The 57,671-nt window shown below is 75.4% G+C and carries 24 protein-coding genes (1 of these 24 running past the window's edge); 17 read left to right on the forward strand and 7 right to left on the reverse strand.

Annotated elements, in window-relative coordinates; translation table 11 throughout:
* The 3 genes from ABZY91_RS14990 to ABZY91_RS15000 all read left to right on the forward strand — a co-directional run.
* On the forward strand, nt 1–7,054 hold a 7,054-nt coding region (locus ABZY91_RS14990), incomplete at its 5' end, for an amino acid adenylation domain-containing protein (protein WP_355402553.1).
* The gene (locus tag ABZY91_RS14995) at nt 7,051–14,319 is read left to right on the forward strand and encodes an amino acid adenylation domain-containing protein (RefSeq protein ID WP_355402555.1); all 7,269 of its coding nucleotides are present in this window, start codon (nt 7,051–7,053) and stop codon (nt 14,317–14,319) included. The genes ABZY91_RS14990 and ABZY91_RS14995, both read left to right, overlap by 4 nt.
* Nucleotides 14,320–14,471: 152 nt before the next feature.
* Nucleotides 14,472–15,326: a siderophore-interacting protein gene (locus ABZY91_RS15000; protein ID WP_355402557.1), complete on the forward strand. Its 855-nt coding sequence runs from the start codon at nt 14,472–14,474 to the stop codon at nt 15,324–15,326.
* Between the two features lie 81 nt (nt 15,327–15,407).
* Here ABZY91_RS15000 and ABZY91_RS15005 read toward each other — a convergent pair whose 3' ends face one another.
* Both ABZY91_RS15005 and ABZY91_RS15010 read right to left on the reverse strand, forming a co-directional pair.
* The gene (locus ABZY91_RS15005) at nt 15,408–16,535 is read right to left on the reverse strand and encodes an iron chelate uptake ABC transporter family permease subunit (protein WP_329880809.1); all 1,128 of its coding nucleotides are present in this window, start codon (nt 16,533–16,535) and stop codon (nt 15,408–15,410) included.
* Nucleotides 16,532–17,593, reverse strand: coding sequence for an iron chelate uptake ABC transporter family permease subunit (locus ABZY91_RS15010; RefSeq protein WP_329880807.1), 1,062 nt, complete (start codon nt 17,591–17,593; stop codon nt 16,532–16,534). Before ABZY91_RS15010 ends, ABZY91_RS15005 begins: the two co-directional genes overlap by 4 nt.
* A 463-nt stretch (nt 17,594–18,056) precedes the next feature.
* On the opposite strand from ABZY91_RS15010, the gene argB reads away from it, so the two are divergent.
* The 14 genes from argB to cyaB all read left to right on the forward strand — a co-directional run bounded on the left by argB (nt 18,057) and on the right by cyaB (nt 53,603).
* Nucleotides 18,057–18,938, forward strand: a complete 882-nt coding sequence (gene argB / locus ABZY91_RS15015) for an acetylglutamate kinase (protein ID WP_329948950.1) — start codon at nt 18,057–18,059, stop codon at nt 18,936–18,938.
* A 252-nt stretch (nt 18,939–19,190) separates the two neighbouring features.
* Nucleotides 19,191–20,549 carry a lysine N(6)-hydroxylase/L-ornithine N(5)-oxygenase family protein gene (locus ABZY91_RS15020; protein WP_355402559.1) on the forward strand — a complete coding sequence of 453 codons (1,359 nt, stop codon included), beginning with the start codon at nt 19,191–19,193 and terminating at the stop codon, nt 20,547–20,549.
* 83 nt (nt 20,550–20,632) lie between these two features.
* Nucleotides 20,633–20,893, forward strand: a complete 261-nt coding sequence (locus tag ABZY91_RS15025; protein WP_329880803.1) for a phosphopantetheine-binding protein — start codon at nt 20,633–20,635, stop codon at nt 20,891–20,893.
* Nucleotides 20,894–21,077: 184 nt separating this feature from the next.
* Nucleotides 21,078–22,070 carry an ABC transporter substrate-binding protein gene (locus ABZY91_RS15030; protein WP_329948946.1) on the forward strand — a complete coding sequence of 331 codons (993 nt, stop codon included), beginning with the start codon at nt 21,078–21,080 and terminating at the stop codon, nt 22,068–22,070.
* Between the two features lie 128 nt (nt 22,071–22,198).
* Nucleotides 22,199–34,696 carry an amino acid adenylation domain-containing protein gene (locus ABZY91_RS15035; protein ID WP_355402562.1) on the forward strand — a complete coding sequence of 4,166 codons (12,498 nt, stop codon included), beginning with the start codon at nt 22,199–22,201 and terminating at the stop codon, nt 34,694–34,696.
* A 122-nt stretch (nt 34,697–34,818) separates the two neighbouring features.
* On the forward strand, nt 34,819–44,460 hold the full coding sequence (locus tag ABZY91_RS15040; protein ID WP_355402564.1) for an amino acid adenylation domain-containing protein: 9,642 nt from the start codon (nt 34,819–34,821) through the stop codon (nt 44,458–44,460).
* 39 nt (nt 44,461–44,499) lie between these two features.
* Nucleotides 44,500–44,724, forward strand: a complete 225-nt coding sequence (locus tag ABZY91_RS15045; RefSeq protein WP_329882490.1) for an MbtH family protein — start codon at nt 44,500–44,502, stop codon at nt 44,722–44,724.
* Nucleotides 44,725–44,803: 79 nt separating this feature from the next.
* The gene (locus ABZY91_RS15050; RefSeq protein ID WP_355402567.1) at nt 44,804–46,633 is read left to right on the forward strand and encodes an ABC transporter ATP-binding protein; all 1,830 of its coding nucleotides are present in this window, start codon (nt 44,804–44,806) and stop codon (nt 46,631–46,633) included.
* Entirely contained in the window at nt 46,626–48,368 is a 1,743-nt protein-coding gene (locus tag ABZY91_RS15055; protein ID WP_355402569.1) for an ABC transporter ATP-binding protein, read from the forward strand. Before ABZY91_RS15050 ends, ABZY91_RS15055 begins: the two co-directional genes overlap by 8 nt.
* Before the next feature lie 106 nt (nt 48,369–48,474).
* On the forward strand, nt 48,475–49,314 hold the full coding sequence (locus tag ABZY91_RS15060) for a siderophore-interacting protein (RefSeq protein WP_329950793.1): 840 nt from the start codon (nt 48,475–48,477) through the stop codon (nt 49,312–49,314).
* Nucleotides 49,311–50,375, forward strand: coding sequence for an iron chelate uptake ABC transporter family permease subunit (locus tag ABZY91_RS15065; protein ID WP_355402571.1), 1,065 nt, complete (start codon nt 49,311–49,313; stop codon nt 50,373–50,375). Before ABZY91_RS15060 ends, ABZY91_RS15065 begins: the two co-directional genes overlap by 4 nt.
* Nucleotides 50,372–51,490 carry an iron chelate uptake ABC transporter family permease subunit gene (locus ABZY91_RS15070; RefSeq protein WP_329882484.1) on the forward strand — a complete coding sequence of 373 codons (1,119 nt, stop codon included), beginning with the start codon at nt 50,372–50,374 and terminating at the stop codon, nt 51,488–51,490. Before ABZY91_RS15065 ends, ABZY91_RS15070 begins: the two co-directional genes overlap by 4 nt.
* A gap of 690 nt (nt 51,491–52,180) precedes the next feature.
* Nucleotides 52,181–53,029 carry a helix-turn-helix transcriptional regulator gene (locus ABZY91_RS15075; RefSeq protein ID WP_355402573.1) on the forward strand — a complete coding sequence of 283 codons (849 nt, stop codon included), beginning with the start codon at nt 52,181–52,183 and terminating at the stop codon, nt 53,027–53,029.
* Nucleotides 53,030–53,042: 13 nt separating this feature from the next.
* The gene (gene cyaB / locus ABZY91_RS15080; RefSeq protein WP_355402575.1) at nt 53,043–53,603 is read left to right on the forward strand and encodes a class IV adenylate cyclase; all 561 of its coding nucleotides are present in this window, start codon (nt 53,043–53,045) and stop codon (nt 53,601–53,603) included.
* Between the two features lie 92 nt (nt 53,604–53,695).
* Here cyaB and ABZY91_RS15085 read toward each other — a convergent pair whose 3' ends face one another.
* The 5 genes from ABZY91_RS15085 to ABZY91_RS15105 all read right to left on the reverse strand — a co-directional run.
* Nucleotides 53,696–54,142, reverse strand: a complete 447-nt coding sequence (locus tag ABZY91_RS15085) for an NUDIX hydrolase (RefSeq protein ID WP_355402576.1) — start codon at nt 54,140–54,142, stop codon at nt 53,696–53,698.
* 194 nt (nt 54,143–54,336) lie between these two features.
* On the reverse strand, nt 54,337–54,837 hold the full coding sequence (locus tag ABZY91_RS15090) for a GNAT family N-acetyltransferase (protein ID WP_329950789.1): 501 nt from the start codon (nt 54,835–54,837) through the stop codon (nt 54,337–54,339).
* Nucleotides 54,834–55,646 carry an ABC transporter ATP-binding protein gene (locus tag ABZY91_RS15095; RefSeq protein ID WP_329950788.1) on the reverse strand — a complete coding sequence of 271 codons (813 nt, stop codon included), beginning with the start codon at nt 55,644–55,646 and terminating at the stop codon, nt 54,834–54,836. The genes ABZY91_RS15090 and ABZY91_RS15095 overlap by 4 nt, the downstream gene beginning before the upstream one ends.
* Nucleotides 55,643–56,275, reverse strand: a complete 633-nt coding sequence (locus tag ABZY91_RS15100) for an isochorismatase family protein (RefSeq protein ID WP_329882480.1) — start codon at nt 56,273–56,275, stop codon at nt 55,643–55,645. Before ABZY91_RS15100 ends, ABZY91_RS15095 begins: the two co-directional genes overlap by 4 nt.
* Nucleotides 56,276–56,295: 20 nt before the next feature.
* Nucleotides 56,296–57,671, reverse strand: partial view of a (2,3-dihydroxybenzoyl)adenylate synthase gene (locus tag ABZY91_RS15105; RefSeq protein ID WP_355402578.1) — the 3' portion only. The gene runs 217 nt beyond the window's last position; only the last 1,376 of its 1,593 coding nucleotides appear in the window; its start codon lies beyond the right edge, outside the window; it ends in the stop codon at nt 56,296–56,298.

Raw genomic sequence — 57,671 nt, forward strand, 5'->3', positions numbered from 1 at the left:
CGCCGACCTGTCGGGCGATCCGACCTTCGCCGAACTGCTCGACCGGGTCCGGGCCGCGGACCTCGCCGCCCTCGACCACGCCGACGTGCCGTTCGACCGGGTGGTGGAGGAGCTCGCCCCGCCCCGGGCCCCCGGCCGCCACCCGCTGTTCCAGGCGATGGTCGCGCTGGAGGAGGCGTCCCCCGACACCTCCCGGCTGTTCGGCCTCGCCACCGAGGAGGTGGCCGTCGACCCCGGCGCCGCCAAGTTCGACCTCGACGTGGTGCTCAGGCCGGCCCGGCCCGGCGGCTCGTCCGCAGCCGATCCGGCGGCCGGCGACCCCGCCGCCGACGGACTGGTCGGCGGCATCCGCTACGCCACCGACCTGTTCGACCGCGCCACCGTGCAGACCCTGGCCGCCCGGCTGGTCCGCCTGCTGACCCTGGTGACGGCCGAGCCCGGCACCCCGATCGGCCGGCTCGACCTGCTGTCCCCCGGCGAGCACGCCGACCTGGACCGCTGGAACGCCACCGGCCGCGTCCGCCCGGTCACCACCGTCGCCGAGGAGTTCGCCGCCCGGGCCGCCGCCACCCCCGGTGCCACCGCCGTGGTGGCCGGCGCCGACCGGCTGACGTTCCGTGAGCTCGACGAGCGCGCCAACCGGCTCGCCCGCCTGCTGATCGCCCACGGCGCCGGACCGGGCACGCTGACCGCGCTCGCCCTGCCGCGCACCGCCGACGCGGTCGCCGCCCTGCTGGCCGTGCTGCGCCTGGGCGGCGGGTTCCTGCCGCTCGACCTCGGGCTGCCCGCCGACCGGCTCGCCCACATGCTGGCGGACTCGGCCCCGGACGTCGTCCTGGCCACCGGCGCGAGCGCCCGGCTGCTGCCGCCCGGGACCGGGACCCTCGTCCTCGACGACCCGGCCACCGCCGCGGACCTCGCCGCCGGACCGGCCGCGACCGTCCACGTCCCGGCCGACCCGTCCGAGGTGTCCTACGTCATCTACACCTCGGGCTCGACCGGGCGGCCCAAGGGGGTCGTCCTCACCCACGGCGGACTCGACAACCTGTACCACGACCACGACCGCACCCTCTACCGTCCGGTCGCCGCCGCACTGGGCCGGCGCGTGAGCGCCCTGCACACCGCGTCGTTCTCCTTCGACTCCTCCTGGGAGCAGCTGTTCTGGCTGATCGCCGGCCACGAACTGCACCTGCTCGACGACATCCTCCGCCGGGACGCCGAGGCGGTCGTCGGCTACTGCGCCGAGCACCGGATCGACGCCCTCGACGTCACGCCCTCCTACGCGCGGCAGCTGCTGGACGCCGGCCTGCTGACCGGCGCCCACCGCCCGCCGGTGCTGCTGCTCGGCGGCGAGGGCGTGCCGCCCGACCTCTGGGCCGAGCTGCGCGGCCACCCGGACGTCCGGGTGGTCAACTACTACGGGCCGACCGAGTTCACCGTCGACGCCCTGGTGGCCGGGACGGCGGACGCCGACGGGCCGGTGATCGGGCGTCCGCTCGACAACACCCGGGCCCACGTGCTGGACGCGCGGCTGCGTCCGGTGCCGCCGGGTGTGCCGGGTGAGCTGTACCTCGCGGGGGTGCAGCTGGCGCGGGGGTACCTGAACCGGGCGGCGCTGACCGCCGAGCGGTTCACCGCCGACCCGTACGGTCCGCCGGGCAGCCGGATGTACCGCACGGGCGACCTCGCCCGGCGGACGGCCGACGGCCTGGTGGAGTACCTCGGCCGGACCGACGACCAGGTCAAGCTGCGCGGCTTCCGGATCGAACTCGGCGAGGTGGAGGCCGCGCTGGCGGCCCTGCCCGGCGTCGGCGCCGCCGCCGCGCTGGTCCGCGAGGACACCCCCGGCAACCGGCGCCTGGTCGGCTACGCCACCGGTGGCGCCGACCCGGCGGCCCTGCGCCGCGCCCTCGCCGGGACGCTGCCCGACTACCTGGTGCCCGCCGCCGTGGTGGTGCTCCCGCAGCTGCCGACGACCGCCAACGGCAAGCTGGACCGGGCGGCCCTGCCCGCCCCGTCCGCCCCGGCGGTGGCGCTCGCCCGCCCGCCGCGCGACGCCCGCGAGGAGCTGCTCTGCGGGGCCTTCGCCACCGTGCTCGACCTCCCGGAGGTAGGGCCCGAGGACGACTTCTTCGCCCTCGGCGGCCACTCCCTGCTGGCCACCCGGCTGGCCGGGCGGATCCGCACCGTGCTGCGGACCGAGACCGCGGTCCGGGACGTCTTCGCCGCGCCCACGCCCGCCGGGCTCGCCGCCCGGCTCGCCGAGCGGGCCGGGACCGACCGGCCGGAGCTCACCGCGGGCCCGCGCCCGGCGCACCCGCCGCTGTCGCCCGCCCAGCTCAGCCTCTGGCTGCTCCACCAGGTGCAGGACTCCGGCTCCGCCTACCACGTACCGATCGCGCTCCGGCTCACCGGAGCGCTCGACCCCGGCGCCCTCGCCGCCGCCCTCGCCGACGTCGCGGCCCGGCACGAGAGCCTGCGGACCGTCGTGCGCGAGCACGACGGCGAGCCGTACCAGCAGGTGCTCGCTCCCGGCGCGCACCCGGTGCCGCTCACCGTGCTGCCGGTCGGCGAGGACGGGCTGGACGCCACCCTGCGCACCCTGCTCGCTCCGCCGTTCGACCTCGCCGCCGAGCCGCCGTTCCGTGCCCACCTGGTGCGGGTCGACGAGGGCGAGCACGTCCTCCTGCTGACGCTGCACCACATCGCGGGCGACGAGGAGTCGACCGCCCCGCTGCTCGCCGACCTCGACGCCGCCTACACGGCCCGACGGGCCGGACGGGCCCCCGAGTTCGCCGAACTCCCCGTCCAGTACGCGGACTTCGCCCGCTGGCAGGGCGAGCTGCTGGCCCGGACCGGCGACCGGCAGCGGGCCTACTGGACGCGCACGCTGGCCGGGGCGCCCGAGGAGGTCGCGCTGCCCGCCGACCGCCCCCGGCCGGCCCGCCCCACCCACCGGGGCGCCGTCGCCCTCTTCGAGCTCCCGGCCGACACCGCCGGGGCGCTCACCGCACTCGCCCGGGCCCACGGCGCCACCCTGTTCATGGCCGTCCACGCCGTGGTCGCCACGCTGCTGCACCGGCTCGGCGGGGGCGAGGACATCGTGGTCGGGGCACCCGTCTCGGCCCGCGGCGAGGCCGTCCTCCGGGACCAGGTCGGCTACCACCTCAACACCCTGGCGCTGCGCACCGACCTCTCCGGCACCCCGGCCTTCGCCGCCCTGCTGGAGCGGGTCCGGGACGCCGACCTGGAGGCCTTCGACCACGCCGACCTGCCGTTCGACCAGGTGGTCCGGGCGGTCGCGCCGGCCCGTACGGCCGGGCGTCACCCGCTCTTCCAGACCATGGTCACCTTCCACTCCGCCGCTCCCGCCCCGGCCCGGCTCTTCGACGTCCCGGCGGCGGAGCTGCTGGTGGACACCGGCGGCGCCAAGTTCGACCTGGAGTTCGCGGTCGGCCCGGCCGCCGACGGCAGCGGGCGACTGGAGGGCGGCGTCCGGTACAGCCGGGACCGCTTCGACGAAGCGACCGCCCGCGCCCTCGCGGACCGGCTGGTCCGCCTCGTGGAGCAGGCCGTCGCGGACCCGGCGCGCCCCGTCGCCGACCTCGACCCGATGGCCGAGGGCGAGCGTGAACTCGCCCTGTACGGGCCGGAGTCCACCGACCACCCGGCCGTCCCCGGCGACCCGGCCACGCTGCCCGACCTGGTCGCCGCCGGAGCCCGCGCCGGGGCCGCCCGCCCCGCGGTGCTGACGGACGGCGCCGAGCTGTCCCGCGCGGCCTTCGACGACCGCGCCGACCGGCTCGCCCGGCTGCTGATCGCCCGCGGGGTCGGCCCGGAGAGCGTGGTCGCGGTGGCCCTGCCGCGCTCCGCAGACCTGCTGGTGGCCGTCCACGCCGTGGTCCGGGCCGGGGGCGCCTACCTGCCGCTCGACCTCGACCACCCGGCCGAGCGGCTGCGCCACCTCCTCGGCACGGCCCGCCCGGTCTGCGTGCTCACCGAATCCGGATCGGCCGGCCGGCTGCCCGCCGACGCCCCCGACGCCGTCCTGCTGGGGGACCCGGAGACGGAGGCCGCCCTGGCGTCCGCCCCGGCCGGACCGGTCACCGATCACGACCGGCTCGCCCCGCTGAGGCCCGACCACCCCGCGTACGTCATCTTCACCTCCGGCTCCACCGGCCTGCCCAAGGGCGTCCAGGTCGGCCACGCCGCGATCGTCAACCGGTTGCGGTGGATGCAGGACGCCTACCCCCTCGGCGGGGACGACCGGGTGCTGCACAAGACCCCGGCCGGCTTCGACGTCTCGGTCTGGGAGCTGTTCTGGCCGTTCGCCGCGGGCGTGCCCGCGGTGGTCGCCCGCCCCGACGGGCACCGTGACCCCGGCTACCTCGCCGACCTGATCCGCCGCCACCGCGCCACCGTCGCGCACTTCGTGCCCTCGATGCTCGCCGCCTTCCTCACCGACCAGCGGCTCGCCGAGTGCCCCTCGCTGCGACGGGTGGTGTGCAGCGGCGAAGCCCTCCCGGTCGACCTCGCCGAGCGCTTCCGGGAGTCCTGCGCCGGCCGGGAGGTGGCCCTGGAGAACCTCTACGGCCCCACCGAGGCGGCGGTCGACGTCACCGCCGAGCACTACCGGCCCGGCACCGGCCGGTCCGGCGGCAGCGTGCCCGTCGGCAGCCCGGTGTGGAACACCGGGGTCCGGGTCCTGGACGCGCGGCTGCGTCCCGTCCCGCTCGGGACCCCCGGGGAGCTGTACCTGACCGGGGTGCAGCTGGCGCGCGGCTACCTGAACCGGGCGGCGCTGACCGCCGAGCGGTTCACCGCCGACCCGTACGGTCCGCCCGGCAGCCGGATGTACCGCACCGGCGACCTCGCCCGGCGGACGGCCGACGGCCGGCTGCACTACCTCGGCCGGACCGACGACCAGGTCAAGCTGCGCGGCCTGCGGATCGAACTCGGCGAGGTGGAGGCCGCGCTGGCCGCCCTGCCGGGCGTCGCCCTGGCCGCCGCGGCCGTCCGCGCGTCGGGCACCGGGGGCGACCGGCTGATCGGGTACGTCGTCCCGGAGCCGGGTCGCGTTCCGGACACCCGCCACCTGCGCAAGCTCGCGGCGGAGCGGCTCCCGGCGTACATGGTGCCGGCGCCGATCGTCCTCCTCGACGCCCTGCCGCTGTCCGTCAACGGCAAGCTCGACCGGCGGGCCCTGCCGGCGCCGCCGGTCACCCCGGCGGCCGAGCCCGGCACGGCCGACGGGACCGCCGAGGCCGCCGCGACCGTCGCCGAGCCCGCCGAACCTTCCGGGACCGCCGAACCCGCCGTCGTGCTGGCCCGGTTGATGGCCGAGGCCCTCGGCCTGACCGCCGTCGACCGGCACGCCGACTTCTTCGAACTCGGCGGCGACAGCATCGTCTCCATCCGGCTGGTGTCGCTGGCCCGCAAGGCTGGCCTGACCCTCACCGCCCGGCAGGTCTTCGAGGCACCCACCCCCGCCCGGCTCGCCGAGCTCGCCGTCCCGGCCGCGCCGGCCGCCGGGACCGCCCCGGCGGCCGTCCGGCCGCAGGACGACGGAACCGGTCCGCTGCCGCTGCCCCCGATCGCCCACTGGCTCGCCGAACGCGGCGGCCCGGTCGACCGGATCGCCCAGGCCCGGCTGGTGCTCCTGCCCGCCGGTGTCCGTACGGCGGACCTGGCCACCGCCCTCCAGGCGCTGCTCGACCGGCACGCCGGTCTGCGCCAGGTCCTGCACCGGCCGGACCCCGGCGTCTGGTCGGCCGAAACCGCCCCGCGCGGATCGGTGACCGCCGCCGACAGCCTGCGCGCCGTCCCCGCCGCCGGGCTCGACGACGCCGCCCTGCGGGAGCTGGTCGCCACCGAGTCGGACGCGGCGGTCGGCCGCCTGCGCCCCGGCACCGGACGCCTCCTCCAGGCCGTCCACCTGGACGCCGGCCGGGAGGCCGCGGGCCGCCTGCTGCTGACGGCCCACCACCTCGCGGTCGACGAGGTCTCCTGGAGCATCCTGCTGGACGACCTGCGGGCCGCCTGGCAGGACGCCGCCGCCGGCCGGCCGCCGGTCCTGGAACCGGTCGCCACCTCGCTGCGCGCGTGGACCGAGCACCTCCTCGCGGAGGCCCACAGCCCCCGCCGGACCGCCGAACTCGGCCACTGGCTGGCGGCCGGGGAGGGCGGGAAGGACCGGCGCCTGATCGGATCGCGTCCGCTGGACCCGGCCCGGGACACCGCCGACACCGCGCGCCCGTTCACCGTCACGCTCTCCGCCGGACGGACCGCGCCCCTGCTCGACACCGTCCCCGGGGCCGTGCACGGCACCGTCAACGACGTGCTGCTCACCGCGCTGGCCCTGGCCGCCGCCCACCTCGACCCGGACCGGCCGGACGGCGGGCTACCGGTCGAACTGGAGGGCCACGGCCGGGAACAGGACCTGCTGCCCGGCGCCGACCTCTCCCGCACCGTCGGCTGGCTGACCAGCCTGTACCCCGTGCGCCTCGCCCCCGGCCGGATCGACCCGGCCGCCGCCCTCACCGGCGCCGAGGACGCCGGGCGCGCCCTCAAGGAGGTGAAGGAACAGCTGCGGGCCGTCCCCGCCGGCGGGATCGGTGCGGGCCTGCTCCGCTACGCCAACCCCGCCACCGCCCGCCGCTTCGACCCGGCCGCCCGGCCCGAAGTGCTCTGGAACTACCTCGGCCGGCGCACCCACACCCCCGGCACCGCCTGGGGACCTGCCCCCGAGGCCGACGCCGTCGGCGTCGAGCCCGACCCCGGGGCCCCGCTCTCCCACGCGCTGGAGATCGTGGCCCGGATCGACCCCGGCCCCGACGGCCCCCGGCTCGTCGCGGACTGGATCCCCGCCGCCGGCGCCCTGCCGGAGTCGACCGCACGCGCCCTCGCCGAGGCGTGGACCGCCGCGCTCGACGGCCTCGCCACCTGGGCCGGCACCGCCGGCTCCGGCGGCCACACCCCCTCCGACCTCGATCTGCTCTCCCTCGACCAGGACCAGATCGCCATGCTCGAACAGATGTGGAAGGACCAGCGATGACCAGGACCGGCCTCGCGGACATGCTCCCGCTCTCCCCGCTCCAGCAGGGCATGCTGTTCCTCTCCTCCTACGACGACCGGGCCACGGACGTCTACACCGTCCAGCTGACCGTCTCGCTGAGCGGCCCGGTCGACGCGGCCCGGCTCGGCACCGCCGCGGACGCGCTGCTGCGCCGGCACGCCAACCTGCGCGCCGGGTTCTGGCACGAGAACGTGCCCGAGCCGGTCCAGTTCGTCCCCGCCGAGCTGCGGATCGCCGTCCGCGAGACCGACCTCCGGGCCGGGCACGCCACGGCCCCGTCCGGCGCGGCCCCGTTCGCCACGGCCCCGTCCGGCGGCGTCCCGGACGGTGAGGCCCTGGACCGGGCCGAACGCGCCGAGCTGGCCGAGCGGTTCCTCCTGCACCGGCCGCCGCTGCTGCGCCTGCTGCTGGCCCTGGTGGCCGACACCGAGTACCGGCTGATCGTCACCGTGCACCACATCCTGGTGGACGGCTGGTCGATGCCGCTCCTGGTGCGTGAGCTGCTGGAGCTGTACGACCGGGACGGCGACCCCGGCGGCCTGCCCGCCGTGCGCCCCTACCGCGACCACCTGCGCTGGCTGGCCGACCAGGACCGGCCGGCCGCCGAACGCGCCTGGCGCACGGCGCTGGCGGGGACGGACGGCCCCACCCTGCTCGCCCCGGCCGACCCCGGCCGGCAGGCGGTCCGGCCGGCCCGGCACACCCGGGGGCTCACCGAGGAGGCGACCGCGGGGCTCACCGCGGCGGCCCGCCGGCTCGGCACCACCCCCAGCACCCTCGTCCAGTGCGCCTGGGGGCTGCTGCTCGGCTCCCTGACGGGGCGGCGCGACGCCGTCTTCGGCCTGACCGTGTCGGGCCGGCCCGAGGAACTGTCCGGCGTCGACTCGATGATCGGACTGTTCATCACCACCGTCCCGGTCCGGGTCGCCGTGCGCCCGGAGGAGAGCGTCGCCGCGCTGGTCCGCCGGTTCCGCGGCGAACAGAACCAACTGCTCTCCCACCACCACCTCGGCCTGCACGCGATCCAGAAGCAGGCCGGCGGCGGCGAACTGTTCGACACCCTGCTCGTGGTCGAGAACTACCCCGTCGACCCGTCCGCCCGCCCCGCGCTCGCCGGCGGGGCCGCCGTCACCGGGGTCACCGCCCGCGACGCCACGCACTACCCGCTCACCCTGGCCGTCAACCTCGGCCGCACCGTCGAGGTCCACCTGGAGTACCGGCCCGACGTGCTGACCGACCGCCGGGTCGAGCGGATCGGCGAGCGGCTGGCCGCGCTGCTGGAGCGGATCGCCGCCGACCCCGACACGACGGTGGGCAGGCTGCGGCTGACCACCGACGACGAGCACGCCCGGCTGGCGGCGGCGGGGCACGGCCCGGAGGCCGCCGCCTTCGGGGGGAGCGTCGCCGACCGTTTCGCGGCGCAGGCCGCCGCGACCCCCGGGGCCACCGCCGTCGTCTCCGGCGGCCGGTCCGTGACCTTCGCCGAACTGGACCGCCGCTCCGCGGAGCTGGCCCACCGGCTGGTCGCACGCGGGATCGGCCCCGAGTCGGTCGTCGCCCTCGCGGTGCCGCGTTCGGTGGACGCGGTGACCGCCCTGCTCGGCGTGCTGCGCAGCGGCGCCGCCTACCTGCCGCTGGACCTCGACCACCCGGCCGAGCGCCTCGCCGACATGATCGCCGACGCGGCCCCGGCCTGCCTGGTCACCACCGCGGGCACCGTCCACCGGCTCCCCGCGGCGGGCCCCCGGCCGCTGCTGCTCGACGGCCCGGACGACACCACCGCCACCGACGCCGCCACCGCCCCGGGCCCCGGGCCCGACGCGCCGCTCCCCGCCGTCGACCCGGAGCACCCCGCCTACGTCATCTACACCTCCGGTTCCACCGGCCGCCCCAAGGGCGTGGTCCTCACCCACCGCGGCCTCGCCAACCTCTACGCCAACCACCGGGCCGCGCTGCTCGACCCGGCCGCCCGCGCGGCCGGCCGCCCCCTGCGGGCCCTGCACACCGCCTCGTTCTCCTTCGACACCTCCTGGGAGCAGCTGTTCTGGCTGCTCGCCGGGCACGAACTGCACCTCCTCGACGAGACGGAGCGGCGCGACCCCGAGTTCGTCACCGGCTACGTCCGCCGCCACCGCGTCGACACCCTCGACGTCACCCCCACCTACGCCCAGCAGCTCCTCGACTGGGGGCTGCTCGCCGACGGCGCCCACCGCCCGGGGCTGCTGCTGCTCGGCGGCGAGGCGGTGCCGCCCGCCCAGTGGAGCGCGGTCCGCGCCGCCGACGGCGTACGCGCCGTCAACCTCTACGGCCCCACCGAGTACACCGTCGACGCCCTGGCCGCCGACCTCGCGGACAGCGTGCGCCCGCTGGTCGGCGCACCGATCGCCGGCACCGCCGCCGGGGTCCTCGACCACGCGCTGCGCCCCGCACCGGACGGCGCCCCCGGCGAGCTGTACCTGGCCGGGACCGGGCTGGCCCGCGGCTACCACGACCGGCCCGGTCTGACCGCCGGCCGCTTCGTCGCCGACCCGTACGGCCCGCCCGGCAGCCGGATGTACCGCACGGGGGACCTCGTCCGCAGGCTGCCCGACGGCCGCCTCGACTACCTGGGCCGGGCCGACGAGCAGGTCAAGATCCGCGGGTTCCGGATCGAGCCCGGCGAGATCGAGGCCGCCCTCACCGCGCTGCCCGGGGTCGCCACCGCCGCCGTGGTCGTCCGCGAGGACACCCCCGGCGTCCGCCGCCTGGTGGGCTACCTGACCGGTGACGCCGACCCGGTCGGCGCCCGCGCCGCCCTGGCCGCCGCGCTGCCCGAACACCTCGTCCCCGCCGCCCTGGTGGTCCTGGACGCCCTGCCCCTCAACGTCAACGGGAAGCTCGACCGCGCCGCCCTGCCCGCCCCCGTCCTCACCGGCGACCCGGCCTCCCGCGCTCCGCGGACCCCGGCCGAGGCCGTCCTGTGCCGCGTCTTCGCCGATGTCCTCGGCCTCGCCGCGGCCGGCGCCGACGACGACTTCTTCGTCCTCGGCGGGGACTCGATCAGCTCGATCCAGCTGGTCGGCCGGCTCCGCAAGGAGCAGCTGGTCCTCACCCCCCGGCAGGTCTTTGAGCACCGCACACCCGCCCGGCTCGCCGCCGCGGCGGTGGACGCCGGGACCGTCGCCGACGGCCCGGACCCCGCCGCCGTCGTCCTCGTCCCCGAGGCGGCCCTCGCCCTGGCCGCCGAACTCCGCCCCGACGCCGAGGAGGTGCTGCCGCTCTCCCCGCTCCAGGAGGGCCTGTACTTCCACGCCGTCTACGACGACCGCGCGCTCGACGTCTACCTCATGCAGAACTTCATCGAGCTGCTGCACGCCGTCGACCGGACGGCGCTGCGCCGTGCCTTCGAGGCGCTGCTCAGGCGCCACCCCCACCTGCGGGCGGGCTTCTGGCACCAGGGCTTCGACGAGCCGGTGCAGATCGTCCCCGGCGCGTGGGAGCTGCCCTGGCAGGAGACCGACCTCAGCCACCTCGACCGGGCCGCCCAGGACCGCGCCCTGGAGGAGTTCTCGCACGCCGACGCCGCCACCCGGTTCGACCTCGCGGCGCCGCCGCTGCTGCGCGTCGCGCTGTTCCGCTTCGCCGACGAGCGGTACGTGCTCTGCGTGACCCAGCACCACATCCTCACCGACGGCTGGTCCGAGTCTCTGTTCTTCGAGGAGCTGTTCGCCCTCTACCGGCACGGCGGCGACGAGGACGCGCTGGCGCCCGCCACGCCGTACCGGGAGTTCCTGCGCCACCTCGCGGCGACCGACCGCGAGGCCGCCGCCGAGGCCTGGCGGGTCCACCTCGCCGGCCTCGACGAGGCGACCCTGGTCGCGCCCGAGGACCCGGCCCGGCAGCCGGTGATCGCCGAGGTCTGCCCGATCGTCCTGGACGAGGCGACCAGCGACGGGCTGCGCGCCTTCGCCCGGTCCTGCGGCATCACCCTCAACACGGTGCTGTCCACCGCGTGGGCGCTCACCCTGGCCGGCCTCACCGGCTCGGACGACGTGGTCTTCGGTGCCACCGTCTCCGGCCGGCCGCCGGAGCTGGCGGGCGTGGACACCATGATCGGGATGTTCATGAACACCCTCCCGTTCCGGGTGACCGTCCGGCCCGGGGAGCCGTTGCGCGACCTCCTGGTCCGGGTCCAGCGGGAGCACGCCGCCCTGCTGCCGCACCACCAGGTGGGCCTCGGCCGGATCCAGCGGCTCAGCGGCTTCGGCCGCCTCTTCGACACCCTGTACGTGTTCCGCAACACCCCGCTGGACGACTCGGCCCGGGAGGAGGCCGTCGCGCGCCACGCGATCGGCTGGACCCACAGCGTGGACGGCACCCACTACCCGCTGACCCTCGCGGTCACGCCCGAGCGCGCCCTGGAGCTGAGCCTCGCCTACCGGCCCGACCTGTTCGACGCCGAGGCCGCCCGGGCCGTGGCCGAACGGCTCGCCGCCCTGGTCCGCGCCCTGCCCGGGGACCCCGCCGCCCCGGTCGGCCGGCTCGGCACCCCGGAACCGGCCGAGCTGGGCAGGCTGCTCGGCCTCGGCGACGACACCGGCCACGCCGTTCCCGACACCACCGTCGACCGGCTGCTCGCGGAGCAGGCCGCCCGGACCCCGGACGCGACCGCCCTGGTTTTCGGCGAGGAGCGGCTCTCCTACGCCGAACTCGACCGGCGGGCCGACCGGCTGGCGCACGCCCTGATCGCCCGCGGCGCCGGGCCGGAGCGCCTGGTCGCCCTCGCGCTGCCGCGCTCCGCGGACTTCGTCGTCGCCCTGTTCGCCGTGCTGCGCACCGGCGCCGGCTACCTGCCGCTCGACCTGGACCACCCGGCCGCCCGGCTCGCCGAGATGCTCGCCGACGCGCGCCCGCTCTGCCTCGTCACCGTCACGGCCGTCGGCGCCGGCCTGCCCGCCGCGGACGACCTGCCCCGCCTGGTGCTCGACGACCCGGACGGCCTGGCCGAACAGGCCGCCGTCCCGGCCGGGCCGGTGACCGCCGCCGACCTCACCGCCCCGCGTCACGCCGACCACCCGGCCTACGTGATCTACACCTCCGGCTCCACCGGGCGGCCCAAGGGCGTGGTCGTCCCGCACCGCGGGCTGACCACGATGCTGGTCAACCACCGGGCCCGGATCTTCGGCCCCGCCGTGACCGGGGCCGGCGGGCGGCGCCTGCGGATCGCCCACACCGTCTCCTTCGCCTTCGACATGTCGTGGGAGGAGTTCTTCTGGCTGGTCGACGGCCACGAGGTGCACGTCATCGGCGAACGGCTGCGGCTCGACCCGGACGCCCTCGTCGACCACTACGTCCGCGAGCGCGTCGACGTCGTCAACGTCACCCCGTCCTACGCCCAGCAGCTGATCGAGGCCGGACTGCTCGCCGACGGCCGGCACCGGCCGGTGCTCGTCCTGCTCGGCGGCGAGGCCGTCCCCGAGTCCCTCTGGCAGCTGCTCGACCGGACCGACGGGACCACCGGCTACAACCTGTACGGGCCCACCGAGTACACCATCAACGCGCTCGGTGCGGGCGTCGGCGAGAGCGCCACCGCCACCGTCGGACGGCCCGTCATGAACACCCGGGCGTACGTACTGGACCAGGCCCTGCGCCCCGTCCCGGTGGGCGTGCCCGGCGAGCTGTACCTCGCCGGGGACGGCCTGGCGCGCGGCTACCACGACCGGCCCGGTCTGACGGCCGGCCGCTTCGTCGCCGACCCGTACGGCCCGCCCGGCGGGCGGATGTACCGCACCGGCGACCGGATGAGGTTCCGGGCGGACGGCAGGCTGGACTACCTGGGCCGGGCCGACCAGCAGGTCAAGGTCCGCGGCTTCCGGGTCGAGCCAGGCGAGGTCGAGTCCGCGCTGCTCGCCCTGGACACCGTCGCCGCGGCGGCCGTCGTCGCGCAGCGGGGCCCGGGCGGCGCACGCCTGGTCGCCTACACCGTCCCCGCCCCCGGCCTCCCGGCGGACTCCGCCGCGCTGCGCGCCGCGCTGGCCGCGACCCTGCCCGAGTACCTCGTCCCGGCCGCGTTCGTCGAGCTCGACGCGCTGCCGCTGACGGTCAACGGCAAGGTCGACCGCGCCGCGCTCCCGGTGCCCGGCCCGGCCGGGCGGGGATCCTCCCGGCCGCCCGCCGACGCCCGCGAGGCCCTGCTCTGCGAGCTCTTCGCGGAGGTCCTGGGCGTGCCCGAGGTCGGTGTCGACGACAACTTCTTCGAACTCGGCGGCCACTCGCTGCTCGCGATGCGGCTGGCCGGCCGGATCCGGGCCGAGCTCAACACCCCGGTCCAGGTCGCCACCCTGATGGCCGCCCCGACCGTCGCGGGGGCGGCGGCCCGGCTCGGCACCGACGCCCGCCGTGACGCGCTGCGCACCCTGCTGCCGCTGCGGGAGAAGGGCGCGCTGCCCCCGCTGTTCTGCGTCCACCCGGCCTCCGGTTTCAGCTGGCAGTACGCGGGCCTGCTGCGCCATCTCGACCGGGAGCGCCCGCTGTACGGCCTCCAGTCGCCGGGCCTGCGCGGTGAGCTCCCGAAGGTCGAGGACGTCCGGGGTCTGGCCGAGCTGTACCTCGCGGAGGTGCGGGCGGTGCAGCCGCACGGCCCGTACCACCTGCTGGGCTACTCCTTCGGCGGGACGGTCGCCCACACCATGGCGGCGCTGCTCCAGGAGGGCGGCGAGGAGGTGGCCCTCCTCGGGCTGCTGGACGCCTACCCGCCGGAGACCGAGGACTGGTCCTTCGTCACCGACCCGCGCTTCCGCGAGCGGCTCGCCGAGGAGGAGAGCGGGTTCCTGACCGGGGTGGCCGGGCTCGGCCTGGCGGGGCCCGGGGACACGGCCGGGGACGCGGCTGCGGACACGGCCGGCGCCGGGGGAGAGGCCGGCCGGCCGGTCGGCCGGGAGGAGGCGATCGCCGCGATCCGGGCCAGCCAGGGCATGCTGGCCGGCTTCGACGAGGATCTGCTCCACGCGATCGTCGACACCAACGTGCACTGCGTCGGCCTGCTGGCCGGCAGCCGCACCCCGGTCTGGACGGGTGACGCCCTGTTCGTCACCGCGGCCCGCACCACCGCCCCCGAGGACGCGCCCGCGAAGGTCTGGCCGCCGTACCTGCGGGGCAGGCTGGCCGAGCACGTGCTCGACGTCGCCCACGACGAACTGATGGACGCGCAGGCGCTGGAGGAGATCGGCCCGCTGGTGCAGCGGGCGCTGGCGGAGGGGGTGTGAACCGGCCCCGCCGGTCCGCCCGCGCCCCTCCCGCGGGCGCGCCTTCCGCCCGTCCGTCCGCCGACCCCGGCGGGGCCCGGGCCGCCATCGCACGACCGCATGATCCGGGGACCGCACGGCGGTCCCCGGGCTCCGAGAAGAGGACAACCCCCATGACCAGCAACGCCCCCCTGATCGACACCGTCTACCACGACCTGGCCCTGCGGACCCTGGAGGTGATCCGGGTCACCCGGGTCACCCCCCGACTGGTCCGGGTCACCCTCGGCGGCCCCGAGCTGGCCGGGTTCATCGACCGGGCGCCCGCCGACCACGTCAAGGCCTTCTTCCCGGCGCCCGGCCAGCTGGAGCCCGTGCTCCCCCTGCTCGGCGACGACGACGAGGGCCTGATCTTCCCTGACGTCCCGCCGTTCCCGATCTCCCGCGACTACACCACCCGCCGCTTCGACCCGGTGGCCGGCGAGCTGGACCTCGACTTCGTCCTGCACGGCAGCGGCGTCGCCTCGGTCTGGGCCGCGCAGGCCGCCCCCGGCCAGAAGCTCGGTCTGGCCGGGCCCCGCGGCTCGGTGATGGTCCCGCTGGAGTTCGACTGGTACCTGCTGGCCTCCGACGAGACCGGCCTGCCCGGTCTGAGCCGGTACCTGGAGATCCTGCCGGAGGGAGCGATCGCCAAGGTGTTCATCCTGGTGGACGACGCCGGTGAGGAGCACCACCTGGAGACCAAGGCCGACGCCGCGATCACCTGGGTGCACCGCGACGGCCTGGCCCACGGCGAGGGCGACCTGCTCCACCGGGCGATCAGCGCCCTGGAGTTCCCGCCCGGGCGGCCCTACGTCTGGATCACCGGCGAGGCCGGCGAGCTGAAGCCGATCCGCCGCCACCTGCGCGCCGCCGGGTTCGACCGGGACTACACGGACGTCGACGGCTACTGGAAGCGCGGCACCGTCAACCTGGACCACCACCTCGCCGACGACGACGAGGAGGAGCCGGGCGCCGACGCCGCCTCCTGACCGCCCGTCACCGCGGAGGCGCGGGTCCGTCCCCCGGGTGGGGCGGGCCCGCGCCTCCGCGGTGCGGTGGGTCCGGTCGGCTCAGCGGCGTCCGGACCGCCACTCGTGGAGCAGCAGCCAGACGAGGTAGAGCCCGCCGATCGCCGCCGTCATGATGCCGACCGGCAGCTGGATCGGGGCCACCACCCGCTGGGCCGCGAGGTCGCTGAGGCAGAGCAGCAGCGCCCCCATCAGCGCGGAGGGCAGCAGGCTGACGCCGGCGGCCCGGCCGAGGCGGCGGGCGAGCTGCGGTGCGGCCAGGGCGACGAAGGAGATCGGCCCGGCCGAGGCGGTGGCGACGGCCGAGAGCAGCACGGCGGAGACCACCAGCAGGGCGCGTGAGCGTTCCACCGGCACGCCGAGCGCCTTCGCCGCGTCGTCGCCGGCCTCCATCAGCCGCAGGTGCCGGCCGAGCAGCAGGACGGCGGGCAGCAGGAGCCCGATCGCGAGCGCCGCGGGGCCGAACTGGTCCCATCCGCGACCGTTCAGCGAGCCGGTGAGCCAGACCGCCGCGGCCTGCGCCTCGTCGATCGACGCCTCGATCATCAGGTAGGCGTTGACCGAACTCAGCAGCGCCCCCGCCGCGATCCCGACCACGATCAGCCGGTAGCCCTGCACGCCGCGCCGGTAGGCCAGCAGGTAGACCGTCAGGGCGGTGGCGAACCCGCCGCCGACCGCGCCGAGCGCCACCGCGAACGGTCCGCCGCCGAACACGAGGATCTGCAGGAGCGCCCCGGTCGCGGCGCCGGTCTCGAACCCGATCAGGTCCGGGCTGCCCAGCGGGTTGCGGGCCAGGCTCTGGAACACGGCGCCGCTCAGGCCGAGGGCCGCGCCGACGATGAGGCCGACCGCGAGCCGGGGCAGCCGCAGGCTGTTCACCACGTAGTCGGTGGCCGCGGTCCCCTGGCCGGCCAGCGCCTTGACCACGTCGACGGGGGAGACCTGGAAGTCACCGGTGCCGAGGGTGACGACGGCCACGGTGAGCAGGGCGAGGGCCAGACCGCAGCCGGCCACCAGCGGACGCCGGGCGACCCGCAGCTGCAGGGGACCGAGGCGGATCCGCAGGCCGGGGACGAGCCGGGCCGGGTCCGGTACCGCGGGCGCGGGCAGGGCGCGGGGGGCCGACGGGGGCAGCAGGGTGCCGGACGGGCTGTCCGGGAGGGGGCTCACAGCTGGGGGACCTTCCGGCGGCGGACCAGGGCGACGAGGACGGGGGCGCCCAGGGCGGCGGTGACGATGCCGACGGCCAGTTCGTCGGGGCGGACCAGGATCCGCCCGAGCACGTCGGCGCCGAGCAGCAGGGCGGGGGACAGGACCAGGCAGTAGGCCAGCAGCCAGCGCTGGTCCGGCCCGGTGACGAGCCGTACGGCGTGCGGCACGATGAGGCCGACGAAGCCGATCGGCCCGACGGCGGCGGTCGCCGCGCCGCAGAGCAGGGCGACCGCCACCGCGCCGAGCACCCGGGTGCGGGCCGGCCGGGCCCCGAGCGCGCTGCCGATGTCGTCGCCGAGGGCCAGCGCGTTCAGCGGACCGGCCAGGGCGAGGGCGAGCACGATGCCGGTCAGCAGGAACGGCGTCACCTGGAGGAGAACGGCGTCGCTGCGCCCGGCGAGGGTGCCGACGGACCAGGTGCGCAGGGTGGCGAAGGAGTCGCGGTCCAGGAAGGTGAGGGTGGAGATGCCCGCGATGAGCGAGGCGTTGACCGCGGTGCCGGCCAGGACCAGCCGGATCGGGGAGGCGGCCGAGCGGCCCGCGGTGCCGAGGGTGTAGACGGCGGTCGCGGTGAGCGCGGCGCCGGCCAGGGCGAACCAGACGTAGCCGGCCAGGGTGGTGACGTGGAAGAGGCCGATGCCGGCGACGACGGCGGCGGAGGCGCCGGACTCGATGCCGAGCAGGCCCGGGTCGGCGAGCGGGTTGCGGGTGAGCGCCTGCATGAGGGCGCCGGCCAGGCCGAGGCCCGCGCCCACCGCTAGTCCCAGCAGGGTCCGGGTGAGCCGGTAGTCCTGGACGATGACGGCGTTCTCGGTTCCGTCGGGTGCGAAGAGCCCGTGCAGGACGGTGGTGAAGGGGATGGATCGTGCACCCACCGAGATGCTGAGCACCACGATCACGAGGAGCAGCAGGAGGGCGGCCAGCAGCCCTGCGGCGCGTAGTCGGGGCGCGGTCCGTCGGGACCGGAGGGGTTCGGCGGGGCCGCCCGCGGGGACCCCTTGCTGAACGAGGCTCACTCGTGCACTCACTCCTCGGAGGGTGGGGCGGAACACTCTCCGCCACGATTTTTAGTTAGGTGAGCCTATCCTAAATTGGCCGGATTCGGTGCCCGGTCCGGGCGCCCGGACCGGCCTCGCCGCGGCCCCTCCGGGCGGCCGCTGACCGGGGGTTGGCGACCCGTCAGGAGTCGGCCGGACCGGCTCCGTGCGGCGCCGGAGGGGTGGCGGAACCTCGCCGCCCGCCGGGCTCGCGGTCGTGACGGGGCAGAGTGGGCAATGTAAGGTCAACCTTGCCTAACCAGGGCCGGGCGGGGGACTCACCTTCCTCGACCGTGACCGGGCGGGCTGGTGGGACACGGTGCGGCCGGAATGAACGAGTTGAGACAAAGGACGCGTGGGACTGGTGGGCAGAGGCAGTGTGAGTCCTGGCAGGTCCGGCGGAGTCGGAGCCGGGCGGCGCCCGCCCGGTCTCCAGGAGTGCCTGTCCGACCTGAGGCGCTTCCGGGGTTCCACCGTCGTCGTGAAGTTCGGCGGCAACGCGATGGTGGACGAGGCCCGGAAGGCCGCCTTCGCCCGGGACGTCGTCCTCCTGCGCTACGCGGGCCTTCGCCCGGTGGTCGTGCACGGCGGCGGCCCGCAGATCGGCGCACAGCTCCAACGGCTCGGACTGACCTCCTCGTTCACGGCCGGCCTGCGGGTCACCACGCCGGAGGCCATGGAGGCCGTCCGGATGGTGCTGGCTGGTCAGGTCCAGCGGGAGCTGGTCGGCCTGATCAACTCCCACGGGCCGTTCGCGGTCGGGATGACCGGCGAGGACGCGCACACCATGACCGCGCGCAAGCGCTACGCGGTGGTGGACGGCGAACGGGTTGACATCGGCCTCGTCGGCGAGGTCTCCTCCGTCAGTCCGTCGCTGCTGTCGACCCTGCTGGCGGACGGGCGCATCCCGGTGGTCTCCTCGGTCGCCCGGGGCGAGGACGGGAACGTCTACAACGTCAACGCCGACACGGCCGCCGCCGCGGTGGCGGGCGCGCTGCGTGCGGACGTGCTGCTGATGCTGACCGACGTCCCCGGCCTCTACCGTTCGTGGCCCTCCGACACCGAGGTGGTGTCGCGGCTCACCGCGCCCGAGCTGGCCGAGCTGCTGCCGGGCCTGACCGGGGGGATGGTGCCCAAGATGGAAGCCTGTCTCGACGCGCTGCGGGCGGGGGTGGGCGTCGTGCGGGTCCTGGACGGGCGGGTGCCCTACGCCCTGCTGCGGTCCTTCGGTGACTCCTCCCCCGGGACGGAGATCGTGGCCCGGCCTGAGGCCCCGGCCGACACCCCGCATGCCGCGGTGCAGACGGCTCCCGCGCTGCGGTGAGCCCGTGAACGGGGCTCGAATGTCCTGATTCAGACGCTCTGTCCGGAAAATCCGGTCATGAGCACACCCGACTCGGAGAAACCGCTGATCGGAGCCCGGATGCGGGTCCGGTCAGTGAACTTGACTCCATGGCTCCGATAAGGGAACTTAGGCAAGCCTTGCCTTAGGTCTTCGGTGGTCACGCCGGGGTTCGACAGGTCCGGGAGCTCCGCTCCGGGCCCCTGAACGAGTAGTAGACGGAAGGATTGAGTCATGTCGCGCGAGAACGGCGCAAACTACGGAGGTGGCAGCGTCGACGACCTGGTCGGCATAGGCTTCGGCCCGGCCAACCTGGCCCTGGCGATCGCGATCGACGACCACAACCGTCGCAACCCCGGGCAGTCGCTCGGCGTCCGCTTCCTGGAGAAGCAGGAACGTTTCGGATGGCACCGGGGCATGCTGCTGGACGGCGCCACCATGCAGGTCTCCTTCCTCAAGGACCTGGTGACCCTGCGTGACCCGCGAAGCCGCTTCACCTTCCTGTCCTACCTCCAGGAGCGGGGCCGGCTGGTCGACTTCATCAACCTGAAGTCCTTCTACCCGACCCGCCTGGAGTTCCACGACTACTTCGAGTGGTGCGCCGCGGAGTTCACCGACCAGGCCGCCTACGGCCGCAAGGTCACCGCCGTGCGGCCGGTGGAGTCCGACGGCCGGATCGACAGCGTCGAGGTCGTCTCCGAGGCGGTCACCGGTGGCGACCAGGAGGTCCGCCGGGCCCGGAACATCACGGTCGGCACGGGTCTGACCCCGCGTGTCCCCGACGGCGTCACGCTCGGCGAGCGCGTCTGGCACGCCCGGGACCTGCTGCTGCAGGCACCCACGCTGGTCGGCCAGGAACTGCGCCACCGCCGGATCGCCGTGGTCGGCGCCGGCCAGTCGGCCGCCGAGGCGGTCGAGTACCTCCACCGCACGTTCCCCGACGCCGAGATCTGCGCGGTCCTCTCCCGCTACGGCTACAGCCCGGCCGACGACAGCCCCTTCGCCAACCGGATCTTCGACCCGGCCGCGGTCGACGAGTTCTACGGGGCCTCCGAGGAGGCCAAGCAGACCCTGCTCCGCTACCACGCGAACACCAACTACTCCGTGGTCGACGGCGATCTGATCGAGCAGCTCTACCGGATCGTCTACCAGGAGAAGGTCGCCGGCCGCGAGCGGCTGCGCGTCCTCAACGCCAACCGCCTGACCGGTGTCGCCCAGCACACGGACGGCGTGCGCGCCGAGGTCCGCTCGCTGACCACCGGCGAGGAGCAGACCCTCGACTGCGACGCGGTCGTCCTCGCCACCGGCTACACCCACGTGGACCCCCGTGAGCTGCTCGGCGACCTCGCCCCCACGCTCCTCACCGACGAGCAGGGCCGCCTGCGCGTCGACCGCGACCACCGGGTGCTGACCGAGGACCACGTCGACGTGGGGATCTACCTCCAGGGCGGCACCGAGCACACCCACGGGATCACCTCCGCCCTGCTCTCGACCCTGGCCATCCGCTCCGGGGAGATCTGCGACTCGCTCCTGCTGCGCCAGACCGGCGCCCAGCTGCGGGCCCAGAACAGCCGCCTCGGCGTAGCCGGCTGACCACGGATCCCGGGCCACCGGCCCGGATCCACCCGGCCGGACCCACCGAACCGCACACCCTCGCTACCGAACGGACCTTCAGCATGAGCGCCAGCACCGCACCGGGCCCGACGGGCTTCGACCCGGACACCGTCCGGGCGGACATCGCCGACATCCTCGGCGAGCGCCCGGAGGACATCGGTGACGACGACGACCTGCGCGACCTCGGCCTCGACTCGATGCGCGTGATGCACCTCGTCGAGGTCTGGCGCGCCCGCGGCGCCCGGGCCGAGTTCGCCGACCTGGCGGACCTCGGCGCGGAGCCCACCGTCGCCTCCTGGTCGGCCTACCTGAGCCGCGCCTGAGCCGCACCCGAGCCGCGCCCGGGGCACCACCCCGGGCCGTGCCCGAGCAGCACCCGAGCCGTACCCAGCAGGACCGGAACCGCCGAAACCGCCCGTGCCCCCAGGCACCGGGCCCCCTGGACTCCGGCGGGCTCGCCCGACACACCGAACCCGCCGCGCACCTCGTAACACTTCAAGGAGAACCATGAACACCCGAGCCCTGACGTCCCGCAGCGTCAGAATCGCCGCCGTCGCCGCCACCGCCGCGCTCACCCTCGCGGCCTGCGGCTCCAACGGCGACAGCAAGGACGCCGCGGGCACGCCCTCGGCCGGCAGCGCCGCGTCCGGCCCCGTGGTGGTCGAGGCCACCAACGGCAAGATCACCGTCCCGGCCGGCGTCAAGCGCATCGTCAGCGTCTCCTACGCCACCGGCGCCCTGCTCGACCTCGGCGTCCAGCCGGTCGGCACCAGCACCATCGACGACAACAACCCGATGGAGCTGCTGCCCTCGCAGACCGAGGCCGCGAAGAAGATCGAGCCGATCGGCTCCGGCATCGAGATCAACATCGAGAAGGTCGCCTCCCTCAAGCCCGACCTGATCGTGGTCGAGGGCGCCAGCGCCTTCGACTGGGGCATCAAGAAGCTCGAAGGCATCGCCCCCACCCTGTACTTCGGCGTCGACACCCCGGTCGACCTGCTCAACGCGCAGGAGAAGATCGCCACCGCCGTCGGCAAGGAGGCGGAGTTCAAGAAGCTGAAGTCCGACTACGACGCCAAGGCCGCGAAGATCAAGACGGACTACGCGACCAAGCTCAACTCCGTGAAGTGGACCATCGCCTCCTCCTACGGCGGCGGCGAGTTCCTGGTCGACACCAGCACCTCCTGGGTCGGCCGCGTCCTCAACGACGCGGGTGCCAAGTTCTCCCAGGCGTCCTCGGACACCAAGGAGCACGAGACCACCTACTCCGTCGAGAAGCTCGACGTCCTCGCCGACGCCGACCTCATCCTCGTCCCCAAGATGGCCGCCACCGGCGAGGTCCCGCAGGACACCAAGGACCTCGACAAGCAGCCGTCCTGGAAGAACCTCAAGGCCGTCCAGGCCGGCAAGGTCATCCCGGTCACCTACGCCACCACCGACCGGTACGGCACCTCGATCAACGTCCTCGACCAGATCGAGACCATCCTCAAGGGCCTCTAGCCCACCACGTCCGGGTGGCCGCCGCCCCGCGCGGCCACCCGGACGGACACCACCACATCGCACCAAGCGCACGAGCGCCCCGGGCTGGCAGGATCGGCGGGGCGGCGAACCGGGAAGGGCCGACCCCCATGCCAGAGGCTGGCACGACGACCACGCACGCCGACCAGGAATCTCCGCGGGAGCTGACAGCCGCCCAGGCGGGCATCCTCGCGGCCCAACGGATCGACCCGGACAACCCGGCGTACAACGTCGGCCAGTACGTGCGCATCGCCGGAGAGCTCGACGAGCAGCTGCTGGAAGCCGCCCTGCGCCGCACCCTCACCGAGGCCGACGGCCTGCACATCCGCCTCGCCGAGCAGGACGGCCGCACCGTGCGGCTCCCCGGCGCGTTCGACGCCGGGTCGTGGGCCCTGCACCGCCTCGACACCAGCGGCGCCACCGACCCGGTCGCCGCCGCCGCGGCCCTCGTCCACGACCAACTGGCCGTCCCCACCGTGCTGGAGGGGCCCGACGCGGGCCCGCTCACCGGTGCGCTGCTGGTACGCGTCGGCCCGGCCGACCACCTCTGGTTCCAGTGGTTCCACCACCTGGTCGTCGACGGCTACAGCGTCGCCCTGTTCAGCCGCCGCGTCGCCGAGGTCTACACGGCGCTCGCCACCGGCGCCGACGTCCCCGAGAGCCCGTTCCGGCCCGCCGACCTGCTGGCCGACGCCGAGCGCGACTACCTCGCCTCCGACCGGCCCGAGGCCGACCGCGCCTACTGGCGCGAGCGCTTCGCCGACCGGCCGGCCGTCGTCGGCCTCACCGAACCCACCGCCGCGGCCGCCCCCACCGCCCTGCGCCACCGCATCGAGCTGCCCGCCGAGCAGTCCGCGACCGTGCTCGCCGCGGCCCGTGCGTCCCGCACCACCTGGGCCGAGGCCGCCAACGCCGCCTTCGCCGCCTACCTGCACCGGATGACCGGCGCGGCCGACGCCGTCCTCGGCATGCACTTCATGGCCCGCACCGCCCCCGGCACGCTGCGGGTGCCCGGCATGGCCGTCAACATCCTCCCCGTGCGGCTGCCCGTCGCGGGCACGGACACCTTCGCCGCGCTGCTGCGCCGCTCCGCCGAGGAGCTCAAGGCCGTGCGCCGCCACCAGCTCCACCGCGGTGAGGACATCCGCCGCGACCTCGGCCTGGTCGGCACCGACGGGCGCCTGCACGGGCCGATGCTCAACATCAAGCCCTTCGACCTCGACCTCGACTTCGCGGGCAGCCCCGGTACCACCGTCAACCTGGCCTCCGGGCCGGTCGAGGACTTCGCGCTCTCCGTCCACAAGACCCCGGACGACCGCCTGGTCCTGGAGTTCGACGCCAACCCGGTGCTCTACGGCGAGGGCGAACTCGCCCGCCACGCCGACCGGTTCGCCGCCCTGCTGACCCGCCTCGCCACCTCGCCCGAGCAGCCGCTGGCCGAGCTGCCGCTGCTCGCCGACGCCGAGCGCGAGGCCGTCCTGCACGGCTGGAACGCCACCGCCCGCGAGGTCCGCGAGGGCACCCTGGTCAGCCGGATCGCCGAGCGCGCCGCCGCCACCCCCGACGCCACCGCCGTGGTCGCCGAGGGCCGCACCCTGACCTACGCCGAGCTCGACGCCCGCGCCACCGCCCTCGCCCGCGCGCTGCGCGCCGCCGGGGCCGGCCCGGACCGGGTGGTCGGCGTCGCCGTGCCCCGCTCCGCCGAGCTGATGGTCGCCCTGCTCGGCGTCCTCAAGGCCGGCGCCGCCTACCTGCCGCTGGACGCCGACTACCCGGCCGACCGGCTGGCCCACATGGTCGAGGACGCCGCGCCGGTGCGCGTCGTCACCGTCCGCGCACTGCTGGAGCGGCTCCCCGAGGCCGCCCGCGCCGCCGCCCTGCTGGTCGACGAGCTCGCCGACGCCGACGCCGACACCGACGCCGCCGGGCACCCCGCGCTCCCCGAGCCCGGCCCCGACCACGCCGCGTACCTGATCTACACCTCCGGCTCGACCGGCCGACCCAAGGGCGTCGTGGTCACCCACCGCGCCATCGTCAACCGGCTCGCCTGGATGCAGCACGCCTACCGCCTCGGCGCCGACGACCGCGTCCTGCAGAAGACCCCGGCCAGCTTCGACGTGTCCGTCTGGGAGTTCTTCTGGGCGCTGTGCGAGGGCGCCACCGTCGTCCTCGCCCGCCCCGAGGGCCACAAGGACCCCGCCTACCTCGCCGCGCTGATCGCCGAGGAGCGCGTCACCACCCTGCACTTCGTCCCCTCCATGCTGCGCGCCTTCCTGGAGGAGACCTCGGTCGCCGAGCGCTGCGCCGGACTGCGCCGCGCCTTCTGCTCCGGAGAGGCCCTGCCCGGCGACGTCGTCGACCGCTGGTACGCGACCCTCCCCGCGGTGCCGCTGCACAACCTCTACGGCCCCACCGAGGCCGCCGTCGACGTCACCCACCACCACACCGCGCCCGCCGCGGGCGTCGTCCCGATCGGCCGCCCGGTCTGGAACACCCGCCTCTACGTGCTGGACGCCGAGCTGCGACCCGCGCCGGTGGGCGTGCCCGGCGAGCTGTACCTGGCCGGCGTCCAGCTGGCCCGCGGCTACCTCGGCCGCCCCGGCCTCACCGCCGGCCGCTTCGTCGCCGACCCGCACGGCGGCCCGGGCGAGCGCATGTACCGCACCGGCGACCTCGTGCGCTGGGCGCCCGACGGCACCGTCGAGTACCTCGGCCGCACCGACGACCAGGTCAAGGTCCGCGGCTTCCGGATCGAGCTCGGCGAGATCGAGGCCGCCCTGGAGGCGCTCCCCGGCGTCGTCCAGGCCGCGGTGACCGCCCGTGAGCTGACCCCGGGCGGCGCCCGCCGGCTCGTCGGCTACCTGGTGCCCGCGCCCGCCGACGCCGAGGCGCTGCGCTCCGAACTCGCCCGCACCCTGCCCGAGCACATGGTCCCGGCCGTCCTGGTCGGCCTCGACACCCTGCCGCTGAGCCTCAACGGCAAGCTCGACCGCAAGGCCCTGCCCGCGCCCGCCACCGGCGGCGGCGAGAGCGGCGGCGCCCCGCGCACCGACGCCGAGCGCGTCCTCGCCTCGCTCGTCGCCGAGGTCCTCGGACTGACCGGCGACCAGGTCGGCGTCGACGACAACTTCTTCTCCCTCGGCGGCGACAGCATCTCCGCCATCCAGCTGGGCAGCCGCGCTCGCCGCGCCGGCTTCCGGATCACCCCGCGCGTGGTGTTCGAGCGGCGCACCGTCGCCCGCATCGCCGCCGTCGCCGAGGCCACCGGCGCCGCCACCGGCCCGTCCGCCGCCGCCGTCGCCGCGACCGGCCCGCTGCCGACCACCCCGATCAGCGAGTGGCTGCGCGAGCGCGGCGGCCCGATCGCCCGCTTCGGCCAGCACACCGTCGTCACCGTCCCGGCCGGCCTCGACCGGCAGCGGCTGGCCGCCGCCCTGGACACCCTGACCGACCACCACGACGCCCTGCGCCTGCGCCTGCACGTCGCCACGGACGGCGGCTGGACCCAGGAGGTCCGGCCCGCCGGCAGCGCGCCCGCCGCCGACCGGCTCCGGCACGTCGAGGTGACCGCCGGGGAGCTGACCGCCGCCGCCGCGGCCGAGCGGGAGGCCGCCGCCGACCGCCTCGACCCCGAGCAGGGCGTCGTCCTCCAGGCCGTCCACCTCGACGCCGGGGCCGACACCCCGGGCCTGCTCGTCCTCGCCGTCCACCACCTCGCCGTCGACGGCGTCTCCTGGCGCATCCTGCTGCCCGACCTGCGCGCCGCCTACGAGGGCCGGGCCCCGGAGCCCGTCACCACCCCGCTGCGCGCCTGGACCACCGGCCTCGCCGAGGCCGCCGCCGGCGACCGGGTCCGCGCCGCACTGCCCCTGTGGCAGGCCGTCCTGGCCGACGGCAGCGGACCGCTGCTGGGCGACCGCCCGCTCGACCCGGCCCGCGACACCGCCGCCACCACCGGGCGACTGCGGCTGACCCTGCCCGCCGAGCGCACCGCGCCGCTGCTCGGCGCCGTCCCCGCCACCCACCGGGCCGGCGTCGACCACGTCCTCCTCACCGGCCTGACCCTCGCGCTGCTCGCCCGCCGCCGCGCCCGCCTCGGCGCCGACGCCCGCCCCGACCTGCTGCTGCGCCTGGAGGGCCACGGCCGCGAGGACCACCTCGTCCCCGGCGCCGACACCACCCGCACGGTCGGCTGGCTCACCAGCGAGTTCCCCGTCCGGTTCGACCTCTCCGGCGTCGACCCCGAGGCCGCGCTCGCGGGCGGGCCCGCCGCCGGCCGCGCCCTCGCGCTCGTCAAGGAGCAGCTCCGCGCCCTGCCCGACGCGGGCGCCGGCTACGGCCTGCTGCGCCGGCTCGACCCGCCGTCCGCCGCCGCCCTCGCGGACGTCGCCGAGCCCCAGCTGCTCTTCAACTACCTGGGCCGCTTCGCCGCCACCGGTGAGGAGTGGACGGTCGCCCCGCAGACCGGGGACGCCGTCACCGCCTCCGCCGACCCCGGCCTGCCCTGCGCCCACGCGCTGGAGATCGGCGCCTTCGTCCACGACGGGCCCGACGGCCCCGAGCTGACCGTCCAGCTCACCTGGCCGCACGGCGTGTTCGGCGAGGACGCCGTCCGCGAGACGGCCGAGAGCTGGTTCGCCCACCTCGACGCGCTCACCCGCTACGCCGCCCGCCCCGACGCCGGCGGCCTCACCCCCTCCGACGTGCCGCTCGCCCCGGTCACCCAGGCCGTCCTGGACCGCCTGGCCGCGGAGCACCCCGGCACCGAGGACGTCCTGCCGCTCTCCCCGCTCCAGGAGGGCCTGCTCTTCCACACCCTCCTCCAGGACGGGCAGGGCGCCGACGACCTCTACACCTCGCTCACCTCGCTCGACCTGCGCGGCCCGCTGGACCGCACCGCTCTGGTCCGGGCCGTCGACGAGGTCGTCAACCGGCACACCGCCCTGCGCGCCGGCTTCCTCGGCGAGGGCCTTCCGGAGCCGCTCCAGCTGGTCGCCGGCCGGGTCCGGGTGCCCTGGACCGAGCACGACCTGACCGCGCTGCCCGCCGAGCGGCAGGACGCCGAGACCGCCCGCGTCGAGGACGCCGAGGCCTCCCGCCGCTTCGACCTGGCCCGGCCGCCGCTGGTGCGCTGCGCCCTCGTCGCCCTCGGCACCGACCACCACCGGCTGGTCCTGACCCGCCACCACATCGTCATGGACGGCTGGTCCACGCCCGTCCTGCTGCGCGAGCTCGTCACCGCGTACGGCGCCGGCGGCGACACCGCCGCGCTGCCCGCCGCAGCCCCGTTCGCCGACCACCTCGGCTGGCTGGCCGCCCGCGACACCGGCGCCGACACCGCCGCCTGGCGACAGGCCCTGGCGGGCCTCGCCGCGCCGACCCTGCTGGCCGACAGCCTCGGCACCCCCGCCGCCGGCCCGGCCGCCGCCGACGGCTCCGCCGCGGGCCGGGAGATCGACCTGCCGATCCCCGCCGAGCTGTCCGCCGCCCTCACCACGACCGCCCGCGAGCACGGACTGACCCTCAACACCCTGGTCCAGGGCGCCTGGGCGGTCCTCCTCGGCCGCCTCACCGGCCGCACCGACGTGGTGTTCGGCGCCACCGTCTCCGGCCGCCCCGGCGACCTGCCCGGCGTCGAGTCGATGGTCGGCCTGTTCAGCAACACCGTTCCGGTGCGCTTCCGGCCGGACGAGGACGAGACGGTCGGGGAGATGCTGCTCCGCCTCCAGGCGCAGCAGTCCGGCCTGCTCGACCACCAGTACCTCGGCCTCGCCGACATCCAGGCGCTGGCCGGCCACGGCACCCTCTTCGACACCCTGCTGGTCTTCGAGAACTACCCGGTCGACCCCGACCACCTCACCGCCCGCGGCCTGCGGGTCGCCGGTATCGGCAACCGGGGCGCCACCCACTACCCGCTCACCGTGCTCACCCTCCCCGGCGAGGCCCCGCAGTTGACCGTCGAGTACCGCCCCGACGTGTTCACCGCCGAGCAGGCCGCCGCCGTCGGCGAGCGCCTGCTGCGGGTGCTCGCCACCATCGCCACCGCGCCCGACACCACCGTCGGCGCGCTGGAGATCCTCTCGCCGGCCGAACGCCGCACCGTGCTGGAGGAGTGGAACGCCACCGCGCGCGCCGTCCCCGCCGGCACCGTCGTCGACGCCTTCGCGGCCCGCGCCGCCGCCGTGCCCGAGGAGACCGCCGTCGTCTTCGGCGACCAGCGGCTCGACTACGCCGAACTCGCCGCCCGCGTCGACCGCACGGCCCGCCACCTCGCCGCGCTCGGCGCCGGCCCCGGCCGGGTCGTGGCGCTGGCGCTGCCCCGCTCGGCCGACCTGGTCGCCGCCCTGCTCGGCGTCCTCGCCTCCGGCGCCGCCTACCTGCCGATCGACCTCGACCACCCGGACGAGCGGATCGCGCTGATGCTGGAGGACGCCGACCCGCTGCTCACCCTGAGCACGCCCGAGGTCGCCGGCCGCCACCCGGTGCTGGCCGCCCACGGCAAGGGCGTCGTCACCCTCGCCGAACTCGGCACGCTGAGCGCCGAACCGACCCGCCCGCACGCCGACGACCTGGCGTACGTCATCCACACCTCCGGCTCCACCGGCCGCCCCAAGGGCGTCCAGGTCCCGCACCGCGGCCTCGCCAACATGCTGGAGCACCACGGCAACACCGTCTTCGCCCGGGCCGTCGACCGGGCCGGCGGGCGCCGCCTGCGCGCCGCGCACACCGCGTCCTTCTCCTTCGACTCCTCCTGGGAGCAGCTGCTCTGGCTCGTCCAGGGGCACGAGCTGCACGTCTACGGCGAGGACCTGCGCCGCGACCCGCAGGCCCTGGTCCAGCGCCTGCTCGCCGACCGCATCGACACCCTCGACGTCACCCCGTCGTTCGGTCAGCAGCTCGTCGAGTGGGGCCTGCTGGACTCCGAGCGGCACCGCCCGCTGCTCTTCCTGGTCGGCGGCGAGGCCGTCGGCGACGCCCTGTGGACCCGCATCCGCGCGACCGAGGGCGTGCTCGGCCACAACTTCTACGGCCCCACCGAGTACACCGTCGACACGCTCGGTGCCGCACTCGACGACAGCCCCACCCCGTTCGTCGGCCGCCCGATCGGCAACACCCGGGTGTACGTGCTGGACGCCCGGCTCCGGCCCGTCCCGGCCGGCGTCGCCGGCGAGCTGTACATCGCCGGCCCCGGCCTGGCCCGCGGCTACGGCAACCGGCCCGCGCTCACCGCGAGCCGCTTCGTCGCCGACCCGTACGGGGCCCCCGGCGGCCGGATGTACCGCACCGGGGACGTCGTGCGCCACCGCCCCGACGGCAGCCTGGACTTCCTGGGCCGCGACGACGACCAGGTGAAGATCCGCGGCTTCCGCGTCGAGCCCGGCGAGGTCGAGGCGGCCCTCGCCGCCCAGCCCGGCATCGCCCGGGCCGCCGTCCTGGCCCGCGCCGGCGGAGGCGGCGTCAAGCGGCTCGTCGGCTACGTCGTCGCGGCCCCCGGGGCCGTCGCCGACCCCGCCGCGCTGCGCACCGCGCTCGCCGAGGCGCTGCCCGAGTACATGGTCCCGGCGGCGATCGTCCCGCTGCCCGCGCTGCCGCTGAACGTCAACGGCAAGCTCGACCGGCAGGCCCTCCCCGAGCCCGGCGCCGACGCCTTCGCCGCCCCGGCCGGGCGGGCCCCGCGCACCGAGCGGGAGGCCGTGATCTGCGGCGTCTACGCCGAGGTGCTCGGCCTGCCCGCGGTCGGCATCGACGACGACTTCTTCGCCCTCGGCGGCCACTCGCTGCTCGCCACCCGGGTGATCGGCCGGCTGCGGGCCGCGCTCGGCACCGAGGTCGCCGTCCGCGACCTGTTCGAGAGCCGCACCCCCGTCGGCCTCGCCGCGCGGCTCGACGGCGCGGCGACCGGCCGCACCGCCCCCGCGGCCCGCCCGCGTCCCGAGCGGATCCCGCTGTCCGCCGCCCAGGCCCGGCTCTGGTTCCTCTACCGCCTCCAGGGCCCGAGCACCGCGTACACCATCCCGTGCGCGCTGCGGATCGACGGCCCGCTCGACGCGGACGCGCTGCGCGCCGCGTTCGGCGACGTGCTGGCCCGCCACGAGGCGCTCCGCACGGTCTTCCCCGACCACGACGGCCGGCCCTTCCAGCGGATCCTCGACCCCGGCACCGCCGGCGTCCCGTTCACCGTGGCGGAGGCCTCCGGGCACCGCCTGGACACCGAGGTCGCCGCGGCCGGCGCGTACGCCTTCGACCTGGCCACCGAGATCCCCGTCCGGGCGACCCTGGTGACCGCCGGCCCCGAGCGGCACGTGCTCAGCATCGCGCTGCACCACATCGCCGGTGACGAGTGGTCCGAGGGCGTGCTGCTGCGCGACCTCGACCTCGCCTACGCCGCCCGCCGGTCCGGCGCCGCCCCGGCGTTCGCGCCGCTGCCGCTCCAGTACGCCGACCACGCGCTCTGGCAGGCCGAGCTGCTCGCCGGGGCCGAGGGCCCGGGAGCCGAGCAGACCCGCTACTGGAGCGAGCGCCTGGCGGCGCTGCCCGCCGAGCTGACGCTGCCCACCGACCGGGCCCGCCCGGCCGAGGCCGGAGGACGCGGCGGCGCCGTGCGGCTGCGCCTGCCCGACGAGCTGCACGCCGCCCTGCGCGGCTACGCGCAGCGCACCGGGGCGACCCCGTTCATGGTCACCCAGGCCGCCGCGGCCCTGCTGCTCGGCAAGCTCGCCGGCACCGCCGACGTCGCGCTCGGCACTCCGGTCGCGGGCCGCACGGACGAGGTGCTGGAGTCCGTGGTCGGCTTCTTCGTCAACACCCTGGTGCTGCGCCACGACCTCTCCGGCGACCCGAGCTTCGACGAGCTGGTCGCCCGCTCCCGGGAGACCGTGCTCGGCGCGCTCGCCCACCAGGACCTGCCGTTCGACCGCCTGGTGGAGATCGTCAACCCCGAGCGCTCGCTCGCCCGCCACCCGCTGTTCCAGGTGATGGTCCAGCACCGCCGGGAGGCCGACGGCCTGGACCGCCTGCTCGGCGCCACCACCGCCCTGCTGCCCGACCCCGTCCACGCGGCCCGTTTCGACCTCGCCTTCACCTTCGTGGAGGCCGCCGACGGCAGCCGCACCGACCTGACCGTCATCCACGCCGACGACCTCTTCGACCGCGCCACCGCGCGGCTGTTCGGGGCCCGGCTGATGCGGGTCATGGAGCAGGCCCTCGCCGCCCCCGAGCGGCCGGTCGGCCGGATCGAGCCGACCGCCGCCCAGGAGCTCCGCGGCCTCGCGGGGGAGTGGAACGCCACCGCCATCCCGGTGCGCGAGGGGACCCTGGTGGACCGGATCGCCGAGCGCACCGCCGCCACCCCGGACGCCGTCGCGGTCGTCTTCGAGGGCGCCGTGCTGACCTACCGGCAGCTGGACGAGCGGGCCGGCCTGCTCGCCGGGGCGCTGACCGCCGCCGGCGCCGGCCCCGACCGGATCGTCGCCGTCGCCGTGCCCCGCTCCGCCGAGCTCATGGTCGCCCTGCTCGCCGTCCTCAAGGCCGGCGCCGCCTACCTGCCGCTGGACACCGAGTACCCGGTCGACCGGCTCACCGCCATGGTCGAGGACGCCGCCCCGGTGTGCGTGCTCACCGTCGCCGGCCTGGAGGGCGGCCTGCCCGCGGTGCCGGGCGTGCCGGTGCTCACCGTCGACGCCCGGGCGCAGCGGGCCGTGACGCCCACCGCCCCGGACGCCGACCACGCCGCGTACGTCATCTTCACCTCCGGCTCCACCGGCCGGCCGAAGGGCGTCGTCGTCACCCACCGGGCGATCGTCAACCGGCTCGACTGGATGCGCGAGGTCTACGGCATCAGCGCGGCCGACCGCGTCCTCCAGAAGACCCCGGCCAGCTTCGACGTGTCGGTCTGGGAGTTCTTCCTGCCCCTGGTCAGCGGTGCCCGCGTGGTGCTGGCCCGCCCCGGCGGCCACCGCGAGCCGGAGTACCTGGCCGCCCTGACCGCCCGCGAGTCCGTCACCGCCTGCCACTTCGTGCCGTCGATGCTCTCCGCCTTCACCGGCGCCGCCGAGCAGGACGCCGCCGTCCGCGAGGGCTTCGCGGGGGTGACGCGGGTCTTCTGCTCCGGCGAGGCCCTGCCCGCCGCCGCGGTGGACCGCTTCCTCGCCCTGTGGCCGCAGATCGAGCTGCACAACCTGTACGGGCCCACCGAGGCCGCCGTCGACGTCACCTACCACCGGGCGTGGGCCGGCTCGGGCGTCGTCCCGATCGGCCGCCCGGTCTGGAACACCCGCCTGCACGTCCTCGACGCCCGGCTGCGGCCGGTCCCGGTGGGCGTGCCCGGCGAGCTGTACCTGGCCGGCGTCCAGCTGGCCCGCGGCTACCTCGGCCGCCCCGGCCTGACCGCCGGCCGCTTCGTCGCCGACCCGCACGGTGCGCCCGGCACCCGGATGTACCGCACCGGCGACCTGGTGCGCCGCCGCATCGACGGCGAGGTCGAGTACCTCGGCCGCACCGACGACCAGGTCAAGGTCCGCGGCTTCCGGATCGAGCTCGGCGAGATCGAGTCCGCGCTCGCCGCCGTGCCCGGTGTCGGCCAGGCCGCCGTCACCGCCCGCGCCCTCACCGAGGGCGGCGCCCGTCAGCTGCTCGGCTACGTCGTCCCGCAGGCCGGGGCGAGCGTGGGCGGGGACGCCGTCCGGGCGGCCGTCGCCGCCGTGCTGCCCGAGCACATGGTGCCGGTGGTGGTCACCGTGCTGGACGCGCTGCCGCTGAGCGTCAACGGCAAGCTCGACCGCAAGGCCCTGCCGACCCCCGGCCGGCGGACCGAGCAGGCCGCCCCGGCGGCGTCCGGGCCGTCCGCGGCCGCCGCCCTGGCCCGGGTCTTCGCCGAGGTGCTCGGCCTGGCCGAGGTCGGCGAGGACGAGAACTTCTTCGCCCTCGGCGGGGACAGCATCGTCTCGATCCAGCTGATCAGCCGTGCCCGCAAGGCCGGCTACGACCTCGCGGCCAAGGACGTCTTCCAGTACCCGACCCCGGCCGCGCTGGCCGAGGCCAAGGGCCTGGCCGTCGCCCGCCCCGCCGGCCGGGCCCCGGCCGCCCCGGCCGCCGTCCCCGTCGACGGCGAACTGCCCGCCCTGCCGGTCGTGCACTGGCTGCGCGAGCGAGGCGGCCCCGTCGACCGCTTCAACCAGTCGGTGCTGGTCAGCGTCCCGGCGGGCCTGCGGGAGGAGCCGCTGCGCGCCGCCCTGGCCGCGCTGGCCGCCAACCACCCGGCGCTGCGGCTGCGCCTCGACCGGACCGACGGCCTGTGGACCCAGGAGGTCCTGCCCGCCGGCCAGGCCCCCGCCACCACCGAGCCGGACACCCTGCGCCGGATCGACGCCCGCGACGGCGACCTCGCCGCGCTACTGACCCGGGAGGCCGACGCGAGCGCCGCCGCGCTCGACCCCGCCGCCGGCCGGGTGCTGCGCGCCGCCTGGTTCGACGCCGGCGACGACCGGGACGGCCGCCTGCTGCTGACCGTCCACCACCTCGCGGTGGACGGCGTCTCCTGGCGGACCCTGCTGCCCAACCTGGCCACCGCCTACCAGGCCCTCGCCGGGGGCGGTCGCCCCGCCCTCGAACCCGAGGCGTACGGGCTGCGCGCCTGGGCCGAGCACCTGCTGACGCACGCCCAGGAGCGCGTCCGGGTCGCCGAGGCCGCCCACTGGCGCACCTCGCTGGCCGGGCCCGCCGGACCGCTGGCCCACCTCGCCGCCGACCCGGGGCGCGACACCGTCGCCACGGTGCGCACCCTGCACCGCACGCTGCCCGCCGACCGCACCGCCCCGCTGCTCACCGAGGTGCCCAAGGCGTTCGGCGCCGGCGTGGACGACGTCCTGCTCGCCGGTCTGGTGCTCGGCGCGGCCACCGCCCGCCCGGGCACCGCACCGGCCCTCCAGGTCGACCTGGAGGGGCACGGCCGCGGCGGCCACGACGGGCTGACCCCCGACCTCGCGGGCACCGTCGGCTGGTTCACCACCGTCCACCCCGTCCGGCTGGACCTCGACGGGATCGACCCCGCCGCCGCGCTCACCGGCGGCCCGGCCGCCGGCCAGGTGCTCAAGCAGGTCAAGGAGCAGCTGCGGGCCGCGCCCGACAAGGGCCTCGGCTTCGGCCTGCTGCGCCACCTCAACCCGCAGACGGCGGCGCTGCTGGGCACCGCCGGCGTCCCCCGCTCGCAGGTGCTGTTCAACTACCGGGGGCGTGCCGACGCCGCCGGCGGACCGCTCGGCGGCTGGCCGCTCGCCCCGCAGCCCGAGCGGGACGCCGTCGCCGCCGGGGCGGGCCCCGACCCGCTGATGGCCGCCGGCTACCCGGTGGAGATCGACGCGGTCGTCCGCGCCGGCGCCGACGGCCGGCCCGAGCTGGCCGTCGAGTGTAGCTGGCCGCAGGCCCTGCTGACGGAGGCCGAGGTCGCGGCGCTCGCCGACGCCTGGTTCGCCGCCCTCGACGCGCTCGCCCGGCACACCGCGGGCGGCGAGGCAGGCGGGGTCACCCCGTCCGACCTCAGCCTGGTCTCGCTGAAGCAGGCGCAGATCGACCGGCTGGAGTCCCGACTGCGCGGGCGGCGCCGCCGATGAGCGCCGCCCCGCCCCCGGAGCCCGGGCCCCCGCGGCCGGGGCTCCGGCCGGATCCGCCCCGGACGCCCCTCCCCGACCCGACCGACCACCACCTCCCCACCACCAGGACCGAGAAGACCGTGATGAACGACTCCACCGCACCGATCGACGACCCCCAGGCCGAGGGCGCGGCCGAATCGGACCTGGAGGACGTCTACCCGCTGTCCTCGCTCCAGGAGGGCCTGCTCTTCCACTCCCTGTACGACGACCAGGCCCGTGACGTCTACGTCGTCCAGTCCCACCTGGACCTCGCGGGCCCGCTCGCCACGCCCCGCCTGGCCGCCGCCCTGGACGCCCTGCTCACCCGCCACGCCAACCTGCGGGCCGGCTTCTGGTACGAGGACCCGGAGGCCGTGGTCCAGTTCGTCCAGCGCACCGTGGACACCCCGCTGCGCGAGGTCGACCTGACCGCGCTCGACGGCGGGGCCCAGGAGACGGCCGTCCTCGCGGCCATGGACGAGGACTGGCACCGCCGCTTCGACCTGGACACGCCGCCGCTGCTGCGCCTCGCCCTGCTGCGCCTGGGCGACGGCCGCTCCCGGCTCGTGCTGACCTGCCACCACCTGCTGCTCGACGGCTGGTCCATGCCGATCGTCTTCCGCGAGCTGCTCGCCCTGTACGGCTCCGCCGGTGACCTCTCGGTGCTGCCGGCCGTCCGCCCCTACAAGGACCACCTGGCGCTGCTGGCCACGCGGGACACCGCCGCCGCCGAGGCCGCCTGGAGCGCGGCGCTGGCCGGTTTCGAGCAGGCCCACCCGGTGGCGCCCGGCGCCGTCGCGGCCACCGCCGTGGAGCCGGGCCTGGTCACCCGCTACGCCGACGCCGAGCTGTCGGGGCGGATCGCCGCCGCGGCCCGCGGGCGCGGCCTGACCCTCGGCAACGTCGCCCACACCCTGTGGGGCGTCCTGGTCGGCTCCCTCACCGGGACCACCGACGTCGTGTTCGGCACCACCGTCTCCGGCCGCCCCGACGACCTGCCGGGCGCCGAGTCGATGGTCGGCCTGTTCATCAACACCGTGCCGGTGCGCGTCCGGCTCGACCCCGGCGCGACCCTGGCCGGCGCCGCCGCCGCGGTGCAGCGCGAGCAGGCCGAGCTGCTGGCCCACCAGCACCTGGGCCTGGGCGCGATCCAGCGCCGCAGCGCGGTCGAGGGCGACCTCTTCGACACCCTGCTCGTGGTGGAGAACTACCAGGGCGGCGGTGACGCGCTGCGCGAGAACCTGGGCGGTACGGACGGTCTCGCCATCACCGCCCTCGGGGCCCGCGACGCCACGCACTACCCGCTCGGCGTCACCGTGCTGCCCGGCGCCGAGCTGCGCGTCGAGCTGGAGTACCGGCCCGACCTGTTCGAGCAGGCCCGGGCCGAGCGGCTCACGGACCGCTTCCTCGCGCTGCTGACCGCCTTCGCCGACGACCCCGACCTCCCGCTCGCCCGGCTCGACCTGCTGGACGACGCCGAGCACGCCGCCCTGGACGCCACCGTGGCCGGCCGTCCGGCCGACGCGGACGCCGCCCCGGTCACCGAGCTGCTCACCGCCCTCGCCGGGCGCACCCCCGACACCGTGGCCCTGGTGGGCCCGGCCCTGTCGGGCGGCACCGCCTCCCTGACCTTCGCCGAACTGTCCGAGCGGGCCGACCGGCTGGCCCGGCTGCTGATCGGCCGCGGCCTCGGCGCCGAGCGGGTCGCCGCGCTCGCCCTGCCGCGCTCCGCCGACTCCGTCGTCGCCATCCTGGCCGTGCTCCGGGCCGGCGGCGCCTACCTGCCGCTCGACCTGGACCACCCGGACGAGCGCCTCGCCGTGCTCCTCGACGACGTGCGTCCGGCCGTGGTCCTGACCACCCGCGAGGTGGCCGGCCGGCTGCCCGTGGCACCCGGCACCGCCACCCTGCTGCTGGACGACCCGGCCGTCGCCGACGCCCTGGCCGCGCTGCCCGGCGGCCCGCTCGGCGACGCCGAGCGCGGCGGGCCCGTCGACCCCGCCCAGGCCGCGTACGTCATCCACACCTCCGGCTCCACCGGCCGCCCCAAGGGTGTCGTCGTCCCGCACGCCGCGCTCGCCAACCTCGCCCACGACCACCTGACCGGCGCCTTCGCCGAGGCCGCCGACGGCCGGCGGCTGCGCGCTCTGAGCGTCGCCTCCTTCTCCTTCGACTCCTCCTGGGACCAGCTGCTCTGGCTGCTCGGCGGCCACGAGCTGCACGTCCTCGGCGACGCCGAGCGGCGCGACGCGGAGACCGTGGTCGGCTACGCCCGCGAGCAGCGGATCGACGTCCTCGACCTGACGCCCACCCACGCCCAGCAGCTGCTGGACTGCGGCCTGCTCGACGGCGGCCACCGCCCCTCCGTGCTCCTGCTCGGCGGCGAGGCCCTGCCGCAGCCGCTGTGGAGCCGGCTGCGCGCCACCCCCGGCCTGCGCGCCCTCAACTACTACGGCCCCACCGAGTTCACCGTCGACGCGCTCCTCGCCGACCTCGCCGACAGCGACACCCCGAGCGTCGGGCGCCCGCTGGCCGGCGGTCGCGCCTACGTGCTGGACGCGCTGCTGCGGCACGTCCCGGCCGGTTCCCCCGGCGAGCTGTACCTGGCCGGCGTCCAGCTGGCCCGCGGCTACCTGGACCGCCCAGGCCCGACCGCCGAGCGCTTCCTCGCCGACCCGTACGGTGCGCCCGGCACCCGGATGTACCGCACCGGCGACCTGGTGCGCCGCCGCCCCGACGGCACCCTCGACTACCTGGGCCGGGTGGACGACCAGATCAAGATCCGCGGCTACCGGATCGAGCTCGGCGAGATCGAGGCCGTGCTCGCCGAGCAGCCCGGCGTCGCCCACAGCGCGGTGCTGGTGCGCTCCGGCGCCGTCGACCGCGTGGTCGCCTACGTGGTGCCCGCCGCGGGCGCGAGCCTGGACACCACCGCCCTGCACGAGGCCGTCTCGGCCCGCCTGCCCGAGTACATGGTCCCCTCGGCGTTCGCCGTCCTGGACGCGCTGCCGCTGACCGTCAACGGCAAGCTCGACCGCAAGGCCCTGCCCGACGACGCCCTCGACTACGCCGGCGGGTCCGCCGGCCGGGCCGCCGAGACCGAGACCGAGCAACTCCTCTGCGAGCTGTACGCCGAGGTCCTGGGCCTGCCCGCGACCGGCGCCGAGGACGACTTCTTCCGCCTCGGCGGCGACTCCATCTCCTCGATCCGCCTGATCGGCGCCGCCCGCGCCGAGGGCCTCTCGCTCAGCCCCCGCGACGTCTTCGAGGGCCGCACCCCCGCCACGCTGGCCGCCCTGGCCGACGCGCGCGGCGCCGCCGCCGAGGCCCCCGCGCTGCCCGAGCTGCCGGCCTCCACCGAGGCCGAGCTCGCCGCCGTCCGCGCCGTCGCGCCCAAGCTGGAGATCGAGGAGATCTGGCCGGTCTCCCCGCTCCAGGAGGGCCTGCTCTTCGAGGCCGGCTACGACGACCAGGCCCTGGACGTCTACACCTCCCGCGACCTCGTCACGCTGACCCGCCGGGTGCCGCTGGAGGTGCTGCGGTCCGCGGTCGCCGCCGTGCTGGAGCGCCACCCCAACCTGCGGGCCGGCTTCCTGCAGGACGCGCCCGGACGCCCGGTGCAGTTCGTGCCGCGCGTCGTCGACGTGCCGCTCACCGAGACCGACCTCTCCGCCCTGACCCCGGCCGAGTTCGAGGCCGAGCTCGGCCGGCTGACCGAGCGCGAGGCCGCCACCCGGTTCGACCTGGCGGCCCCGCCGCTGCTGCGCCTGGTGTCGGTGCTCGCCCCGGGCGGCGGCCAGCGCATCCTGATCACCAACCACGCCCTGCTCTGGGACGGCTGGTCGGCCGGCCTGTTCCTCCAGGAGCTGCTGATCGGCTGCGCGGGCGAGAGCGCCCCCGAGCTCGGCCTGCCCTACCGGGACTTCCTGCGCTGGCTGGCCGCCCAGGACGCCGAGCAGGGCCGGACGGCCTGGCGCGAGGCCCTGGCGGACCTCGCCGAGCCCACGCTGCTGGCGCCGCAGGCCCGCGAGCGGGCCGCGCTGCTCCCGCAGGAGGTCACCGCGGGGATATCCGCCGAGCTGACCGCCCGGATCGCGGCCTTCGCCCGCGAGCGCGGCCTGACCCTCAACACCGTGCTCTCCGGCGCCTGGGGCCTGCTGCTGTCCGGCCTGACCGCCCGCGAGGACGTGGTGTTCGGGGCGACCGTCTCCGGCCGCCCGGCCGAACTGGCCGGCATCGACGCCACCATCGGCATGTTCCTCAACACGGTGCCGGTCCGGGCCCGGCTGGACGGCGCCGAGAGCGTCGCCGGCTTCCTCACCCGCCTCCAGGCGGAGCAGACCACCCTGCTGGCGCACCACCAGATCGGGCTCGGCGAGATCCAGCGCGGCACCGGCTTCGGCCGGCTCTTCGACACCCTCCAGGTGCTCCGCAACACGCCCGCCGACCAGGGCGTCCGGGACCGCATCCGGGAGAGCCTCGGCGTGCAGGACGTCGTCGACGTCGACGCCACGCACTTCCCGCTGATCTTCATCACCAACCCGGGCGAGGCCCTTTCCTTCGAGTGGAAGTTCCGCCCGGACGTCTTCGAGCGCGCCACCGTCGAGGCGCACGCCGAACGCCTGGTCGCCCTGCTCCACCAGATCGTCGACCACCCGGACCGCCCGGTCCGCGCGCTGGACGTGCTGACGTCGGGTGAGCGGGGGCTGTTGGGGGAGTGGGCGGCGACGGGTCGTGAGTTGCCGTCGGCTTCGGTGGCGGATCTGCTGGCGGAGCGTGCGGTGTCGGTGCCGGACGAGGTGGCGCTGGTGTTCGGTGCGTCCTCGTGGACGTACGCGGAGCTGGATGCGCGGGTGAACCGGCTGGCGCGGTTGTTCGTGGCGCGGGGTGCCGGTCCGGAGCAGGTGGTGGCGCTGGGGCTGCCGCGTTCGCTGGAGATGGTGGCGTCGCTGTTCGCGGTGCTGCGCAGCGGTGCGGCGTACCTGCCGCTGGAGCTGGACTACCCGGTCGAGCGGCTGGCCTTCATGGTCGAGGACACCGCCCCGGCCTGCCTGATCACCGACTCCACCGCCGCCGCCCTGATGCCGGCCCACGACAACACCGTGCTGCTCGACGCCGAGGACGTCCGCGCCGAGCTGGCCGGCCTCTCCGCCGAGCCGTACCGGGCGCCCTACGACCCGGACGCGGCCGCGTACGTGATCTTCACCTCGGGTTCCACCGGCCGTCCGAAGGGTGTCGTGACGCCGTACCGGGGTCTGACCAACATGCAGTTGAACCACCGGCAGGAGATCTTCGACCCGGTGGTGGCCTCGGCCGGCGGCCGGCGTCTGCGGATCGCCCACACGGTGTCGTTCTCCTTCGACATGTCGTGGGAGGAGCTGCTCTGGCTGGTCGAGGGCCACGAGGTGCACGTCCTGGACGAGGCCCTGCGCCGCGACACCCAGCGCCTGGCCGACTACTGCGCCGAGCAGGCCGTCGACGTCATCAACGTCACCCCCTCCTACGCCCAGGCCCTGGTGGAGTGCGGCCTGCTGGACGAGGGCAGGCACCGCCCGGTGCTGGTCCTGCTCGGCGGCGAGGCGGTGGCCGAGACCCTCTGGTCGAAGCTGCGCGACACCCCCGGCGTCCTCGGCTACAACCTGTACGGCCCGACCGAGTACACCATCAACACCCTGGGCGGCGGCACGCTCGACTCCGCGACCGCCACGGTGGGCCGGCCGATCTGGAACACCGTCGCGCACGTCCTGGACACCCACCTGCGGCCCGTCCCGGTCGGTGTGCCGGGTGAGCTGTACGTCTCCGGCGTGGGCCTGGCCCGCGGCTACCTGAAGCGCCCCGGTCTGACGGCGGAGCGGTTCGTCGCGGACCCGTTCGGCGAGCCGGGCGGGCGGATGTACCGCACCGGTGACGTGGTGCGCTGGCGGGCCGACGGCCTGCTGGACTTCCTGGGCCGGGCGGACGACCAGGTGAAGATCCGCGGCTACCGGGTCGAGCCCGGTGAGATCGAGGACGCCCTCGCGGCCCACGAGGACGTCGCCCAGGCGGCCGTGGTGGTCCGTGAGGACACCCCCGGCGTCAAGCGCCTCGCCGCCTACCTCGTGCCGGCCGGCGCCGGCGTCGACGTCGCCGAGGTGCGCAACGGCCTCGCCCAGCGCCTGCCCGAGTACATGGTCCCGTCGGCGTTCGTCGTCCTCGACGCGCTGCCGCTGACCGTCAACGGCAAGCTCGACCGCAACGCCCTGCCCGTCCCCGACACCACCTCCGCCGGCCGCGCCCCCCGCGACGCCCGCGAGGAGATCCTCTGCGGCGCCTTCGGCGAGGTGCTCGGCCTCAACGAGGTCGGTCCCGAGGACCACTTCTTCGACCTCGGCGGCCACTCGCTGCTCGCCACCCGCCTGGTCACCCGGATCCGCACCCTGCTGGGCGGCCGGCTGACGGTCCGCGACCTCTTCGAGGCGCCCACCCCGGCGGGTCTGGCCCACCGGGCCGGCGGCGACGGCGAGCAGCGCCCGGCCCTCGGCCGCCGCGAGCGGCCGCAGGACCTGCCGCTCTCGCACGCCCAGCGCCGGATGTGGTTCCTGCAGAACCTCGACGGCTCCGGTGCGACCTACAACGTGCCGCTGGTCGTCCGGGTCACCGGCGCCCTCGACACCGACGCCCTGCGCGCCGCCGTCCGCTCGGTGACCGAGCGCCACGAGAGCCTGCGCACCGTCTTCACCGAGCGCGACGGCTCCGTCTACCAGCACGTCCTGGACGCCCCCGCCCTCGCGGACGCCGTCCACGTCGTGCGCTCCGGCGAGCAGACCCTGGCCGCCGACGTCGAGGCCGCCGTCCGCCACGGCTTCGACCTCTCGGCGGAGGCGCCGCTGCGCGTCACCCTGCTGGAGATCGCCCCCGGTGACCACGCCGTGGTCCTGCTCTTCCACCACATCGCGGGCGACGAGTGGTCGATGCTCCCCTTCATCGACGACCTGACGGCCGCGTACACGGCGCACGTCGCCGGGACCTCCCCGGCCTGGTCGCCGCTGCCGGTCCAGTACGCCGACTACACCCTCTGGCAGCAGGAGCTGCTCGGCGCCGCCGACGACCCGCAGAGCCAGCACAGCCGCCAGGTCGCCTACTGGCGCGAGGCGCTCGCCGGGCTGCCCGAGGAACTGCCGCTGCCGACCGACCACCCGCGCGTGCCGGTGGCCGGCTACCGCGGCGACACCGTGTACGCCCAGGTGCCGCCCGCCGTCTACCGCGGGCTCCGGGAGGCCGCCCGGGCGACCGGCACCACCACCTTCATGGTGCTCCAGGCCGCCGTGGCGACCCTGCTGCACCGTCTCGGCGCCGGCACCGACATCCCGCTCGGCGCCCCGGTCGCGGGCCGCTCCGACGCCGGGCTCGACGCCCTGGTCGGGTTCTTCGTCAACACCCTGGTCCTGCGCAACGACCTTTCCGGCGACCCGACCTTCGCGGACCTGCTGGGCCGCACCCGGGACACCGACCTGGCCGCCTTCGCCCACCAGGACCTGCCCTTCGACCGGCTGGTCGAGGCGGTCAACCCGCCGCGCGTGCCCGGCCGTCACCCGCTCTTCCAGGTGATGCTCGGCTACCAGCACAACGACGGCCAGGGCGGCCGGCTGCTCGGCCTGGAGAGCCGCATCCTGCCGTTCGAGCTGGGCGCCGCGAAGTTCGAACTCGACTTCAACTTCGAGGAGACCTCCTCGACGGAGGAGATCGACATCGCCTTCGAGTACGCCACCGACCTCTACGAGCGGGCCACCGCCGAGGGACTGGTCGAGCGCCTGCTCGCCGTCCTGGAGCAGGTCGCGGCCGACCCGCACCGCCGCATCGGCGCGCTGGACGTGCTGACGTCGGGTGAGCGGGGGTTGCTGGGGGAGTGGGCGGCGACGGGTCGTGAGTTGCCGTCGGCTTCGGTGGCGGATCTGCTGGCGGAGCGTGCGGTGTCGGTGCCGGACGAGGTGGCGCTGGTGTTCGGTGCGTCCTCGTGGACGTACGCGGAGCTGGATGCGCGGGTGAACCGGCTGGCGCGGTTGTTCGTGGCGCGGGGTGCCGGTCCGGAGCAGGTGGTGGCGCTGGGGCTGCCGCGTTCGCTGGAGATGGTGGCGTCGCTGTTCGCGGTGCTGCGCAGCGGTGCGGCGTACCTGCCGCTGGAGCTGGACTACCCGGTGGACCGGCTGGCCTTCATGGTCGAGGACACCGCCCCGGTCTGCCTGGTGACCAGCTCCGCCGCCGTGGACCGGATGCCCGAGGCGCCCGGCGTCGAGCGCCTGCTGCTGGACTCCCCGGAGACCGAGGCCGAGCTCGCCGCCCTTCCGGCGACCCCGCTCGGCCTCACCGTCGACATGGACTCCGCCGCGTACGTGATCTTCACCTCGGGTTCCACCGGGCGTCCGAAGGGTGTCGTGACGCCGTACCGGGGTCTGACCAACATGCAGTTGAACCACCGGCAGGAGATCTTCGACCCGGTGGTGGCCTCGGCCGGCGGCCGGCGTCTGCGGATCGCCCACACGGTGTCGTTCTCCTTCGACATGTCGTGGGAGGAGCTGCTCTGGCTGGTCGAGGGCCACGAGGTGCACGTCCTGGACGAGGCCCTGCGCCGCGACGCCGAGGCCCTCGCGGCCTACTGCGCCGAGCACGCGGTGGACGTCATCAACGTGACGCCGTCGTACGCCCAGGCGCTCGTGGACCGGGGACTCCTGGACGAGGGCCGGCACCGCCCGGTGCTGGTCCTGCTCGGTGGCGAAGCGGTGGCCGAGACCCTCTGGTCGAAGCTGCGCGACACCCCCGGCGTGATGGGCTACAACCTGTACGGTCCGACCGAGTACACCATCAACACCCTGGGCGGCGGCACGCTCGACTCCGCCAGCGCCACGGTGGGCCGGCCGATCTGGAACACCGTCGCGCACGTCCTGGACGGCCACCTGCGGCCCGTCCCGGTCGGTGTGCCGGGTGAGCTGTACGTCTCCGGCGTGGGCCTGGCCCGCGGCTACCTGAAGCGCCCCGGTCTGACGGCGGAGCGGTTCGTCGCGGACCCGTTCGGCGAGCCGGGCGGGCGGATGTACCGCACCGGTGACGTGGTGCGCTGGCGGGCCGACGGCCTGCTGGACTTCCTGGGCCGGGCGGACGACCAGGTGAAGATCCGCGGCTACCGGGTCGAGCCCGGTGAGATCGAGGACGCCCTCGCGGCCCACGAGGACGTCGCCCAGGCGGCGGTGGTGGTCCGTGAGGACACCCCCGGTGTGAAGCGCCTCGCTGCCTACCTGGTGCCAGGTGAGGGTACCCTTATCGAGGCCACCGAGATCCGGCGTATGCTGGCGTCCCGGCTGCCCGAGTACATGGTGCCGTCGGCGTTCGTCGTCCTCGACGCGCTGCCGCTGACCGTCAACGGCAAGCTCGACCGCAAGGCCCTGCCGGAGCCCGGTGCCGAGGACTACACGTCGTCGGGATCGCAGCGCGAACCCCGGTACCCGAGCGAGAAGGCGGTGCACACGGCGTTCGCACAGGTGCTCGGCATGCCCGCGCTCGGCATCGACGAGAACTTCTTCGACCTCGGCGGCCACTCTCTGCTCGCGATGTCGCTGCTCCAGCGGCTGCGTGCCGAGTTCGAGGGTCACATCGGTCTGGCCGACCTGCTCGCCAGGCCGACCGTCGCGGCCCTGGCCGACTTCCTGGTGGACCGGCTGGTCCACGACGCCCTCGGAGCGGAACCGGGTGACGGTACCGCCTGCTCCGGCTGACCGCCCCCTCCCCTTCCCACGACTCACTAGGAGAACCAGATGAGCGCCACCAACCCCTTCGAGGACGACGACGCCCGCTACCTCGTGCTCGTCAACGAGGAGAACCAGCACTCCCTGTGGCCCGCGTTCGCCGAGGTCCCGGCCGGCTGGACCACCGTCCACGGCGAGGACACCCGCCAGGCGTGCACCGAGTACATCGACGCCAACTGGACGGACCTGCGTCCGGCGAGCCTGATAGCCCGGACCGAGGCCGCGGCCTCCTGACCGCCCCGGGAGGGGACGGCCGCGTGCCGTCCCCTCCCGTCCCGCTTCCCCCCGCAGACACCCGACGGATGGCCATCGCGTGAGCACCCATCAGCCAGAACCCGCCGCCGGCCCGTCCGACGGCCTGACCGCCGAGCAACTCGCCGACGAGGAACTGGAGCCCGGTGCCCTCTCGGCCGAACGCCGCCGCCGGGCCCGGGCCCTGCTCCGGGGCTCTCTGAAGCCCCACCGGGTCACGGTGGCCGCCGCCATGACCGCCGCGGCGATCCGCCAGCTCGCCCTGCTCGCCGTGCCCTGGTGCGTCCAGAAGGCGCTCGACGAGGGCCTGGAGAAGCACGACAGCGGCGCCCTGATGAGCTGGGCCGGCGCCACCGCGCTCGCCGCCCTCGTCCAGTTCGCCGGCCTCTACGGCTGGCAGTACTGGGCCGGCTACGCCGACGCCAAGGTCGGCGCCGACCTGCGCGCCCGCCTCCTGCACCACCTCTCCGGCCTGGACCGGGCCGCCCTCGCCTCGCGCGGCCACGGCGACCTCGCCATGCGCGCCACCCGCGACACCGACCTCGTCCGCGAGTGGGTGCACGGCCTGGCCGTCTGGGTCGTCCTCGGTGTCACCTTCCTCACCGTGCTGCCCCTCATCGCGGCGCTCGACCTCAGCCTGCTGCTGGTCACCCTCGGCACCCTGCCCTTCCTGGTCTGGGTCAACCTGCACTTCCCGCGCCGCTTCGCCGCGGCCAGCGGCGAGCTCGCCAAGGCCCACGGCGACCGCGCCGACGCCGTCGCCGACCTGCTCCAGATCGGCACCGGCCTGCGCGGCACCGGCGGCCACCGCCCGCTGGTCCACCGGCATCACGGCGCCAGCGCCGAGGTCACCGAACGGACGGTCATCGCCGCCCGCATCGAGGCCAGCTGGGCCGCCGTCGGGCCGTTCGTCCCCCGCCTCGCCGTCGCCGCCGGCGTCGGCTTCGGCGGACTCGCCGTCCTCGACGGCCGGCTGACCATCGGCGGACTCACCGCCTTCACCAGTTGGATGGCCATCGTCACCCTCGCCACCCGCGTCCTGGTCGACCGCCTCCTGGAGCGCGGCCAGGCCGACGTCGCCGCCGCCCGCATCGACGAGGCCCTCTCCATCCGCCCCGTCGTCGCCGAGCCGCCCGCCGGGAAGGCCCTCGACCTGCCGGAGCACGGCACCCTGGCGTTCACCGGCGTCACCGCCGTCCGGGACGGCCGCACCGTCCTCGGGCCGGTCGACCTCACCGTCCGGCACGGCGAGTTCGTCGCCGTCTCCGGGGCCACCGGATCCGGCAAGAGCACGCTGCTGCGCCTCGCCGTCCGCCTCGACGACCCCGACGGCGGCACCGTCGCCTACGGCGGCACCGACCTGCGCGAGGCCCGCCTCGACCAGGTCCGCGAGCGCATCTCCTACGTCGCCCAGCGGCCGGTGCTGCTCTCCGGCACCGTCGCCGACAACCTGCGGCTCGGCCGCGACATCGACCCGGAGACCCTGTACGAGGCGTGCCGCACCGCCGGCATCCACGACCAGCTGACCGCCATGCCCGACGGCTACGAGACCGAACTCGGCGAGGGCGGCACCGCCCTGTCCGGCGGCCAGGTCCAGCGCCTGGCCATCGCCCGCGCCCTGCTCGGCGACCCCGCCGTCCTGCTGCTGGACGACTCCACGTCGGCGCTGGACACCACCACCGAGAAGATCGTCCTCGACCGGCTGCGCACCTGGGCCGGCCAGGACCGCACCGTCCTGTTCGCCACCCACCGCACCGCCGTCCTGGACACCGCCGACCGCGTCGTGACCCTGGAGTCCCCGCGCGGCAGCGCCCCGGACGAGGACGGCGCCACCCCGGAAGGCCCCGCCGCCGTGACCACCCCGGACGCCATGGAGGTGGCTCGTGGCTGAACAGCCCCTGCTCAAGGACGAGGCCGACGAGCGCGCGGTGCTCCGCCGCGCCTGGCCCTACCTGCGCCCGCACCGCGGCCGCCTCGGCATCGCCCTCGGCGTCGGCCTGGCGGACTCCGCCGCGCTGGTCGCCGTCGCCCCGCTCATCGGCCTGGCCGCCCGCTCCCTGCTCGACCGCGACCGTGGCGGCCTCGGCCTCGCCGTCGCCCTGCTGGCCGGGCTCGGCCTCGCCCAGCTGGTGCTGGCCCGGGTCGGCGAACTGCTGCTGATCAAGGGCGGCGAGGACGTCGTCCGCACCCTGCGCGAGCAGGCGGTGGAGAACCTGGCCACCGCCCCCCTGCGCTTCCTGGAGACCCACCGCAGCGGGGAACTCCTGCGCCGGGCCACCGGCGAGGTCGCCGCGCTCGCCGCGTTCGTCCGCATGCACCTGCGCAACCTGGTCTCCTCGGTGGCCACCCTGGCCTTCACCCTGGTGCTGCTGGCGAGCTACTCGTGGCTGCTGCTGCTCGTCCAGATCGCCGTGTTCCTGCCGCTGACCCTGCTGGTGACCCGCTGGTTCCAGCGCGACGCCGCCTCCGCGTTCGGCGGCAAGGCGACCGCCGAGGCGACGGTCGCCGCCACCTTCTCCGAGACGCTGACCGCCCGGGAGGCCCTCCAGACCTCCCGCGGCCTGGCGGGCTGGACGAAGCGCTTCGACCGCGAGAACCGGCACGCGGTGCACGCCGCCCGCCGCGCCCTGCGGGTGGAGAACCGGATCGACCTGGTCAGCCTGATCGAGGGCGTCGCCCTCGTGGTGCTGCTGATGGTCGGCGGCTGGATGGTCACCCGGGACACCGCGAGCGTCGTCACCGTGGTGGTCTTCGTCGTCGCCAGCCGCAACCTGTTCGACTCCTTCGCCGACATCTCCCAGCTCGTCGGCGAGGTGCAGACCGCCCGCACCGGCCTCGCCCGGCTGCTGGACCTGCTGGCCGCCACCACCCCGGACCGCCGCCCCGCCCGGGCGGAGGGCCTGGCCACCCGCGGCGACCTGCGCTGCACCGCCGTCGAGTTCGGCTACCGCGCCGAGGGCCTGGACCTCCACGGCCTGACGCTGGACTTCCCGCAGGGCAGCCGCACCGGCGTCGTCGGCGAGACCGGCTCCGGCAAGACCACGCTCTCCAAGCTGCTCTGCGGCCTCTACCGGCCCGACGGCGGCTCGGTGACCTTCGCCGGCACCGACCTCACCGACATCCCGGAGGAGCAGCTGCGCCGCCGGATCGTCCTGGTGCCGCAGGAGGTCCGCCTGGTCTCCGGCACCATCGCCGACAACCTCGCCCTGGTCCAGGGCGAGCCCGACCGGGCGCGCATCGAGCGGACCGTGGACGAACTGGGCCTGCGGGAGTGGCTGGAGGACCTGCCCGGCGGCCTGGACGCCGAGGTGGGCCAGCGCGGCGGCAATCTCTCGGCGGGGGAGCGCCAGATCCTGGGCGTGGTCCGGGCGGTCCTGGCGGACCCGGCGGTCCTGGTCCTCGACGAGGCGACCGCGGACATCGACCCGGTGACCGCCGCCCGCCTGGAGCACGCGCTCGACGAACTGCGCTCCGACTGCACCCTGGTGGTGATCGCCCACCGGCCGGCCACCATCGCCCGACTGCCCCGGGTGGTCCGGTTGGACGGCGGTCGCCTGACGGGTGACGAAACGGCAGGTGGGAGCGTCGAATCCGGTACCCCGACTGGTCTCGGAGTTCGAGGTTAGGCTAACCTAATCAAATGATCGCCCCGTGCCGCCGTCCCGGCTCCCCCCGGAACGGCGGCACGGGCCTGTCCGGGCCTGCAGACACCTCGACGGAATGGGCTGACCGATGAACACCGACACGGCACCGCCGCGCATGCGGATCGTCCGCCATCCGCTCAAGTACCGCCTGCTGGAGGTCAAGCAGGTCGTCCGGGTCACGCCGGGCACCGTGCGGGTCACCTTCGCCGGCGACGCACTCGACGGCTTCTGCGAGCAGGCCCCCACCGACCACGTGAAGCTCTGCTTCGCCTTCGAGGGCGACGACCTCCCGGTCGAGCCGATCGTCGAGAACGACACCTGGATGGACGCCCCCGAGGGCATGTCCGAGCCGCTGACCCGCGACTACACCATCCGCTCCTACCGCCGCGAGGCCAAGGAGCTGGACATCGACATGGTCCTGCACGGGACCGGCGTCGGCTCCAGCTGGGCCGCCGCCGCCGAACCCGGCATGAAGCTCGGCGTGTTCGGCCCCCGCGGTTCGGAGGAGATCCCCTTCGTCCACGACTGGTACCTCCTCGGCGCCGACGAGACCGCGCTGCCCGCGCTCGCCCGCTGGCTGGAGATGCTCCCCGCCGGCGTCAAGGTCCTCGCCTTCGCCGAGGTCCCCGGGCCCGAGCACGAGCAGCTCCTGACCACCGACACCGACGCCACCGTCACCTGGGTGCACCGCGGCGACGCCCGGTCCGGCAGCACCGACCTGCTGGAGCAGGCCATCCGCGCCGCCCGGCTGCCCGAGGGCATGGGCTTCGCCTGGGTCGCCGGCGAGGCCAACACCCTCAAGCCGATCCGCCGCTACCTGCGCAACGAGTGCGGCCTGACCAAGAACCAGGTCGACGTGGACGGCTACTGGAAGCGCGGGGTGGCCAACCACGACCACCACGAGGACGACCACCAGCCGCACGCATGAGCACCGACACACTCGACAAGCCGGCCCCGAGCCGAACGGCCTCCGCGCCGCGCGGCCGGGCCGGCACCGCGCGCCGCACCGCCTGGCTGTTCGGGGCGCTCCTGCTGCTCGCGCTCCTCGCCCTCGCCGGTATCGCCGTCGGCGCCCGCCCGGTGGCCCCCGGCCAGGTCCTGCACGTCCTGCTGAACCACGAACCCACGTCCGAGGACTGGATCGTGGTCCACCACTCCCGCATCCCCCGGACGCTGCTGGGCATCGCCGTCGGCGCCGCCCTCGGCATCGCCGGGGCCATGATGCAGGCGCTCACCCGCAACCCGCTCGCCGACCCCGGCCTGCTCGGCATCAACGGCGGCGCCGCAGCCGCCGTCGCCGCCGGCACCGCCCTGTTCGACCTGCGCTCCTTCGGGTCCTTCGTCTGGTTCGCCCTCGCCGGGGCGGCGGTCGCCGCCCTCGTCGTGCAGATCCTCGGCGGCGGAGGACGCGCCTCGGCCACCCCGGCCCGGCTCGCCCTCGCCGGCACCGCCGTCACGGCGGTGCTCACCGCCTTCGTCAACGGCCTGATCCTGCTCGACCCGCTCACCCTCAACCGCTTCCGGTTCTGGCAGGTCGGCACCCTCGCGGGCGTCGACTCCACGGTGCTCGGCCAGGTCGTCCCCTTCCTCGCGGCCGGCGCGGTGCTCGCCCTCTTCCTCGGCCGGCCGCTGAACGCCCTGGCGCTCGGCGACGACGCCGGGCACGCACTCGGCGCCAACCCCACCCGCACCCGCATGCTCAGCCTGCTCGCGATCACCCTGCTGTGCGGGGCCGCGACCGCCGCGGTCGGCCCGATCGCCTTCATCGGCCTCGCCGTCCCGCACCTCGCCCGCCACATCTGCGGGCCGGACCAGCGCTGGATCATGCTGCTGTCGGCCGTCCTCGCCCCGGTACTGCTGCTCGCCTCGGACATCATCGGCCGGCTCGCCCTGCACCCCGCCGAACTCCAGGTCGGCGTCGTCACCGCCTTCATCGGGGCCCCGCTCTTCATCGCCCTGGTACGCGGCCGGAGGATCGCCCAACTGTGAACAGCCCCACCACGGTCGAGCAGACCGCCGCGCCCGAGAAGAGCCGGACCACCCGGCCGCCGGGGGCCGGGCGGCCCGCCGTCCCGCTCCACGCCGTCCGGCTGCCCGGCGGCCTCTCGCTGCGCTGGCACGCCCGCGCCACCGTCGTCGGCCTGCTGATCCTCGCCGCGCTCTGCGGCGTGGTCGTCTGGTCGCTGACCGCCGGTGACTACCCGCTGCCCGTCTCCGACGTGGTCGACGTGCTCACCGGCGGCGGACGGCGTGCCGACCGCTACATCGTGATGGAGGTGCGGCTGCCCCGGCTGCTCACCGCGCTGCTGGTCGGCGCGGCCCTGGGCCTCGCGGGCGCCCTCTTCCAGACGCTCGCCCGCAACCCCCTCGGCAGCCCCGACGTCATCGGCTTCACCGTCGGCTCCGCCACCGGCGCCCTCGCGGTGATCCTGGTGATCGGCGGCAGCGCCGCCACCGTCGCCGGCGGCGCCGTGGTGGGCGGCATGCTCACCTCCGTCGCGGTCTACCTGCTGGCCCGGCGCGGCGGCACCCAGGGCTACCGCCTGGTCCTCGTCGGCATCGGCGTCAGCTCGCTGCTCTCCTCGCTCAACGCCTACCTGATCGCCCGGGCCTCCTTCAGCGACGCCCAGAGCGCCGCGGTCTGGCTCACCGGCAGCCTCAACGCGCGCGGCTGGGAGCACTGCGGGCCGATGGCCGTCGCGCTCGCCCTGCTGCTGCCCGCCGCCGTCCTGCTCGGGCGCCCGCTGCGGATGCTGGAGATGGGCGACGACGCGGCCTCCTCGCTCGGCGTCCGGACCGAGGGCGCCCGGGTCTGGCTCGTGCTGATCGGCGTCGGTCTGACCGCCGCGGCCACCGCCGCCGCCGGCCCGATCCCGTTCGTCGCCCTGATCGCCCCGCAGGCCGTCCGCCGCCTCACCCGGGCCACCGGCCCCAACCTGCTCGGCTCCACCCTCCTCGGGGCCCTGCTCCTGGCCGTCAGCGACCTCGCGGCCCAGCGCCTGCTGGCGCCCACCCAGCTCCCGGTCGGCGTCCTGACCGGCGTCGTGGGCGGCTGCTACCTGGTCTGGCTGATCCTCGGCCAGTGGCGCGCCAAACGCGGCTGACCCCGGGGAGCGCAGAACACGCGGTGAACGACGGCGGGCCCGGCGGACGATCCACCGGGCCCGCCTCCGTAGCGGCTCGGTTCACCCGTGGGGGTCCCGGGCCGGCGCTGCCCCTGGCCGCGGGGTCGGCACGGCGATGATCGAACCCGTGACCCGCGCGGATGCGACCGGACTCCGACCGCCGACGCTCACCGGTTCCCTCCCGGTAGATGACGGCTGCACACGCATTCGGTGTCACCGCAGAGGCATACCAGTACCACCGCACGAGCCTCGTCCCGAATCCCACCGGGGCACCCGTGGTGGGCGCCGAGCAGGCACTCCGCCGAGATGTAGCGGCCTCCTCGTTCGGTGTCGAGGTGGACCACGATGTCGGCGGGTCCGTCGGGCCGTGCGGCGACGGCGGTCACCGGGTCTCCTCGGGAGCGGGACACGGGCAGGCGTGCGCGACGACTGCCCAGCCCAGGGGAGCCAGATCGGGGCCGGTCGGGGTGTAGACGTGGCCGGCTCGAACGAGCTCGCCACCGGCGTGGTTGCAGCGAATACAGGCTCTGCCCTGAAGTTGGGCTCCGGACAGGGGTGGCTTCGGCGTCGGAGGGTCTTCCACTCTCACAGCGTCTCGGTGACCTGCAGTCAAGGGCGATACCCAGAGGGTAATCTCACGGTGAGATAGCTCCCGATGAGGGGATCGCCATGGGCTCCGCGCTGGTACCGATCACGCTGCCCGACGCCTCGTGGCAGACCGGCCGGATCTGCGCCGCACTCCGCGACCGAGACATCGGAAGTCTGTTCCGGTACGTGCAGCATCACAGTGGGGCCAGCCAGGCCCGCATCGCCGTCCAGGTCGGTATGACGCAGGCCCGGGTCAACGAGATCATCAACGGCCGCCGTGAGGTCGTCCGTCTGGACGTCTTCGAGCGCATCGCGGATGGTCTGAACATGCCGGATGACGCCCGTCGTCAGCTCGGCCTGGCCCCACGCCGAGAGAGCCGGACACCCGGAGCGGCATTCGATCTCGCGGCATTCCCCGAGATCGTCCGCGTCTACTCCGACCAGTCGGCCGCCGCCGCGGAGATCCGACGGTCCGCCCGGTCCGCTGGTGAACTCGACGTCCTTGCCGTCCGCGGCCTGGGCCTTCTGGGCCTCAGGGACTCGCTACTCCGTCCGCACCTCGACCGCGACGGCGACACGCCGCCCCGTCTCCGTGTGCTCCTGCTGGACCCGGAGTCGCCGTCGCTCGTCCGCAGGGCAACCGAGATCGGAGAGTCCCCCGAGTCACTGGCCGGTGGCGTCCGGCTCGCCGAGGCCCGTCTTCGTGAGCTCTCGAAGGTCGGCCACGTCGAGGTCTACCACTACCGGACCTTGCCGGTCTGGCGCGTGATCCGGCTGGACAAGACGCTCTACGTCAGCGCGTTCGACGCGGATTGGGAGGGCCACGAGTCGGCAACCTACAAGGTGCTGGCCACTCCGTACGGTCCGCTGTACCGAGGGTGGCGCCGGTTGTTCGACGCTATGGTGGCCGACGCCGAGCGCGTGATCTGACGGAGGGCTGACGGTGGCGATCGAGGCGGAACTGAAGGCGGTAGTGCGGGACCCCGAGGGGATTCTCCGGCTGCTCGAAGACCGGTACGGGCCGGGGCGCGCGGAGGTCTATCGCGACACCTACTTCGACGCACCCGACGGATCTCTCATGGGAGCGGACCGGGAACTGCGGATCCGTACCGTGCACAGCCCGGACGACACCCGAACCGTCCTGACCTACAAGGGTGCCCGTGTGGATGAGGCGTCCGCTTCGAAGCCCGAGGCCGAGACACGGGTGGAGGACGCGGAGGCCGTCCACGAGATCGTTCGTGCTCTCGGATTCGTCCCGCGTATCGCGTTCGAGAAGCGGTGCAGGAACTACTCGTTCACCGCCGACGGACGGCTGCTTCTCGCGACCCTCGTCCGAGTACCCGAGATCGACGGCACCTTCATCGAACTGGAGACCATCGCGAAGGCGGACGACGACCTGCGGCCTGCCCTCCGAGTCGTTCGCACGGTGCTGGCCGGTCTCGGGATCGCGGAGGACGATCTGACGACGGAGCAGTACACCGACGCCGTGGCCGCCGCGCGCTGAGGCCCGTGCGGACCGGATGCAACACCGCTCAGGAACTCCGTCCCTCGTCCCGCCGAAGAGCAGCTCGGCGGGACGAGGCGGCACACCGGAAGTCAGTCGGCCAGCAGCGCCCGCGTCTCGTCGCTCACCTCGGGCAGCGCGCCCCGGTCCGCCCAGGTCCAGTCGTCGTGCTCGGTGAGGACGATCGGCTCGTGCTTCCCGACGGTGACGGCGAAGGTGAACTGGCGGGTCGTCACTCCGCCGCCGGAGGAGTAGTCGAAGGCCCCGGCGTAGCCGGTGACCTCGGCCACGTCGAGGCCGGTCTCCTCCAGGACCTCCCGATCCAGCGCCCGCCCCAGCTCCTCGCCCGGCTCCACACCGCCGCCGGGCAGCTCCCACAGGCCGCCGAGGAAGTCCTCGGGCCTGCGCCGCAGCAGCAGCACCCGGCCGTCCCCGTCGGTGATCACCGCGCCGACGACGAGCTTCCCGATGCCGGCGCTCGCGGCGTCGGCCAGCAGCCCGGGGACGAAGCCGGGTTCGGCGGTGAAGAGGGAGGTCACAGCAGCTCCTCGTGGTGGTCGATCACCTTGCGGGCCGCGCGGACGTACCGCTCGGCCGGGGGAAGATCCTCCTCACGATGCCAGACCGGCAGCTTGATCGTGTGCCGGTCGCGACCTCGCCCGCGGTGGTCCGGACAAACGCGGCGGGCCCGGTGGAGTGGTCCACCGGGCCCGCCGTCGCGGGGGTGCCGGGCTCAGACCTCCCGGGTGAAGACCCGGGAGTGGCGGGCCGGGTCGAGGCCGGCCGCCCATTCGGCGGGGGCTGCCGCTGCGGTGATCTCCCGGAAGCCGTGGCGCAGGAACAGCTCGCCGCCGCCGGTGGTGGCGGTCACCAGGGCGCGCAGGCCCCGGCGGCGGGCCTCGGCGAGGACGGCCGTCACCAGGAGCGAGCCGAGGCCCGCGCCCTGACGGCCGGTCCGCACGCAGAGGTTGTGCAGCAGCCCGGTCGACGGCCGGCCGGCCTCGGGCGCCAGCGCGCGCAGCGCGACGCACGCGTCGAGCCGGCCGGGCGCCGCCCCGTCCTCGGCGCGGACCATCAGGAAGGTGTCGCCGGGCCGCCGGTAGGCGTCCGGGGTGCGCTCGCGCAGCGCCCCGGAGCGCATGAACGGGACGGAGAGCGCGTAGAGCGCCGGCGCGTCCGTGCCCGCGGCGCGGACCGCCCGCAGGACCGCGGACGGGCGCAGCGTCGCTGTCACCGGGCCGTACCGCGGCGTACGGGGGCCAGCGGGACGACCAGCGGGGTGCCGGTCTGCGGGTCCTCGATGATCTGGCAGGGCAGGTCGAAGACCTGCTCGACCAGCTCGGCGGTGACGATCTCGGCGGGCACGCCCTCGGCGACCACCGCGCCGTCGCGCATGGCGATCAGGTGCGTGGCGTACCGGGTGGCCTGGTTGAGGTCGTGCAGGACCGCGACCAGGGTGCGGCCCTGCTCCTGGTGCAGGCGCGCGCACAGGTCGAGCACCTCGACCTGGTGGGCGATGTCCAGGAACGTGGTCGGCTCGTCGAGCAGCAGCAGCGGGGTCTGCTGGGCGATGGCCATGGCGAGCCAGACGCGCTGGCGCTGGCCGCCGGAGAGCTCGTCGACGAAGCGGTCGGCGAGGGCGTCCACGTTGGTCGCCGCCATGGACTCGGCGACGATCCGCTCGTCCTCCTTCGACCACTGCCGGAACAGCCCCTGGTGGGGGTAGCGGCCGCGGGCCACCAGGTCGGCGACGGTGATGCCGTCCGGCGCGGTGGAGCTCTGCGGCAGCAGGCCGAGCCGGCGGGCCAGTTCCTTGGCCGGCAGGGCCCCGATCTGCTCGCCGTCCAGGAGCACCCGCCCGGAGGCGGGCTTGAGCAGCCGGGCGAACGCCCGCAGCAGGGTGGACTTGCCGCACGCGTTGGGGCCGACGATCACGGTGAACGAGTTGTCGGGCACCGCCACCGACAGGTCGGTGGCGATCGCCCGGTCGCCGTACCGCAGTGTCACCTTCTCGGTGTGCAGCCGCTCGCCGGTGGTGGTCACTTCTCCTCCAGGAGGTCGGCGGTGCTCAGCACGACGGCGCACTTCTCGGCGGCCCAGCGCAGGGCTTCGGTGTGCTTCTCGGCGGAGAAGTCGGCGACGGCGTCGCCCACCACGAAGGCCTGGACGTCACGGCTCCACGCGTCGGCGGCGGTCATCATGACGCCGATGTGGGCGTAGACGCCGACGATCACCAGCTGGTCGCGGCCGGACTTCTCCAGCAGGCCGGCCAGCTCGGTGCGGGCGAACGCGCTGTACTTCCACTTGAGCAGCATGACGTCCTGCCCGGCCGGCGCGACGACGGCCGGCACGCCCTGCGCCTGCTCGTCGGCCGGCAGCCCCGGGCCCCAGAAGTCCAGCTGGAGGCCGCGCTCCTCGGGGGTCTGGCCGCCGCGCTGGTGGGAGTAGATCACCGGCATGCCCAGCGTGCGGGCCCACTCCAGGATCCGGGCCGTGTTGGCCAGGGCGGGGGCCAGCGGGGGGCCCTCGGCGGGGAACGCGCCGAGGAAGTAGTTCTGCAGGTCGTGGACGAGGACGGCGGCCCGCGCCGGGTCGACCTGCCACGGCACCTTGCGGGGCGGGAGGTCCGCGGGGCCGGGCAGTTCGTAGGGGGCGATGGCAGGCAGTGCCATTCGAGGAGCGCCTTTCTGGGCTAGCGGGAGGTGGTGCGGAGGTCCTTCTTGCTGACCTTGCCGACGCCGGTGCTGGGGAAGGCGTCGACGAACTCGACGCGGTCCGGGACCTTGTAGCCGGCGAGCCCGGCCGCGCGGACGAAGCTCTTGAGGTCGAGCGCGCGGGGCCGCTCGGCCTCGGGCCGCAGGATCACGTACGCGCAGCTGCGCTCGCCCAGGTACTCGTCCGGGACGGCGACGACCGACACGTCGTGGACCGCGGGGTGGGCGAGCAGGACGTTCTCGACCTCCTCGGCGGCGACCTTCTCGCCGCCCCGGTTGATCTGGTCCTTGGCCCGGCCCTCGACGACCAGGTGGCCGGTGGGAGTGCGGCGGACGAGGTCCCCGGTGCGGTAGAAGCCGTCGGCGGTGAAGGACCGTGCGTTGTGCTCGGGCGCCCGCCAGTAGCCGCGGATGGTGTACGGGCCGCGGGTCAGCAGGTGACCCGTCGTCCCCTCGGGCACGTCGACGTCCTCGTCGTCGACGATCCGGATCTCGTCGTCGGGCGAGATCGGGCGGCCCTGGGTGGTGAGGAGGGTCTCCTCGGTGTCCTCGGGGCGGGTGTAGTTGACCAGGCCCTCGGCCATCCCGAAGACCTGCTGGAGCCGGCAGCCGAGCGCCGGGCCCAGCCGGCGGGCGGCCTGCTCGCTGAGCTTGGCGCCGCCGACCTGGATGAGTTCGAGGCTGGACAGGTCGTGGCCGCTGCCCGGGGCGGCCTGCGCCCAGGCGAGGGCCAGCGGGGGCACCACACCGGTGATCGTGACGCCCTCGCGGGCGATCAGGGCGAGCGCGGTGCCCGGGCTCGGCTCGGGCGCCAGCACGACGCGGCCGCCGGCGTGGAAGGTGCCGAGCGTGCCCGGCGAGCTGAGCGGGAAGTTGTGGGCGGCGGGCAGCGCGCAGAGGTACACCGTGGCGGGTGACAGCTCGCAGATGACGGCCGACTCGCGCACGCTGTACAGGTAGTCGTCGTGGCTGCGGGGGATCAGCTTGGGCAGCCCGGTGCTGCCGCCGGACAGCTGGAGGAAGGCGAGGTCGCCGGCGTGCGGCGGGTCGGCCGGCGCGGTCGGGGCGTCGGCGCGCAGCTCGGCGAGCGGGGTGAACCGCCCGGGATCGCCGACGACGAAGACCTCCCCGAGACCGGGCACCGCCGCGCACACCTCGGCGGCCAGTTCGCGGTGGTCGAAGCCGTCGTGGCGGTCGGCGACGAAGAGGGCCTTGGCCTCGGCGAACTCGCAGAAGTACGAGATCTCGGCCCGGCGGTGCGCCGGGAGGGCCATCACCGGGACCACGCCGGCCCGCATCGCGCCGAAGAACACCTCGAAGAACTCGGCCACGTTGGGGAGCTGGAGGACCACCC

The organism is Kitasatospora sp. NPDC002965, assembly GCF_040611255.1.
In the GTDB taxonomy this organism is placed as follows: domain Bacteria; phylum Actinomycetota; class Actinomycetes; order Streptomycetales; family Streptomycetaceae; genus Kitasatospora.

Coding starts and splice junctions, on each gene's coding strand:
- ABZY91_RS15065 (WP_355402571.1), top strand. CDS start 49,311: ATGAGCACCGACACACTCGACAAGCCGGCCCCGAGCCGAACGGCCTCC.
- ABZY91_RS15040 (WP_355402564.1), top strand. CDS start 34,819: ATGAACGACTCCACCGCACCGATCGACGACCCCCAGGCCGAGGGCGCG.
- ABZY91_RS15000 (WP_355402557.1), top strand. CDS start 14,472: ATGACCAGCAACGCCCCCCTGATCGACACCGTCTACCACGACCTGGCC.
- ABZY91_RS15045 (WP_329882490.1), top strand. CDS start 44,500: ATGAGCGCCACCAACCCCTTCGAGGACGACGACGCCCGCTACCTCGTG.
- ABZY91_RS14995 (WP_355402555.1), top strand. CDS start 7,051: ATGACCAGGACCGGCCTCGCGGACATGCTCCCGCTCTCCCCGCTCCAG.
- ABZY91_RS15025 (WP_329880803.1), top strand. CDS start 20,633: ATGAGCGCCAGCACCGCACCGGGCCCGACGGGCTTCGACCCGGACACC.
- ABZY91_RS15060 (WP_329950793.1), top strand. CDS start 48,475: ATGAACACCGACACGGCACCGCCGCGCATGCGGATCGTCCGCCATCCG.
- ABZY91_RS15035 (WP_355402562.1), top strand. CDS start 22,199: ATGCCAGAGGCTGGCACGACGACCACGCACGCCGACCAGGAATCTCCG.
- ABZY91_RS15020 (WP_355402559.1), top strand. CDS start 19,191: ATGTCGCGCGAGAACGGCGCAAACTACGGAGGTGGCAGCGTCGACGAC.
- ABZY91_RS15030 (WP_329948946.1), top strand. CDS start 21,078: ATGAACACCCGAGCCCTGACGTCCCGCAGCGTCAGAATCGCCGCCGTC.
- ABZY91_RS15100 (WP_329882480.1), bottom strand. CDS start 56,275: ATGGCACTGCCTGCCATCGCCCCCTACGAACTGCCCGGCCCCGCGGAC.
- ABZY91_RS15075 (WP_355402573.1), top strand. CDS start 52,181: ATGGGCTCCGCGCTGGTACCGATCACGCTGCCCGACGCCTCGTGGCAG.